Origin of the sequence: Subtercola boreus (assembly GCF_003399635.1) — a bacterium.
GTDB classification, from domain to species: Bacteria; Actinomycetota; Actinomycetes; order Actinomycetales; family Microbacteriaceae; genus Subtercola; species Subtercola boreus_B.
In genome coordinates, this window is the sequence record NZ_NBXB01000010.1 from 1 (window position 1) to 43,620 (window position 43,620).

The window sequence follows — 43,620 nt, forward strand, 5'->3', positions numbered from 1 at the left end:
AGGACACGCTGGACAGTGCGGTGGAAACCCGCGCTGAACGCGTTCGCGATCACCTTCGCCGACCGCTGGCCGGCAGCAGAAACCTACTAACCAAAAATGCTGGAAACACCGAAAACGTTACAGACCCTACTGGACCAAGATCGAGCGCCTGTGCACACAGGAAACAAATGTGGCCGCGCAAGGTACCGTACCCGGGAACCGCTGACACTCCCGGGGTCGGCCGGCTCCTCGGTGCGGCAGACGCCGCCGCCGCCGAACGTGCGGCACTGGCCGCCCGCCATCCGCACGTGAGGTGTGCGGGGGCGCGACTCACTCACTCACTCGGAGCGCCCCTGCGCCCCTGCGCCGTCGCGCTCAGCCGAACCGCTTCTGAGCCCTGGCGTAGTACTCGTCGCTCGAGGTCAGCCCCGAGCGGAGCCCCGAATCGCCGAGCCGCAACGCGGATTCCACCCAGCTGGCCAGCCCGCCCGAATCCGGCGACCGGCCGAGGTATCGCGTGTACATCAGGCTCACGCGCTCGCTGATCGTCTCCGCAGAGTCCCAGAACTGATCGATGACCCAGCTGCGGCCGTTCTGGGCGACGAGGTTCGCCCAGAACGCGTATTCGTCAGCCGAGCCGTTGCGGTGAAGCAGCAGCTTGTAGAGCGATGCAGCGAAGCCGGTGTCTGTGCGAGTGTGCTGGGCGTAGAACTCGTCGGAGGCGTAGAGCTGGGTCTCGATGTCGTCCGTCGTGATCGCCCCGGACTGCATCAGCGCCAGCCAGAACATGCGGCCGCCGTCTTCCGCGGCCCGGCCGAGGATGTTCTTGTAGGCGGCATCGATGCGGATCAGACGGTACTCGTCGCTGTTCACGAAGGCGTCGGAGACGATGGTGCGCGGTGATCCTGTCGCCAACTGCCGACCCCACCAGACGCGGTCGTCACTTGAGGCGTCGCGGCTCAGGTAGTCCTTGTAGAGCGCCGCGGTGTAGGCCCCGCTGGCGTCGAGCGAGGGGAGCGCGCCGACAGCCTCGGTCACGTTCAGGGGCGCGCTCGTATTGCGGAAGTCGACGTGCTGATGGTTGCACGAGTCAGAGAACTGGTTGATGTTGGCCAGTGACAGGCCGCTCCGGCAGTTCGACTGCCCGGCGTTCGTGCCCCGCGGAACGAACGAGTCGATAAAGCGCAGCAACTCGAAGGTGGCTGCTTCGGAGCCGTTCACGCCCCGGCCTCCAATGCTGGTGAAATCAATGGCCTCGCCGGGGTTCAGGCAGTGCACCGAGTAGGTGGGAGCCCCGCAGTTCAGGTTCGACCCGATGCAGGGCCGCTGCAGGTCGGAGACGGTGAGCGAGCCGAAATTCTGCACGGTCAGAACGAGAACCTGCAGGATGCGGGTGTCGAGGGCGCATCCGGCAATGGCCTGGCCGCCCGCCAGGGGCGCGATCTCGCGGTCGAAGATGGCGCTCGGATTCGTTCTGAAGTCACCGCTCTTCTGGGCCTTGACCAGTGCCTGGGCGAGTTCGATGGGGTTGCTCGAGACCGCTGGCTGGCTCACGGCGGCGGTCGCCGAAAGCGGTGCCAGGCCGAGGATGCTCGCCCCGAACACGGCGAGAACCGTCGCCGTAGCAACCCATTGGCGCCTTCGTCGTGCGTCTGTCATATGTGGAGCTTTCGGTCTCACGGGTGTCCTCACCCAGATGGGGGTCAAGATGCGATAGCTTCATACTGACATGCGGCGCGCAATATGTCTCTTGGAGCATGAACGCCGTACGGCATATGGCGCAGGGAGAATTATGCGGTGGATGGTTCCGGTAGCACTCGTCGGAGTGTTGCTGCTCGCGGGGTGCGCGGGCGACAAGGCCCCCGGGGGCAGTTCTGCGACACCCTCGGCGACGGGTTCGTCGGCCACGCCGACGCCGACCTTCGAGCCCTCGGCGACCCCCTCCTCGACGGGCGCGGCCACGGCTCCGGCGACACCTGCGCCCAGCGTCTCGCCGACGACCGCACCCGTACCTCAGCCGACGACGGCCACCCCGCTTGCCACGATCGTCGGCGCCTGCGCCTCGTGGCAGTCGAGCCTGTCTGAGGATGCCGCGACCTTCCCCGTGACGCAGGCGGGTGCCGCCCAGCAGGCCGCCGTCGCCGCGGCGGGGGATGCTGCCTGGCAGCCGCTGGCGTCGGACATGGCCCAACTTGTCGCTCTGGCCGGCGACACGAGCAGTGCGGGCATGGAGAAGGGCCAGCAGCTGTTCACCGACCTGAGCACCCGCTGCGGAGCCGTCGGCGTCACCGTCAGCGCGGGCTGAGCGACTCAGAGTCAGAAGACCAACGTGCCCTTCGTCGTCGCAGGACTGGAGGGCACGCTGGTGGCTCGTGATCCTCGACAGGGGCCGGGTCGGGAGGCAAGGTCAGCTTAGAAGTGACCCGACAAGCCCGTCAACAGGATCTTCGAGCCTTGCGGTGGAGCCGGAAAGCTGGGATAAGGGGCGATGCGCTACCGTCGAAGGACATGACAACTCACTCCCTTGGCTCCCTTCTCGAGATCGCCCGATCCATCGCCGTCGACGCGGCCGCCCTCGCCGCCCGGCGCCGGAGAGAAGGTGTGCAGGTGGCGGCGAGCAAGACGTCGGCCGAAGACATCGTCACCTTCGCCGACCGGGAGGTCGAGGCGTTCATCCGCAGCTCCCTCCTCGCCGTGCGTCCGGATGACGGGTTTCTGGGCGAGGAGTCGACCGACAGCGCCTCGACCGGCACCTCCGGCCTCACCTGGGTCGTCGATCCGATCGACGGAACCGTCAACTACCTCTACGGTATCCCCGCGTGGAACGTCAGCATCGCCGTCGTCGAGGGCGACGCCGACCCCCTGACGTGGCGTGCGCTGGCGGGCTGCGTCGTGAATCCGCTGGTGGGCGAGGTCTTCACGGCGTCGGATGCCGGGGGCGCCTTCCTCGGCGAGGCCCCGCTGCACGTGAATCCGCCGACCGACCTCTCCCAGGCGCTCATCGCAACGGGGTTCTCCTACAACTCCGAGACCCGCGCGAAGCAGGGTCTGGTGCTGGCGAAGCTGCTGCCGCAGGTGCGTGACATCCGGCGCATGGGTGCCGCGGCCCTCGACCTCTGCTCGGTGGCGGCCGGCCGGCACGACGCCTACTTCGAACGCGGCCTGAAGCCGTGGGACCACGCCGCGGGTGCCCTGATCGCCCGCGAGGCCGGCGCGCACGTCGCCGGGTTCGACGGCGCGCCGGCCTCCGCCGACTTCACCCTCGCCGCCGAGCCGGCCCTCGCGGCCCGCCTCGAGCCTCTCATCGCGGCCCTCTTCGCCGAGGCCGGTCTCTGAATCTTCAGCCCTACGCGGAGCGCAGCCAGACCGTCGTGTCGGCCGGCAGCACAGCCTCGTCGACGGGCGCGCTCGTGAGCAGCAGCTCGCCGAGACCCTCAAGAGGCAGCTCGACCGGCGTGGTGCCGGTGTTCGCGATCACCGTGACGCCACCGTTCCTGAAGGCCAGCACGTCGCTGCCGAACCCGAGGTCGTCGAGCCACTCGACGCGGCCGAACCCGAGGTCGTTTTCGCCGCGGAGCGCGAGCGCCAGCTTGTAGAGCTCCAGCGTCGAGCCGGGAACTCCGCTCTGCGAGTCGCGGGCGTACTCGTCCCAGCCCTCGGGCTGCGGCAGCCAAGCCGCGTCGGCGGGGCCGAAACCGTAGCTGGGGGCGTCTGCCTCCCACGGGATCGGCACGCGACATCCATCGCGTCCGTAACGTTCTCCGTGCGTGCGGAACCAGGTCGGATCCTGCCGGGCCGCGTCGGGCAGGTCGATCGACTCGGGAAGGCCCAGCTCCTCACCCTGGTAGATGTAGGCGCTGCCGGGCAGGGCCAGCATGACGGCCGATGCGGCACGCGCGCGGCGCACACCCGCGACGGGATCCGGACGGTCTTCGTCGCGCGGGCCGATTCCGTCGCCCTGCAGGTGGCCGGCACCGAGCGACAGGCGCGTGGCGTGCCGGATCACGTCGTGGTTCGACAGCACCCACGTGCTCGGGGCGCCGACGGTCGCGAACGACGAGATCGAGGTGTCGATGACCAGTCGCAGCTCTGCAGCCGACCAGTTCGCCGACAGGTAGGTGAAGTTGAACGCCTGGTGCATCTCGTCGGGGCGCACCCAGCGGGCCAGCTTGTTCAGCGGTTCGACCCAGGCCTCGGCGCAGAGCACCCGCTCGCCGTCGTACTCGTTCAGCACGGCGTTCCAGTCACGGTAGATCTCGTGCACGCCATCCTGCGCCCAGTAGGGCGGGGTGGGGACGTCGTCGAGATCCTCGGGCGGCACCTCGAGGGGGATCGCCCCACCGCCCATGCTGCCAGCCTCTGCCGGAGGCGTGTAGTCGGGCAGGCCGTCTTCTTTGATGAGGCCGTGCGCGACATCCACCCGGAAACCGTCGACACCGCGGTCGAGCCAGAACCGCAGGATGTCGCGGAACTGTGCCCGCACCCACTCGTTCTCCCAGTTCAGGTCGGGCTGCGAGATGTCGAAGATGTGCAGGTACCACTGGCCGGGCGTGCCGTCGGGGTTCGTGATGCGGCTCCACATCGGGCCGCCGAACACGGACTCCCAGTTGTTCGGGGGAGTGTCGCCGTTCTCGCCGAGACCGTCGCGGAACATATAGCGTTCGCGCTCCGGGCTGCCCTCGGGGGAGGCCAGGGCATCCTTGAACCACTGGTGGTCCCACGAGGTGTGGTTCGGCACCAGGTCCACGATCACGCGGATGCCCTCGGCGTGGCTCGCGGCCAGCAGGGTGTCGAAGTCGGCCAGGGTGCCGAACCGCGGGTCGACGTTGCAGTAGTCGGCCACGTCGTACCCCGCGTCGTGCTGCGGCGAGGTGAAGAACGGGGAGAGCCAGATGGCGTCGACGCCCAGCTCCTTCAGCGAATCGAGGCGGCTCGTTATGCCGGCCAGGTCGCCCAGACCGTCACCGTCGGAGTCGGCGAACGACCGCGGATAGATCTGGTAGATGACGGCGGACCGCCACCACTCGGAACCGGTCCCCACCAGTGTGAGGGGGTCGACCGACCCCAGGGTCACTGTTTCTGTGGGCTCGCCGATTTCGGGATTCAACTCGGTTGTCATGATAAAACCCTAATGGGACAGGCCGGGTCTTTCTGATGCCTCGTGTGATGCTATTCTCTTACGGTGCCAAAAGCTGCCCTTCTGAAGGGTAGCCGAGTGCGCCCCCTTAGCTCATTGGTAGAGCACTTCCTTGGTAAGGAAGAGGTAGTGGGTCCGATTCCCACAGGGGGCTCCGGATCCGGTCTGGGCGAGAATGCGTCGCCTGCCCGGAACCCAGGGCGGGGTAGCTCAGTTGGTTAGAGCACACGGCTCATAATCGTGGTGTCGCGGGTTCAATTCCCGCTCCCGCTACGAAGGCCCCGAGATCTCGCCGTCTCGGGGCCTTCTTTCGTTGCCGCGAGGGTCCACCTCTCCGGCGACTTGCCGCGAGCAGTAGCGAGCGCGATCAGTGGGCGGCGGGGGCGTAGGGCGCCCAGGCGGGGTCGCGGAGGGCGGGGCAGTGCTCCGGCGTCGGATGGCGGGCGATGCCGATCAGGCGGTCGAGCTGGTCGCGGGCGGCAGAGAGGTCGGCGATCGCGGCGGTGATCCGGGAGCGCTCGCTCTCGAGCATCGCGAAGGCCTCGGGGGAGCCGTGGCCGGTGTCGATGCAGGGCAGCATCTGCAGGATGGTGCGGCTCGGCACGCCGGCGGCGAAGAACTGTTGGATCAGCTGTACGCGTTCGACAGCCGCCTCGGCGTAGGTGCGCTGGCCGCTCGAGGTGCGCTCCGAGGCGAGTAGCCCCTGTTCTTCGTAGTAGCGCAGGGCCCGGGTGCTCACGCCTGCCCGGTCTGCGACTTCGCCGATCCGCATTCGCATCAAACTCCTCAACCCGACTTGACCTTGACGTCAACGTCAGGTCTTAGTCTAGGCGAAGCCGAGCCGCCGACATCCGTGCGCTTGGAAAAGATCCCCAGGAAGCAAGGAGTCCCCATGGACATCATCGGCCAGATCGCCCTCGTCACCGGCGCCAACCGCGGTATCGGGCGTCAGTTCGTGCTGGAGCTGCTCGAGCGTGGCGCCAGCGCCGTCTACGCGACCGCCCGCCGCCCCGAGACGCTCGAGTTCGACGACAGCAGGGTCGTGCCTCTGCGGCTCGACCTGAACGACCACGCTTCCGTTGTCGCGGCAGCTGCGACCGCGCAGGATGTGACGCTCCTCGTGAACAACGCGGGAATCTCCACCGGCGCGGCGCTCGTGACCGGGGACCTCGCCGACATTCGGCGGGAGATGGACACCCACTTCTGGGGAACGCTCGACGTCATCCGTGAGTTCGCGCCGGTGCTGGGTGCGAACGGCGGCGGCGCGATCGTGAACGTGCTCTCGGCCCTGTCGTGGTTCGTTGCGCCGGGTGCCGGATCGTACGCCGCAGCCAAAGCGGCCGAGTGGAACATGACGAACGGGGTGCGGCTCGAACTCGCCGGCCAGGGCACGCTTGTGCAGGGAGTGCTGCTCGGAGCGGCCGACACCGACATCTCGGCCGACTACGACGGGCCGAAGATCGATGCGCGCGAGGTGCCTCGGCGCTCCCTGGACGGGCTTGTCGCCGGCTCGATCGAAGTGATCGTCGACGATTGGACCGCGATGGTCAAGGCCTCCCTCGCTGGCGACCCTGCCGCCTTCTACGCGCAGCTGGCCGGGTTGCCCGGCGCGAGCTGAGCCGGGCAGGCCCCGGCCCAGCCACAGAACGCTGGCGCTTATCTGCAGACGGTGTCGATCGCCGCGAAGTCCTGCTGCACGGCCTGTGCATCGTCGAGGATCGTGCTGTTGCCGGTCGTCGGGTCGGCGATGAGGGCCTGGATGTCGGCGATCATGATCTTCAGCGACGTGTTCGCCTGGTTGCCCGCGGCGTAGACGTCGGGGTCGGTGATCTGGGTGAGTCCGCCGTCGAAGTCCGTGGAGAGCTTCTGCAGGGCGGAGACGGCTGCAGCCGGGTCGCTCTGCAACTCGGCCAGGTTCTGGCTCAGGTTCGCCGCATCGGCCTGCACGGCCGAGTAGAGCAGCCCGCATGCCTCGGCGGTCGTCTGGTCTCCGGTTGCGCCGGGGTCGGAGCTCGCGCTCGGGAAGGGTTCGACTGTACCGCCGGTGCCCTCACCAAAGCCGGGGTCGGTGGCTATCTTGTTGCCCGCGAAGGCGAAGATCACCATCAGCGCGATGATGGTGATGATGCCGGCCAGGATGCCGAGGTAGCCGAGGATGAGGCCTGCGATCGCGAGCCCACGGCCCTTCTCCTGGGTGCGCTTGATCTGGCGGAGCGCGATGTGGCCGGTGATGACCGCGACAAGTGAGACGAAGAACGCTGTGACGAGCGAGACGATCGCCAGCACGTTGTACTTGTCGGGCCCGGCGGGTGCGGCGTACCCGGGCTGCGGTGCGGAACCGGCGCCGGGTGCCGCGTACGGCGGCACGTCGCCGGAGGGCGGTGGTGGCGTGGGGGGAATGTTCGACATGGGACTCCTCGTGACGTTTACCCGTCCAACTCTGGCATGAGCTGGGCCCTGGCGCAGGCATCCGACCTGTTTCTCCCTCGTTCGCGTGCCAGCCCCGGAAAGGCCCCACCCATCGCTTCGGGGGTCTGCGACGAATACCGCATGCCTGTGCAAGCCCCTCTGCACGCGCTCGGGCAAGGAGCAGAATGACGAGGGAACCGAAGGAGAAGCATGACGTCGACGTCGACGCAGGATGCGCAGCCGGGTGGAGGAGATCCGTCCAGCCTGTGGGCGCTGCTCTCCGACGACCCTGAGGCGGCGGCGGCCCTCGCGGCGGCCTACGGCGGCAGGCACGACGTTCTCGATGCACAGTGGTGGAGCGAGTATCCCCTGGCACCGACACCCGGCGGGCGACCCGATCCGGCGGCGGACCTTTCGCGGTTGAAGGCGCAGGCGTACTCGCGCGTCGCCGACGAGGCTGCAGTGGAGGAACTCTTCGCCCTCGAGGCCGCGCTCCGCTCCGATGCCGACTCGCTGACGCAGGCGGTTCTGGATGCCCGGGCAGCCCTCGACGCGGCTGAGATGCGTCGAGCGACAGCAATTCGCGCCGTCTCGGAGGGTGAACATGTGCCGGGCGACGATGCGGAGTGGCCCGCCCGTGGCGTGGACGCCGCCGGCGACCGGCGCGTGCCTCGCCAGACGGGAGCCGCGACCGGCGATCCCGACGCGCGCCCGGATGATGACGCCTCACCCCCTCAGCGCCGTGACCCGAACCCCGTCTCCGCCGAGGCCTGGCGCCGCCGCTCGCTCGTCTGGATGGCCACCTCCATCGCGGCAGGGCTCCTGCTGCTCGTGGCCGTCGGGCTGGTCGTAGCAACGCAGCTCGGTTCCGGGCCGTTCCTGGCAGCGGGGGCGGGATCCGCGGCACCCGCCACGGGAACTGCCAGCGCGGCCTCGGCCTCGCTGCCGGAGGGCCTGACCATCTTCGAGGATCCGACGCTCGCCCCGAGCATCCCGCCGCAGAACATCGACCCCTACTACAAGCCGGAGTCGTTGCGACTGCTCGGCGTGGCCGACTCCGAGCTGACGGTCTATGCCGTCGAGAACCGCACCGACCAGCCGTGTCTTCTCGCGGTGTACGTCGACGGCACGCAGAGCGCAACCTGCGTCACGAAGCAGGAGTTCGCCGCGATGGGCATCGAACTCCGCATCACCAGCCTGCACATTCCACCGGCGGGTGCGACGGCCTCGACGTCGGCCCCAGCCGGGGATGTCGTGTTCTGGAACGCCGACGGCTCGTTCGGCGTCACCTCGACGCACTCCCTCCGGCCGGCCACGAACGCCCAGACCCCCACGCCGTCGCCCACCGCTCCTTAGGCTGTCGCCCGGCATCCGTAGACTTGGGTTGTGCCAGTGAACCCAGACCTTCAGGGGCGCGTCTTCGAGAAGACCGCCCCCTACCTCGTCGGGCGGGAGAAGATCCGCGAGTTCGCTGCGGCCGTCTTCTCCCAGAGCCCGCTCAACTTCGATGTGGAGGCTGCCGTCGCCGCCGGCTACCCCGATCTCGTCGCCCCGCCGACCTTCGGTGTGGTCATCCAGGAGGGCACCCTCGCGCAGCTGCTGGCAGATCCCACCGCCGGCATCGACTTCTCGCGCGTCGTGCACGGCGACCAGCGCTTCACCTCCACGCGGCCGATCGTCGCGGGCGACGAGCTCACTGCCACGCTCACCGTGGCGAGTGTCAAGCAGCTGGGCGGTCACTCGATGGTGACGAGCGAGTCATCGATCGTGGATGCGACCGGGGCCCACGTGGTCACCGCCATCTCGACCCTCGTGGTGCGGGGTGACGAATGAGCGCCGACAGCAGCACCTCCGCGCACGGCACCCCCGCCGCCAGCGCCCCCGACTTCGCCGGCCTGGCCGTCGGCGATGTCGTCGCCGAGCGCTCCTTCACTCTCACCCGCGACTCGCTCGTGCGCTACGCGGGTGCTTCCGGCGACTTCAACCCGATCCACTACCGGGACGACGTCGCCGTCTCCGTCGGGCTCGACGGAGTGCTCGCGCACGGGATGCTCACCATGGGACTTGCCGTGCAGCCGGTGCTCGACTGGCTCGGCGACCCCTCCCTCGTCGACGACTACCAGGTGCGGTTCACCCGCCCGGTGTTCGTCGGCCCCGAGACCGGCGCGCTCCTGGAGGTGAGCGCCACGGTCGGCCAGCTCGACGCTGCTGCCGGAACGGCGCGGATCGACCTCACCGCGACGGGCAACGCTCAGACGGTGCTGGGCAAGGCGCAGGTGCGTGTGCACAGCCCCGCCCCAGCCACCCCGAGCGCCTCAGCCCTCTCGGCTGCCACAGCCACTCCGGCCGCCTCCGCATGATCGAACGGCCGGGCCCCGCCCTGCTCGCCCCGCTCACGACCCTTCGCGTCGGCGGGCCCGCCTCCCGGCTCGTGACCGTCGTCGACGCGCGCGAACTCATCGAGGTGTGCCTGTCGGTCTGGGCCGAGGAAGAGCCGTGGATGGTGCTCGGCGGAGGCTCGAACGTGGTGGTCTCCGATGACGGGTTCGAGGGAACGGTCATCCACATCGCCTCCCGAGGAATCGAGCAGCTCGACAGCGGGGTGGATGACGCGCCCGGCACCGTGCGGGTGCGCGTGCAGGCGGGCGAACCGTGGGACGACCTCGTCGGCTACACCGTGGCGAACGGTCTCAGCGGCATCGAGGCTCTGTCGGGCATCCCGGGGTCGTCGGGCGCGTCGCCGGTGCAGAACATCGGGGCGTACGGACAGGAGGTCGCGTCGGTACTGGTCGGCGTGGAGTTCCTCGACGCCGAGACCGGCGAGCTGCTGTGGCTGGCCACGGAGCAGCTGGGATTCGGGTATCGCACCTCGGTTCTGAAGCGCGCGCGGCGCGGCGTGGTGGTGTCGCTCGAACTGCGTCTCGGCCGGGCCGGATCCGACGCCCTGGCCCTCGGCGCACCGATCGAGTACGACCAGCTCGCGAACGCCCTCGGCGTGAAGCTCGGCGACCGGGTGGCCCTCGGGGCGGTGCGCGAGGCGGTGCTGCGGCTGCGCGCCTCGAAGGGGATGGTGCTCGACCCCGCCGATCCCGATTCGGTGAGCGCCGGCTCGTTCTTCACCAACCCGATCGTGACCGAGCAGTTCGCGCGGACGATCCCGCCGGAGGCACCCCGCTGGCTCACCGAGCAGCCGGCCACGGATGACTCGCCCGAGGTCTACGAGGTGAAGCTCAGTGCGGCGTGGCTGATCGAGCACGCCGGGCTCGGCCGGGGCTATTCGCTGCCCGGCTCCGATGCGGCCATCTCGGGCAAGCACACGCTGGCGCTCGTGAACCGCGGGGGAGCGACGGCCGCCGAGATTGCCGAGCTGGCGCGTTTCGTGCAGTGGCGGGTGCAGTCCGAGTTCGGTGTGAACCTCGCGCCCGAGCCGGTGTTCATCGGGTCGTTCGACTAGCCCGACTTCGCCTCGCCGCCGCAGCCCGCCCGCAGGCGGTACCTTCCCGGCCGCCGCCGCCCCCGCCGCCGCAGCCCGCCCGTGCGCAACTCAGGATATGCGCGGAGCCATGGACGACCCGGGCGCGGCGTCGCGCATTTCCTGAATTGTGCACGAGTGCGCGAGCCGGGTCAGAGCAACCCGAGCTCCATCGCCCGCGTCACGGCCCGGGTGCGATCGGTCACGCCGAGCTTCTCGAACACGTGGCCGAGGTGCGTCTTCACCGTGGCGTCGCCGATGAACAGCTCCTTCGCGATCTGCGGATTGCTCTGCCCGAGGGCGACGAGCCGCAGCACCTCGGATTCGCGTGCGCTGAGCCGCGGCGGTGGCGGGGCAACTTCACGCAGCCGCTCGCCCCGCACGCGCCGGACGAGCATCGACGCGATGCTCGGTGCGAGCACGGTCTGGCCCTGCGCGACCGAACGCACTCCGGCCAGGATCTCGTCCTGCGGCGCGGCCTTCACAAGGTAGCCGCTTGCCCCGGCCTCGACGGCCGCGAGGATATCGTCGTCGGTGTCGTACGTGGTCAGCACGAGCACGCGGATGCCCGTTCCCTCCGCCACGATCTGCGCCGTCGCCTCGGCACCGCCGATCCCGGGCATCCGCAGGTCCATGAGCACCAGGTCGGGGATGAGCTCACGAGCCAGCCGCACCGCTTCGAGCCCGTCGACGGCCTGCCCGACCACAACGATGTCGTCGGCCGAGTCGAGCAGCTGGGCGATTCCGGCGCGCACGATGGGATGATCGTCGGCCACCACCACGCGGATCACCGCCGCACCTGGGCGCTCAGGCTGGACGGCAGCGTCACCTGCAGTTGCACGCCGCCAGACGGGGCCGTTCCGACGGCTAGCGTGCCGCCGAGCAGCGACAGGCGCTGTTGCATGCCGGCCAGACCGAAACCCTCGCCCGGGGACCGGTCCGGTGCGATGCCGGTGCCGTTGTCCCCGATTCTCAGACAGACGACGCCGGTCGTGCCTGACGCCAGCCGCACCGTCACTTCCGTGGCCCCCGAGTGTTTCCGCACGTTCGCCAGCGCCTCCTGCGCCGAGCGCAGCAGCACCACCTCGACCTCGTTAGGTTCCGGCAGGTACCCCGACGTGTCGAGCATGATGCTCACTCCCGTCTCCCGGCTGAACCGGGCGATGACCCTGTCGAGCGCGGGAAGGAGGCCCCCGTTCACGTCGACGGGTGCACTCGCGGCCACCAGCGCCCGCGTCTCGACGAGGGCTTCGCGGGCGATGTCCTCGATCAGCTGGAGATCGTCGCTGATGACCGGCAGATCATCCGGAAGCGACAGGCGAGTGCGCTCGGCGACCATCACCAGGCCGGTCAGGCTCTGCGCGATGGTGTCGTGGATCTCGCCGGCCAGTCGTTCGCGCTCGCTCACGATGCCGCTGTCGCGGTTCAGGATGGCCAGCTCGGCCTGGGTCGCCCGAAGCTCGTCGAGCAGGCGGGTGTTCTCCTGCCCCTGGTGGAGCGCAAAGGTGAACCAGATGCCGAGGGCGAGGCTGAAGACGAGGGAGATGGCCTCGACGGCGACAGCCTGGCCGACGGCCGCTGCGGAGGTACCGGTGGAGACCAGGAAGCCGAGTGTCACCCCGACGGCGAGCACGATGTTGAGCAGGATCGCCCGCCGCGTCGGGTCGATGGAGAACCAGATGACGGGGAAGGTGATGGCCTGGAGCGTGGCCATCGACGGGTCGAATGCTGTGCCGACGGCGGTGCAGGCGATGGCGAGCAGAGGGAAGACCAGCGCCGCACGCGACGTCGAGCTCGCCCGGTCGGTGCGCACGTCGAGGCTCCGCCACCCGAACGCGGCGTAACCGATCGCCAGCACGGCGAGACAGCTCCAGGCCCCGACCGCGCCCCCCGGTGACTCCGCGGCGCCCGCGAGCACGATCAGGGCCAGCATGAGCACCGTCACCCCCACCGCGAGGTGCCACCAGCTGAACCGCGTCACGTCAGCTGTCCTTCCTGATCCAGCGGAATGTCAGTCGGCACACCACCAAGCCGGCCACCAACCACACGAGCAGGGCGATCGCGACGGAACCCAGATCCCAGACGCCGCCGGGTTCGACCGCGGCGAACGACTCGGGCAGGAACACCGCCCGCATACCCTGGCCCATCCACTTCAGCGGGAAGATGCCCGCCACGTTCTGCAGCCAGTCGGGCAGCAGCGAGAACTGCAGGTACACCCCGGAGATGAACTGCAGGATCAGGATCGGCGGAATGATCACCGCGGTGGCGCTCTTGCCGCTGCGGGGCAGGCGTGAGATCGCGATGCCGAGCACTGCCGAGGTGGCGATGCCGAGAACGTAGACCCAGGCGAACGTCATCCAGCTGCCGCCGTCGGTGGGCAGGGCCACGCCGAAGACGACACTCGCCACCAGAAGCAGCAGACCGATCTGCAGCACGCTGGTCACGAAGACCTGTCCCATCTTGCCGAAGAAGTAGGAGAGGACGGGCAGTGGGGTGCCGCCGAGGCGTTTGAGGGTGCCGTCGCTGCGTTCGTTCGCGATGTCCACGCCGAGGTTCTGCACGCCGGAGAGCAGGATGCCCGCGGCGATCATCCCCGGCAGGTAGGCCGCAGCCTGGCTGATGCCCCCCGTGCCGTCGGGGTTGGCGCCGACGTTTCCCATGCCCTGGAAGGCGACGGAGAAGATGGTGAGCATGATGACGGGAAAGAGGAAGGTGAAGAAGAGCGTGTCGGTCTGGCGGAAGTAGATGCGCGTCTCGTAGGCGATGCGGCTGGCGCCGAGCCGGAGCGTGCGGCCGACGCCGAATCCGGCGGCGGGGCTGCTCGGGCTGGGGTTGGTGCGGGTGAGGGCGGTCATGCGGGCACCTGTTCCTGTTCTCTTTCATAGCTGCTGACGAGTTCGAGGTAGATGTCCTCGAGGCTCGGCCTCACGATTTCGAGCGCGGCGGGTTCGCCGAGGCGCGCGAACAGGTCTGCGACGACGCGTCCGGGGTCTGGTGTGCGCTGCTCGCGCACCACGCCGTTCTCGCTCCAGCGCACAATGGGCACCCGCGCTTCATCCGGCCCCAGGGTGTGCACCGGGCCGATGTCCACGAGCTCACCGCCGGCCACCACCGCGGCCCTGTCGCTGAGCTGGGCTGCCTCATCGAGGTAGTGGGTGGTGAGCAGGATGGTCGTTCCGTCGCGCTTCAGGCCGCGGATGAGCTCCCAGAACGCCCGGCGGGCCTCCGGGTCGAAACCGGTGGTCGGTTCGTCCAGGAAGAGCAACTCCGGCCGGCCCACGACCCCGAGCGCGACATCCACACGCCTCCGTTGCCCGCCGGAGAGGTTCTTGATGCGGGTGCCGGCCTTCTGTTCCAGGCCGACGGCGGCGATCACCTCGTCGACGCTCCGCGGGTTCGGGTAGAGGTTCGCGAACTCGGTGAGCTGCTCCCGCACGGTGACGTTGCCGCTCTCGCCGGAGGACTGCAGCACGATCCCGAGCTTCGCCTTCCACTCCAGCCCGCCGTGCTGCGGATCGACGCCGAGCACCCTCGCCTCGCCTCCTGTGCGATCGCGGTAACCCTCGAGGATCTCGATCGTGGTGCTCTTGCCGGCGCCGTTCGGGCCGAGCAGGGCGAACGTCTCGCCGCGTGCGATGTCGAAGGTGACGCCCTTGAGGGCCGCGAAGGCGCCGTAGCTCTTCGTGAGCCCCTCGACGCTCACGGCGGTGTCTGCTGAAGTCATGTACCCATCGTCGCGTGCCCGCGCGCCGAGCGACAGTCTCCACCCTGACGACCCGGGGATCCCCCAACCGGAGGATGTCGGGCACAAAAGCGAGAGCTTATCGTGTCTCTGGCTTACACTGACTTCACTCTGTAAGAATCTGTCACTATTCGAATCGCGAATGAACCGAGGGGAAGAGCTGTTGCTGCCAGTACCTGAAGAACACATCCGCTTCCGCACAAACTATGCCAACGCGGCTCTGGCGCTCGCGCACGGTGACCCGGGTGACGACGCCCACCAGGATCTCGTGCAGGCTGTGGCCGCAGAGCACGTCTCTGCGGCCGAGGCCGTCGCGGTGACCTGCGAGCGATTCGGGCTTCGGCTCAGTACCGACCCCGGGCCGGTCGTCCGGTGCTGGGAGGACTATCTCATCGACGGTTCGACCGCTCTGCGGAGCCGGCTGGTCGATGACGACCACCCCCGGGGCATCGAAGACCCGGAGCTGTTCCGCACGGTGGAGCAGCAGCTGTCCCGGTTCCGGCTGGTCGAGCTGGCCATCGACCCCGTGCCTGCACCGCTCGACTACCGTTTCTTCAAGGCGGTGCACCGCCGTATCTTCCAGGATGTCTACACCTGGGCGGGCGAGCAGCGTGTCGGCCCCGAGACGGCGATGGTGCGCTTTGCTCCGGATGCCGTGAACTTCGCGCCCGGCGATCCGGCTGCCCCCGCGGTGAAGTACCAGTACTTCGCGGGCCCCGACATCTCCGAGGCGATCGAGATGCAGTTCGCGCTGTTGGTCGACCTGGCTGAGCGCCGGGACATGCCGCGCGAAGAGATGATCAGCCGCATGGGCGAACACGGTGGTGAGATGAACACCATCCACGCCTTCCGCGACGGCCACAGCCGCACGCTGTTCGTCTACGCGATGAGGTTCTTCGACACCGTCGGCTACCCCACCGACCCGGCCAACTTCCTGAAGGGCAACCCGCTCCGCGACCGCATCGTGCACGCGCGGTACCAGAACCAGGCCACGTCGTTGCTCGACGGCTACGAGGGCACCCTCGACGATGCCCTGAGCCAGGGCGACGGCCCGCAGCCAGCCCGCGTCACGAGCCGCTGAGCGAAGGGACCCGATGCGATCAGAACTGCAACGCCGGCTGGATGCGGCCGATGCCGCGCTCGCCTTTGTCAACGCCGGCCCCGGTGACGCGCGACATCGATCCCTCGTCGAAGGCGTCGCGGCTGAGCGAATTTCCACCGAGCAGGCCGTGTTGCACACAGTCGAGCAGCACGGTCTTCGTGTCGACTCCGGCCGGGCTCCGTCCATCCACTCCTTCGACGACTATCTGATCCCCGGCACGTTCGTTCTTCGCAATCGGTTGGTCGATGAGCTTCATCCCGACGGAATCGACGATCCAGAGCTGCTGTCCCTGCTCGACCGGCAGATCTCCCGGTTGCGAATAGTCGAGCTCGAGATCCGGCCGGTGCGCGGGCACTTCGACTACGAGCACCTCAAGCAGGTGCACCGCCGCATGTTCGGCGACATCTTCTTCTGGGCCGGTGAGGAGCGTATTGGCCCGGAGACCGCGATGATCAGGTTCGCGCCCGATGCCGTCAACCACGCGCCGGGCGATCCTGCCGCGCCGATGACGAAGTACAGCTACTTCAGCGGCCCCGAGATCGCCGAGGCTGCATCGGTTCAGTGCGCCCAGCTCAGTCATCTCGCGTCCCGCTCGGACCTCGGGCGCAAAAAGTTCTTCGACCTCGTCGCCGAGCACGGGGGCGAACTCAACGTCGTCCACCCCTTTCGGGATGGCAACCTCCGAGCGCTCTGGCAGTACGCTGCGCAGCTGGAGGAGCGGGCCGGCTATCCGATCGACACGGCGGGTTTCCTGAAGGAGACCCGTGCGCACGCCTTCGCCATGCACTCGGCGTTCCACTTCCAGGCCACCAACGACAACGACGTGATGTTCCGCCTGATGGAGGGAGGGCTCCCGCAGACCCAGACGGCCAGGACCCCTCCGCCCGGCTAGGCAGAGAAGAGGCGCTGCATCCGCGCCACACCCTCCGCCAGTGCGTCATCGCCGAGCGCGTACGACATGCGGATGTAGCCGCTCGGGCCGAACGCCTCGCCCGGGATCACGGCGACCTCGGCCTGCTCGAGGATGAGGTCGGCCAGCTCGAGCGAGGTCGTCGGCGTGACGCCACCCCACGTTCGGTTCAGCAGCCCGCTCACGTCGGGGTAGACGTAGAACGCGCCCTCGGGCGTGGGTGCATGAAGGCCCGGGATCTGGTTCAGCCCGCTCACGATGGCCTTGCGCCGGCGGTCGAAGGCCTCGCGCATCGTGGCAACGGCGTCCTGAGGGCCCGTGAGCGCCGCGATCGCCGCTCGCTGCGAGATGTTCGACACGTTCGACGAGAGGTGCGACTGCAGGTTCGCGGCTGCCTTGATGGCATCGGCGGGGCCGACCAACCAGCCGACCCGCCATCCGGTCATCGCGTACGTCTTCGCGACACCGTTCACGAGGATGGTGCGGTCGGCGAGAGCCGGCACTGCCTCGACGATGGACTGGGCGACGACGCCGTCGTAGGTGAGGTTCTGGTAGATCTCGTCAGAGATCACCCAGATGCCGTTCGCCTCGGCCCACTCGCCGATCTCCCGGGTCTGGGCGGGGGAGTACACCGCTCCCGTCGGGTTCGACGGCGAGACGAAGAGCAGCACCTTCGTGCGGTCGGTGCGGGCGGCTTCGAGCTGGTCGACGGTGACGAGGTAGCCCTGGTCGCTGCCCGCGAAGACCTCGACGGTGACGCCGCCGGCGAGCGCGATGGCCTCCGGGTAGGTGGTCCAGTAGGGAGTCGGCACCAGGACTTCGTCGCCCGGGTCGAGCAGGGTGGCGAACGACTGGTACACCGCCTGCTTCCCGCCGTTGGTCACGATGATCTGCGAAGGCGAGACCTCGAGACCGCTGTCGCGGAGCGTCTTGGCGGCGATGGCCTCGCGGAGCTCCGGCAGGCCGACCGCAGGCGTGTAGCGGTGGTTCTTCGGGTCGCGCGCCGCGGCGACCGCCGCTTCCACGATGAAGTCCGGCGTCGCGAAGTCGGGCTCGCCGGCCGCGAAGCTGATGACCGGTCGGCCCGCTGCCTGCAGGGCCTTGGCCTTGGCGTCGACCTTGAGGGTCGCAGATTCGGCGATGGACGAGATGCGGTGCGAGATGCGGGTACGTTCGGTCACCCGGCAAGCCTACCGATCTGAGCCTCGCGTCACTGGATCTTGGAGCCTTCGTCCAGCCGGTGCCACATGCGGTTGTGGTACACCAACGGATGCGCCTGGGCGGCATCCGCCTCGGCGGCACCGGGATCGGGTGCGAACGTCTCGAGAGCTTGCACGGCGACGACGGTCGAACCGCCGGCCTCCATTTTGTTGACGATCCGCCCGCGGATCCAGGCATGCGCCGCAGGAAAATACGGCTCGCCGGTCGGCAACCGCTTCCAGATGCTGGTGTCTGCGAACCGGTCGATTCCGCTGGTGGCACCGAGTTTGGCGATGTCGAGCTGGTCGGCTCCGAGGAGGTGCACCACGACGGTGTCGGCGCGGCGGATGGTCGGGGTGCTCGATGACAGCTCAGAGATCGAGAACACCAGCAGGGGAGGCTCGACGCTCACCGAGAACACCGAGGTCGCAGTCAGGGCGACCGGGCCGTCGCCCGCGTCAGCGGTGATCACTGCTACACCGGCCGGGTGGTTGCGGAAGGCGGCCTTGAACTGGTCGGGCGTGACCGTCTCTGAGCTCGGGTGCGCCACAATGTTGTTCTCGTGAAGCACAGCGTGCTCGGGCGCGGAGGTCTTCTGCGAGTCAGTCACTTCTTGCGGATCGGTCACAGAGAAAGCCTACGTCCGCCGATGTTGCACGAGCGCCTCGGGCGTCACGCAAGGTCATCCCTGTCAGACGACGAGCAGGATCTTGCCGATGTGGGTGGAGCCCTCCATGAGGCGATGCGCTGCCGCCGCCTCGGAGAGCGGGAACCGCTCGGCCACCACGGGCTTCACCCGGCCGTCGGCGACCAGCGGCCAGACGTTGTCCCGCACGCTGTCGACGATCGCAGCCTTACCGGCGGCCGAGCGACCGCGGAGGCTGGTCGCATGGATGGCGCCCCGCTTCATCATCAGTCGGCCGAAGTCGAGCGATCCGGTCTCCTGGCTGAGGTTGCCGATGTTCACGATGTGGCCGTCCATCGCCAGCACGCTGATGTTCTTCCCGAGGTAGGAACCGCCGATCGAGTCGAGGATCACGTGCGCGGCGATGCCCTCCGCCTTCATCCGCTCGGCGAAGTCCTCCTCCCGGTAGTTGATCAGGATGTCTGCGCCGAGCGCCTCGCAGGCGGCGAGTTTGTCTGCCGAACCTGCCGTCACCACGACGCGGGCACCGCGCGCCTTCGCGATCTGGATGGCCATCGTGCCTATTCCGCTCGAACCGCCGTGCACGAGGAGGGTCTCGCCCGCCCGGAGGTCGCCGAGGAGGAAGACGTTCGACCAGACGGTCGAGGCGACTTCGACGAGGGCCGCGCCGTCGACGAGGTCGATGTTCGGAGGCAGGACCAGAACCTGCCCGACCGGCACGCTCACCCGTTCGGCGTACCCGCCGCCGGAGAGCAGAGCGGCGACGCGATCCCCGACCCGGAGGCCCGTCACTCCCTCTCCGAGCTGCAGAACGAGCCCGGAGACCTCGAGGCCCGGCCACTCGGGTGCGCCAGCGGGAGGAGGGTAGTGGCCCTCGCGCTGGCTCACGTCTGCCCGGTTCACCCCCGCCGCCACGACCCCCACCAGCACCTCCCCGGCCTGCGCGACGGGCTCGTCGACATCGGCGAGCTCCAGTACGGATGCATCTCCCGGCTCACGGATGATCACGGCCTTCATGCGTTCGAACCCATCATGCTCACCAACCTAGACCGCTCTTTGCGGTCCATCTGGATCTGACCTACACTGGGTTGAGGTAGTTGAAATCTGCCATACTTTTTCATGCCCATTTTCGTTGTCTCCACGAGGTGAAGACGGGCGGAGAAGTGCGAGGGTTTCGCTCATAGGGTGGTGGCTCAATTGGTAGAGCAGCGGTCTCCAAAACCGCAGGTTGCAGGTTCGAGTCCTGTCCGCCCTGCAAATCGGAGTCGGCGGTTGCCTGCTCCGATCGCTTGTGAAAGGTACTGACGGTGGCACGAAAGATAGTCGACGAACCCAGCGAGGCAGTCGTCGAGCGCGCCAAGAGCGACAGGGCTGCCAGGCGCAACCCGTTCTCACGAATCGTGCTTTTCATCAGGCAGGTCATCGCAGAACTCAAGAAGGTCGTCACACCGACCCGCAAAGAACTGATCAGCTACACGCTGGTCGTGCTCGTCTTCGTCGTCATCATGATGGCGCTCGTCTCGGGTCTCGACTTCCTGTTCAGCTGGGCTGCTGTCTTTGTGTTCGGCGACGCGGGAACCAGTCCTCTGGGTCTGTAGGTCTCCGCACCTGCGGTTCTTTCTCCCCGACTCGCCTCCGATCACGCTAAAGAAACGGAACGTATTCCAGTGCCAAAGTCACACCGCGACGACCTCGACCTCGGGGCTGCCGAAGAGCAGTCGAGTGAGGTTGAAGAGGCTCAAGAGGGCGACCACATCGAGATCGAGTCGCCCAGCGACCTCGATGCACTGTTGCGCGCCATCGACGGTGGATCGGATGACGAACACGTGATCGACACGAACGGCGACGGCGAGACGGTCGACGTGGATGACGCCGAGGCCGACGCCGAAGTGAACGAGGCGCTCGCCTCCGACGACGCCGACGACACCGAGGCGGCCCTCGAGGCGATCGAAGACGAAGAGGAGATCGACGGCGCCCTCACCGACGCCGAGGACGACGACTTCGTCTCCGATGCCGTGGTCTCTGCCGACAGCGAGGGCGACCTCGAACTCGACGCCGAGCTGGATGCTGACGCAGAGGCTGCTCCGGCGGCCGATGCCGCGGACGCCGACGCTACCGATGCCGACACAGAGGAAGTCGAGCCCGAAGAGGTCGACCCCTACGACGCCTTCCGGGCGGAACTCCGCTTCCTGCCGGGCAAATGGTACGTCATCCACTCCTACGCCGGCTTCGAGAAGCGCGTCAAGCAGAACATCGAGAGCCGCAAGTCGTCGATGGGCATGGAGGACTACGTCTACCAGGTCGAGGTCCCGATGGAAGATGTCGTCGAGATCAAGAACGGCCAGCGCAAGCTGGTCACCCGCGTGCGCATCCCCGGCTACGTGCTGGTGCGCATGGACCTCAACGAGGACAGCTGGTCGGTCGTCCGCCACACCCCCGGTGTCACGGGCTTCGTAGGCAACTCCCACAACCCGACGCCGCTCCGTTTCGAGGAGGCCTTCAACATGCTGAAGAGCCTCGTCGAGATCGTCGAGACCCCCGCGGCCAAGACCGGCGGAGCAAAGGGCGGCAAGGCCGTCTCGCGTTCCATCCCCGCAGAGATCGACTTCGAGATCGGCGAGACCATCACGATCAAGGAGGGCTCGTTCGCGGGCCTGCCCGGTTCGATCAGCGAGATCAAGCCCGAGAGCGGCAAGCTCACGGTGCTCGTCTCCCTCTTCGAGCGCGAGACGCCGGTCGAGCTCAGCTTCGACCAGGTCACCAAGCTCTAGCCACCGGCTGTTTGCGAAAGGGCCCATCGGCTGAACGGTGGGCCCTTTCGTGTTGCTCTGCCAGGAATCCTGAGCAGGATGCTCGGCTGATCCGATCCGCGACCTGTTTCACCTCTTCGACGGGGCCCCGAGCCTCTCGAACTCGACCTCACGCTCGGCGCACGCGTGTGCGTCGTCTGTTGTACGCCCATTAGCAGGCGCCACCGACCGGCAGGTAGCACGAGGGGAACAGGTGTTTCGCCCCGCCGCCGAGTCTGACTGGCCCCAAAGGCACGCTCCGAGACACCTTTGAGGACTTTGCAGGGCCGGTCGTTGACGTGTCCGGCGAAGGTATCGAGGTCCGCCGGTGTGAAGTGTCGGAGGTCTGAGCCTCTGGCGAGGTATCCGCGGAGGAGCCGGCTGGTGTTCTCGTTGGTGCCGCGATGCCAGAGACTGGTGAGCTGTGGACCTGAATGCCCTGGCTGCAGCCTGCGCCGAGATTGGCCCTCACGACGCCCTCGTTTTCGCCGAACCGCTGAACGTCACCGGCGGCGTCGGCAGCCACGCGAATGCGCTCGCGGAATCTGATCGCGCCTCCCGCCTCGACGGTGAGTTCACCGCTGTCGACAAGCGACACCAGCTCGGCCAGGCGCTCGCGGTTCGGCAGCACGAAGACGGTGGCCGCCCGCACGCCACGGCTGTCGTCGCCCGGAGTCGCCATGAACGCGGTGGTGCTGACCACGGCGCCGCCATCGCGAACGAGCGCGACGAACGAGGCGAATTGCTCCGGATCGATCGGGGCGAGGTTGAGCAGAACGTCGACCTGCTCGCCGACGGCACTTCGAAGGTCGGTGGTGGTGTGGTCGATGATCTCATCGGCACCCGCCGCGCGAACCGCGTCGATGCTGCGCGGGCTCGCCGTCGCCACGACGTGCACGCCCGCACGCTTGGCGAGCTGGATCGCGTACTTACCCACCACGCCGCCCGCCCCGACGATGAGCACACGCTGCCCCGCCTCGAGGTGCCCCTCGTCGAAGAGCGCCTGCCAAGCGGTCAACGCCACCGAAGGCAGCGCCGCCGCGTCGGCGAGCGGGATGCTCGTCGGGGCCATCACGACCGAATCCGCCGGGGCGACCACGTACTCTGCCGCTCCGCCGTCGCGCTCCATGGGCAGGAAGCCGATCACGTCGTCGCCCACCGCGACGCCGTCGACTCCCTCGCCGACCGCGTCGATGGTGCCCGAGACGTCGTAGCCGGGCACGTGCGGCAGCACGACCGGGATCGGCAGGAACCCGCCCCGCATACCGTTGTCAGCCGCATTGAATGCCGACGCCGCAACGCGGATCCGCACCTCGCCGGCCGCCGGTGTCGGCTGCTCGATCTCCTCGTACTTCAGCACCTCGGGGCCGCCCACTTCGTGGAAACGTACTGCCTTCATGATCTGTCCCTTCGTCATTTGCTTCGAGTTCGAAGCAGTAATTCGAATGTAGCACTGCTTCGAACTCGAAGCAACAAGGAAGATGGGAGTCATGACCGAGACGCCCACGTCCCTGACGCCCGCACAGCTCGGGGCGTACTTCGCCTTCACCGAGGTGAGCAGCCTGGTGCGCCACTCCGTCGAGAAACAGCTGCGCAGCGCCGGCGATCTCAGCTACGTGCAGTTCCAGCTGCTCGCGCGCCTGGGCGACGCTCCCGACGGCCGACTGCGCATGACCGATCTCGCCGACGGCGTGGTCTACAGCCGCAGCGGCCTGACCTACCAGGCGCAACTCCTCGAGCAACGCGGGCTCGTCACGCGGATGCCCTCGCCCGACGATGAACGCAGCACCGTCGTCGCCCTCTCCGATGCCGGTCGTGCAGTTCTCGCCGCCGTCTTCCCCGGCCACATTGCTACCGTTCACCAGTTGCTCTTCGCCGCACTCTCCGACCACGACGTCGACGAGCTCGCGCGCATCCTGGGTCAGGCGGCCGACCGCCTACGCGCGACTCCGCCGCGCTCGGCGACGCCCCGGCAGCGCAAGAACCCCTGAGTACTGGGGCAACCAGACGCGGGCCAGGCGTGCGCCGAACGCGGGCGCCCTTGGCTCACTGGCGTAGCGCCGCGATACTGGACTCATGGAACCCGAAAAGGAAAAAGAAGCGGTCGGCAAAGTCGCGGAACGCCTCGCGGAGAAGTTCCCCGACGTATCTCCAGAACACATCGACGACGTCGTGCAGAGCGAGTACGAGGCCCTCGCCGAAGCACCCGTGCGCGACTACATCCCCGTTCTCGTCGAGCACTAGGCCCGCGAGGACCTCACCCGGGAGTCGCGCGATACGGGCGACGCCCCCGCCTAGCGTCGCGTGGGGGTGTTGGTCGTCCAACCTGTTCTCCGCCGAAGGCCCTTTGCAACACGATCAAGCCTCTCGTAACCCTAGGATTGCGAGGCGTCTCATCGGCCCGAAAGTTGTACCTCTTATATAGGGACGTTTTTCGCCAAGTTCCGGGACCGCGCTGACACGCCCAGATTCTCGCAGCTATGTGTTTCAACCTCGGTCTAGGATCGGTGAAGCGAAGTACGGTTGCGGGACATGGGGGGAGTGGTCATGGGCAGGCTGATTGGGTATGCGCGGGTGTCGACGAAGAATCAGGACACCGACCGGCAAGAACAAGATCTCCTCGCGTCCGGGGTGCGACGGGATGATCTGTACGTCGATCATGGGGTGAGTGGTGCCAGGGCGAGCCGGCCCCAGTTCGACCGGGCGGTGGACGCTTTGCATGATGGTGACACCCTGGTTGTGACGACGCTTGATCGTTTGGGCCGGTCGACGCAGAACATGCTGGCGTTGCCGGACATGCTTCGGGGGAGAGGCGCGGGCCTTCGGGTGCTGAACCTAGGGGGTGGGAATGTGGACACGGGGACGCCGATGGGGTCAATGGTGTTCACCGTCATGGCAGCCCTGGCTCAGATGGAGCTCGACATCAAACGGGAACGCATCACCGATAGTGTGACCAAACGACGCGCTGCAGGAAAAGATCTCGGCGGCAGGAGGCAGCAGTTCACGGACAGCCAGATCCTGAACGCCCGGCGCCTTATTGATGGTGGGGAGCCGGCGGCGCAGGTGGCCCGGGATATGGGGATGTCCAGGGCGACGTTGTATCGGCGGATCGGGACGTCACCGCAATGAGAGCACCACACTCCGATGAGCAGTTGCCTGCGTATGTCGGCCGAAAGCAGGCCGCGGGAACCCGGCGTGGGGTCTGCCCAGGGTTTGATTGTCACCTTGACGTGCCCATGGTTTGGTTTCTCGGATTGGTATGAGGATCGGGCCAGTGTCACCGTCACGCAGGTACCACAGCGCATCCGTCAGCACTGGCCTCTTCGCGAGAGTACTCGATGCGCGCTCGACAAAGATCTTGCGAACGCCGCTGACGTTATATGGATAGCGAACGTCTACGTTGCAGATAGGGAACGGCTTCGGGCACTTCACCGCGGCGGCCATCCGATTCGCGCGAGCAGCCGGTGTACGCCACCTCATCTACACATCTGTTTTGCAGGCGCCGAGCAGTCGGCTGGAAATCGCCGGCGACCACAAAGCCACGGAAGAAGTCATCTCTCAGTCTGGAATCGCAGCGACCATTCTGCGAAACGGCTGGTACACGGAGAATCAACGGCTGGACTTCGACAGCGCGCGTGAACGTGGCGTCATCGCAAACAGCATCGGCAGGGGCCGGATCGCATCCGCACCACGCCGGGAGTACGGCGAAGCGAGTACTGTCGTGGTCGGCACCCCCGGCCACGAGCGCCAAATGTATGAACTGTCCGGAGATTCTGTCTGGTCCTTTCCGGAGTTCGCCAACACCGCAAGTGAAGTCCTCAAGCGGCCGGTCCGTTACGACGTCTTGACAGGCACCCTGCAAGGCGACCAGTTGACCGCTGCGGGGCTCCCTGAAAAACCGCTGATCTTTTCGTCCGCGAGTACGCAAATATGGCCGAAGGTGCGCTCAACCTGACGACCGGCGATCTTGCCCGCATTATCGGGCATCCAACCGAATCCATCGTCGACACCTTTCGCACCTGGCAGGGATCGTAACGAAAACGTTACAAGCCCACCATTGGCGTTGCGGACCCAATGTGCGGCGATCTCGAACAATCGGGCAACCCTGTCGAGCATATTCGGGCTCACGAGTAACGGGTTGGGTTGGAACAGTGGCCAGAGGCAGTGGATTCTGATGTGATCGGCCCCAAGCCAGCAATAGCCGTCAGGTCGGCCACGATCGCTTCGTCGTTCCAATTAGCCCTCGTGTATCACCAGCCCGTGCCCGGAACGTAGTTGACTCGGAATCGAGGCGTGTGGTGCATGTTTGTCGCCTCACGCGTGTATCGAAGCGACGCCGGACTGTGCGCCATGCAGGATGCGGCTCGCGCGCCGCGCATGCTCGTCGTATGCCGCTTCGAACAGCTCTTTCGAACGCTCGGCTCCGACGACCGCCTCACCTGTCAGCACGGGCGGCAGTTTTCCTTCTGCCCCGAGCAGCGCCGCGGTTTGCACTTTGATCTCGTTGACGATGGCCACGTAGAGCAAAGTCGAGACCGGGCCGACCGGCGACTCAGCGCCCTCGATCGAAACGAGCGCGTCGCCGTTCGGCACGTCGAGATCGATCACCAGATCGGCGTGGCGCGCCATCGAACCACCGGCAGCGACCGACGTGACTGCGATCGTCTTGAGCCCGCGCGTCTTGGCGCCGAGCAGCATCTCGACGGGCATCGCGTTCGAGCCGCTCACGCTGAAACCTAAGTACACGTCGTTCGGGCCGAAGTTGTAGTTCGCGAGCACCGTTTCGGCCATGCCGGAGACGCGTTCGATGAACATCGCCTGGCGTTGACCGTTGCTGCCGACGATCTGGGTGTGGAAGCTCGTCGACAGCTCGACCATCGGGTTGAAGCCGGGGAAGGATGCGTAGCGCGGGAACATCTCTTCAACCGGAATGCGGGAATGCCCCGACCCGAAGAGGTGCACCATTCCGTCAGACCCGATTGCTTCGGCGCTCCACGCAGCCGCCTCTGCAATCGCATCCGCTTGGCTGCTCTGAAGCTTGTGCAGTGCCTCGATGGCACGTTCGAGCCACAGTCCTTGGTAGTTCGTCATGAATCTCCTCTGATACCGCTGGGTCGTCATTTTGTTATACTGGTTGTATAGACAAGAACTTGTATAGTCAACCACCGCTTGCCTGAGCAAAGCAAGCTGGCTTCGAGAGAAAGGCTCTTGCGTGGCCTCTGAGATGCCCCGGTACCAGGCGATCGAAGCGTGGCTGACGGAACAGTGCACGATCTTGCCGCCCGGTTCATTGCTGCCATCAGAGCCTGAACTTGCCGCCCGGTTCAACGTGAGTCGCATGACCGCCCGCCAAGCCGCCCAGAACATGGCGCGACGAGGCCTGGTCGAACGACGACAGGGCACGGGAACCTTCGTCGCCACGCCCGCGCTGCACCGCCGTGACGGGGTCCTTCTTTCGTTCACCGAAGACATGCGGCGGCGTGGAATGACGACGACGTCAAAGGTTCTAAACGGGGAAGTGACGACGTCGCCACAAGACGCTGTGTCGCTCGGGCTCCACTCAACCGATCGGATCGTTCGGCTTGAGCGAGTGCGCTTTGCGAACGGAGTGCCGCTTGCTATTGAACTTGTGAGCCTGCCGGGCAAATTCGCCAAAGTACTCGAATTCGACCTGGAGAACGGTTCGCTGCACGCCGCTCTCAGAGAGCTCGGTCGTGCCATTTCGCACTCCCGCGGGCACGTGACCGCACGACTCGCGAGCGTCGCAGAGTGCCGGACCCTGGAGTTGAGTGCGCCAGCTCCGCTGCTCGTGGAGTCACGCACGGTCTACGACGACCGCGAGCATCCAATCGAGCACACCGAGACGTCGTACGTCGCCGCGCGGTGGGTCATCGACACGGGAATCTATGCGATAGACCCTCCCACGAGCTGAAGCGCGGCGGCCGCGCGTTCGCTTTGCGTTTCACCCAGTACGGGATCACTCAGCAGCGAGCCGAGCCCAACGGCAACGCAGCCGGCGTCGAGCAACTCACCAGCGTCAGTGGCAGACACACCACCGGTGGCCATCAACGCCAGTTCGGGCATCGGTGCAAGCAGGTCGCGGATGAACGCAGCACCGCCGAGCCGGGCAATCGGGAAGACCTTGATGAGGCGAGCCCCAGACGCTCTGGCAGCGAACGCCTCCGACGGAGTCGCGACTCCCGGAACGCACTCGAGTGTCAGCGCTCTGCCGAGCTGAACGAACCAGTCGGGCGCTACCGGCGAAACCAGAAATCCGGCACCGACATCGGCGGCCGCGCGCGCCTGGTCGGGCGACAGAACCGTTCCCGCCCCGACGCAGAGTCGGTCATCCTGGGCCAGCTCAGCGATCAGACCCTCTGCGTCTGGCACCGTCAGGGTGACTTCGAGTACGCGATAGCCAGCCTCGACGAGAAGTTCACACTGCGCCTGAGCCAATGCACGCGTGGGGGTGCGGATGACCGGAACGACCTTCTGCCTGGTGATGAGTTCGATCGCGTTGTGACGTGTCGCTGTCACGGGTACTCCCTGGCGGTTCGGCTTGGTGTGGGGGCGCACTTCCACGTCAAAGCCCGTGCTGCATTACCACCCATGACAGCAGAAATCTGGCTTACATCGAGCCCCAACTCAGTCAGGATGAGCGGCAATTCGGTCGCCAACCATGCAAGACCTGGCTCTCCGCCCAGTGAACGCCAGAGGGACCGACGCGCGCCGTCGGTCCCGACAACAACCTGGGACCCGAACCCCTCTGTTACGAGCGCGCAGATGGCTTGGGCGGTCAAACTCGCGACCCCTTTGTCGGCCTGACGCAAGGATTGATCGCATTCCAGCACAGCTCCGGTCGACGCAATGTCACGCAAGTGCGACAGATCGGCGATCTTGTCTACGTGGCTCAGGATGATCTGCGACCCAGCCACTCCCCATCCATTCAACAGTTCCACCTGAGCAATGGCACCAGTGCCACCCTCGCAGTGCGTGATGATCGGCGCGCCGGTGACGACGCTGGCCTGAGCGGCCGCTTCGAGGTTACGACGGTCCCGGGCATCCGGATGCTCTCCACTCGTGGCGACCTTGATGACGCCCGCCCGGTGATCGGTGCGCTCAATGACGGGCGAGGCGTAGTCGAAGAGATCGATTCCCTCGGTCAGATCCGCCACGAAAAGCTCGGCGAGCGCATCGACGCTCACCCGATTCGACCAGTGCAGGGGCCCGTAGTAGCGATCGTGGTGCAGCCCGGTGGCTGCGACGATCGCTACCCCGGAGCGTGCGGAGATTCGGGCGAGACGGTCGATCACCCGGCCCGACGAGCAAGGCATTGCGTCGAGCATTAAACCAACCCCGCTGTGCCTGCACTCAGACAGTTCGGTGACCGCATCCTCTTCGTCGAAGAGGTGGATGTGCGGGAAGGCGGCAGCGATGAGTGGAGAGTCGATGATTACGTGCTCGTGCGCGTAGACCACGTCGAAATCGTCGGCGCTTGTGTCGCCGAGTACCGTTCGGATGAATCCTGCGGTCACCCGTACACGCTCCAGCCGGCGTCGATGTAGATAACTTGGCCCGTGACTGTTCGAGCGCGCATCAGCCACTCGCAGGCTTCGGCGACATCGTCTGGCTCAATGAAGCCATCGTCTGTGAGCGGCTGGCGGCTGCGCGCATACGCGGCGACAACGGGGTTCTGCTGGGCCCGCTCCGCCATCGGCGTGCGAGTGAGCCCGGGTGCCACCACGTTGACGGTGATTTGTTGACTGGCGTAGTGGGCTGCCGCCGACCGGGCGAGTCCTTCGATACCAGCCTTGATCGCTGCGTAGCCGTGGGTGACAAAGAGAGGGCTCGCCGGGTGGCGCGCTAGTGCACTGCCAATCAGTACGGCCGAGCGAAACTCCTGTTCTTCGGTAGCGGCACCCTGCCTGATGAACTCCCGAAGGGAGTTCATGGTGGTTGCCAGGTTAAGATCGATGTTGCGGTGCAACGAAGGGGTCATCAGCTCATCGATCGGGCCGTCGCCGAGCGACCTGGCACTACCACCGGCCACCGCAACGAGTCCATCGACCTCACCCATCGCCACTCGCGCTTCGTCGAAGGCGCGTTCCGTCTCGCCGTCGTCGCTGAGGTCGGCGATGGAGGCGGTCAGCCCGTCTGGCGGGTTCTGCAGCAGCGCCGTGTGGCCGGCCCGCCTCGAGATGACGTGCACGCGGAAGCCGCGATGCAGCAACAGTCGGGCCGTAGCATCCGAAATTCCGCCGGAGCCCGTCACTACGACTCCACGCACCCGTTCCAATGAGGCGTTCGGACGATCTTCACGAGTCATTTCAGTTGTCTTTCTTGGAAGCGCCGGCAGAGAGTGCATTCCGTTTCGGGGCGCGCAGCGCACGGGCCGAGCTAGTGTGAACAGTCAATTGATATGAACAGTCGGGTGGTGCAAGAGTCACAGAATTACGTCTCTCGACGCAAGAATCTCGCGAAGTGCCGTGCGATCCACTACACGAACACACACTCCCGAGCGACTGGCGAGCGCTGCGGCCGTACCCGCGGCCTGGCCCATGGCCATGCACTGTGCGATCGAGCGCACCGACGCGTGTGCATCGTGCGTGGCCGAGAGGCACCGCCCCGCGACTAGCAGGTTGTTGACGCTCACGGGAAGCAGCGTTCCGAACGGGATTCCATAGGTCGATCCGTCTGGTGCCGGCTGAGCGCCTACGTACTCCCAACGGGTGGTCGCCCCATTGCCGTGATCCTCGATCGGCGCACCGCACCGGCCGATGTCGTCTGAATGAGATCGGGCTTCAGCAAAATCTTCCCGGTCGAGTACGTATTCTCCGACCACGCGGCGGGTCTCGCGCACGCCGATTCGACTTGAGGAACTGATGAGATAACTGTCGGCATAGCCGTCGACCTCACCTTTGAGAAACCGCGCGTATTCCCACACCTGGCGACGACCCTCGGCTTCGGCCTTGCTGAGCTGCCAAGGGTCCGTGAGATCGCGCCCAGAAACCCGCGTCATGTTTGCGTGACGGATGCCGGGAACCGTCGTGATATGAATCGACCCCTCTTGGCGTGGGAGGTCATATGTTCCCTCCGCGACCGCCGTCGACATCAACTGGTGAAGCGCAGCTGTGCTTGCAGCTTCGTGCGCGACTCCCCCGACACGAAATGTCGCAGTCGCCGGTTGCAGGCGTGATGATTCCTCCGTGTTGCTGATCGTTGCTCCGGCGCGCCACGCGACTTCGGCTTCACCCGTTGCGTCAACGAAAACTGATGCGCTCACGAGGCGAGCGCCTGCCTTTGTTTCGACGATCACACCGACGAGATCGTTACCTTCGCAGACGACGGCTGTGACGAGGCCGTAGAGCAGCACGGTCACCCCTGAATCGTCAGTCAGTTCATCCCACACCACTTTCAGTGCCTCTGGTTCATAGGTGACCCCAGTTCCAGCGCCGTAGGTGTTGGGCCTCTCGAATGCGGAGTTGCGAGCGAAAAGCTCTGTGCAGACTTCCCAGCCGATTCCCCCGACCACGCGTTCTCCGTTGCCGCCGGGAGCATAGAAGCCGTAGAAGGTGTCGAGCACTCGCGTTCCGGTTCCGCCCAAGAATCCGCCGGACTCGACGAGCAGTGTGGATGCCCCTTCGCGGGCCGCCGCAATGGCCGCGGTCGTTCCGGCAGAGCCGCCGCCCAGAACGACGACATCGCCAGACCACAGCAGGGGCACGTCGTCGACCTCGTTGGGCGCATATCGTGTTCGTGGCATCATTGCGCTCCTCGCTTTCATTTTCAGTTTTTAGAATATTTATACTTTTGTCAAGCACAAACTCAGATAATTGCTTGAATTAATTGGGTTGACATTATCAGAATTATGAATATAGGATCGCATCGTTCGACGCCATCGGGATAGTCGAAAAGCACCTCATTCAGCAGTCACAGAAGGAGCAGCAGTGATAAGTCAAAGGAGACTTCGCCTCCCCGCGATCGGCGTAGCGGCCGTTGCAGCGGTAGCGATGATGACCGGTTGCAGTTCAGGAGGGAGCAGCTCAGATTCGGGCACGCCCGGTGGTCACTCTGACGCCGACTTGGTGGTCATGAGTGATTTCGCACCGAGTGATGTGCGTGGGCCCGCTTTTGCAACGGCACTCGCCGGGTTCACCGCGAAGACTGGCATCAAAGTCAAAACGGTATTCGCGGGTTCCACAGAGATCTTCCAGGCCTACGAAACAAGTGTTCTCGCCAAACAGGAGCCCGACGTACTGATCGTCAACCTGTACGACAAGGCCCTGACCTGGACCGATTCGGGTGCGACCCTTCCGGTTACCGACTACGTGAAGCAGTGGGGACTCGATAAGTCCATCAACCCGGCTGCACTCGCAGACTGGACAGACTCGCAGGGTCGCGTTCAAGCCCTGCCATACACCGGTTTCACGTGGCCGGTCTGGTACAACACAGCGACCCTTGCCAAGGCTGGCATCACGACCATCCCGAAGACCACCGATGATCTCATCGCGGCGGCAGCGAAACTTCGCGCTGTCGGCATTGCCCCGGTCGCCATCGGTGGCAGCGACTGGTCGGGCGAGAAGTTCCTGGAACAGATCATCCAAACCACGACGAAACCAGACGACACCAAGTCGCTGATGGCAAAGGGCGGCTACTGCGCTGACCCCGACGCGATGAAAGGTATCGACAACTTCGTCAAGATGCGCGACGCGGGTGTTTTCATCGACGACGCCCAAGGCCTGACCGCTGACAACATGTACGCCTCGTTCCTGCAAGGTCAGGCAGCCATCATGCCTGCTGGATCGTGGGCGTTCCCCCAGGCAACGGCCGACCAGATTCCGAACATCACGCTCGGTGGGTTCCCGCTCCCCGCCAACTCCACGTTCGACAAACCGGTCGCCTATCAAGGATTCACGGCCTCCGGGTTCTGGCTCACGGCGAATGGTTCCAAACGACTCGCTGACTGGAAGTCGTTCGTCGACTACATGTACCAGCCAGACGTAGCCGCCACGTTCGTTGCCTCAGCCGGTGACGTTCCAGTAGTGCAGATTCCGAACCTCGACACCACGCTGGCGAGCCAGCCGCTTCTGGCCAGCGCGTTGACGAAGACGCCGGACACGGTCGACTACGGAGTCTTCCCTGACTTCTTCGTTCCGGGAGCCAAGACTGCTGCTCTCACCAACGCGACAGCATCAGCGTTCGCTCCAGAAACCAGCAGCAGCGCGATCTGCGCGGCGCTTGATTCCGTCTACAACTAACACCCATACCAGAAGGGTGGATCACCGTCAGCTGACGGCGCTCCACCCTTCTCGTTCAAGGAGTCGAGAGTGACAACCCTCACTGCCAAACCACCTCTGGGGGCACCCCTTCCCCCAGCCGCAAGACCGAAGCCTCAGAAGACCCGCTCGATCGCATCCTCCCGGCGACTGTCGCTCACCGTCATGACATCGCCGGCGGTGATCTGGTTCCTGGCGTTCATGATCGTTCCGGCCATCAGCATCTTCGTCGTCAGCCTTCTCGACTGGCAGGGCCTGCTCGCGAAATCCCACTTCGCGGGTCTCGAGAACTACCAGAAGATGCTGCGCGACCCTGTCTTCTGGTCGGCTGTTCGCAACACCGCCGTTCACGTCGGCGTTGTGCTGGCGATCATGATTCCGGTGTCATTCATGCTCGGTTACTACCTGAACACCAAGCCCCGTGGTCACCGCGCACTTCGTGTGTTGTTCTTCACCCCCGCGCTCCTGTCCATCTCGGCTCGCGCCATGGTGTTCTTCGGAGTTTTCGCGCCGGGTGGCCTGGTCAATGGAGTGCTGCGAGCAGTGGGACTGGGCGACATTGCCACACCCTGGCTCGCTGACCCCTCGACCTCGCTCGGCGTCGTGATCTTCATCGACCTGTGGGCCGGCATCGGGTTCACCGCAATCCTGTTCGCCGCGCGACTCACATCGGTGCCCACCGAGATCTATGAAGCGGCTGAGCTCGACGGCGCATCCCACTGGCGCAAGATGTGGCAAGTCGCCTTCCCCATCATCAAGGGGTACGTCGGCGTCGTCACCATGCTGCAGTTTCTCTGGACGCTCTTCAACTCGGCTACCACGGTGCTCCTGCTGACTAAGGGTGGACCCGGGTCCAGTTCGACAACCCTCTCGTTCATGGTCTACAACGAAGCGTTCATCCAGTCGGACATCGGCTACAGCCAGGCGATCGGAGTCGTGCTGTTCGTCGTGGGACTTGTTGGAATGCTTATCATCAGCCGGCTCATTCGGCAGAATTACTAGAACAGGCAACGCTCATGGCACACGACAGGCCTCAACACACGTCACCGCTTGGCTACCTCTCCCATGGTCTGGTCTGGTTGTACGGGCTGCTTCTCGCCGTACCGATCTACTATCTGCTGGTCACGGCGTTCAAAGACAACACCGCCATCTTCAGCTCCCCCGCTGCACCGCCGACGACATTCCGATTCGACAACTTCATCAACGCGTTCCAGTTCGTCGACCTGGGCCACGCTCTGATCAACTCAACGGGCATCACCATCGGGGCAGAAATCCTCACTCTGCTGCTCGCAATGCCAGCGGCGTACGCGCTCGCCCGCTCAGAAGGTAAGCTCGGCGAGTTCATCGAGAAACTTTTCGCGGCCGGTTTTCTAATTCCAGCGTTCGCCGCTCTCGTACCGACAGTGCTTCTGGCCATCGCGATGGGTCTGTTCTACAACCCGCTGTTCCTCGTGATCTTCTTTCCCGCGACCCAGTTACCATTGTCGGTGCTGCTGCTGACGCAGTTCATGCGTGCGATCCCGAAAGAACTCGAAGAGAGCGCGATGATGGACGGCGCGAGCAGATGGGCCATCCTCTGGCGGGTCTACACGCCCATGATCATTCCCGGGCTGGTCACCGTAGCGTTGCTGAACTTTCTGACCTTCTGGAACGAATACCTCTTCTCCTTGTCGATCCTGGGCACAGACACGGCGACCCGCACTGTGCAGGTGGCTGTGCCGTCGTTGATCGGGCAGCAGACCACCGACTACGGCCTGTTGGCGGCCGGTTGCCTTATCTCTCTCATTCCCGTATTTCTTGTCTACGTGCTCATGCAGCGTCGGATGGAAAACGCGCTGGTCGCCGGCGCGGTGAAAGGTTAGTACCGTGACATCCTCATCTGTATCCACCCGCATTGCGTTCGTAGGCGCGGGCAATATCGCCACACCGTACGCGGAGAGCGTCGCACGGCACAGCGAGCTGGCGCTCGTCGGCGTTTTCGACATCGATGCTTCGAAGCGCGCCGAGTTTGCACAGGTGCAGTCGATACACGACTACCAGAGCCTCGATGACCTCGTCGCTGACGGGCCCGACATCGTCGTGAACCTGACCAGCGCCCCCTTCCATTACGCGACCACTCGCGATCTCATTGAGCGGGGGGTGACGGTGTTCAGCGAAAAGCCGCTTGCACTTCATTCCGATCAAGCCCAGGAGCTGGTCGAATTCGCGGATGCCCGTGGAGTGCGACTGGCGTGTGCACCGTCGCTCTGGCTCGGCGAGGCAGAATTGCGCGCCGCCGCCGCTGTACGGGCGGGTACGATCGGCACCGTTCGGCTCATCAACGCCGAAGTGAACCAAGGCCGCATCGAGACCTGGCATCCGGTGCCGTTCTCGTTCTACCAGGTGGGGCCAGTGGTCGACGCCGGCGTCTACCCGCTCACCTATCTGACAGCGATCTTCGGACCAATCCGGACCGTGAGCGCGTCGAGCGCACTTGTTCTTGCGCACCGCACCACCCAGGCGGATGAGCCGTTCACGCTGACGACACCCGACGTCTGGCAGTTCGTCGCAGAGTTTGCTTCCGGCCCGATGCTGCGCCTTAGCTGCACCTTCTATGTCGATTCGGCCACACAGCCCCGCACGATCGACTTTCACGGCGATCTCGGCAGCCTCAGGCTCGACGATTGGATTCAGCCTGGTTCGGGCATCCAACACGCCGAATACGGCCAGTCATTCTCGCCATACGCTGAGCCCGATGCCTCGCTGTCAATCGATTGGTCGATCGGGGTGCTCGATCTAGCACGTGCGTTGAAAGAGAATCGGCCCCATCGCACGAGCGCGCAGCATGCGGCCCACGTCGTCGAGGTACTGAACGCGGTCACGCGCTCGGCCGATGAAGGGATTCGCGTCGATGTGCGCTCGACCTTCCCCTCGCTTATAGATGTCGAGCTTCAGCCGGCCGTCGTCTGATTTTCCTTATTGCCTCATAAAAGAAGAAAGAAGAAGCCATGACCACGATTTCCTACATGGGCGCGAACCTCGTCGCTCAGCAGCTCGACTGGAACATGTCCGACGGGTGGATGCAAGGCGACGCCGCCGCCAACATGTATTACGAGCCGATCGACACGTTCGCAGATCGATTCGGCGCATTCGTCGGATTGGTTGTCGATTCGGGATTCTCCTCCCTCGACGTCTGGTCTGGCCAGCTCAATTGGAGGTGGGCCACACCGGCCCACCTCGACGCGGCAAGTGCGGCCCTCCGCGCATCCGGCGTGAGCGTGACGAGCTATGCCGGATTCCTCGGCGAAACCCCGGAGGACTTCGCGGCATCCTGCGCGCTGGCGGCGGCCATCGGCGCACCTCTGATGAGCGGCAGAACCTCGCTGCTGACCGATGACCGACAATCACTCTTTCGTATTCTTCGGTCGACGGGGCGGAAGCTCGCCATCGAGAATCACCCCGAAACCTCGACCCAGCAGATGATCGAGTTGATCGGCTCTGATGGTGACGACCTGCTCGGCACCGCGGTCGACACGGGCTGGTGGGCAACGCACGGTGTCGACGCTGCGGAGGCGGTTCGAGAACTCGCGCCATTCACGTTTCACGTGCATCTCAAAGACATTCGTGCGGTGGGAGCGCATGACAGCTGTGCTTTCGGCGAAGGGATCGTTCCGCTCGAGTCGTGCGCCGAGATTCTGGGTTCGAACGGTTTCGACGGCCCGATCAGCGTCGAACACGAACCAGAACACTCCAACCCGAAAGACGACGTCATCAGAAGCCGGGTTCTGCTCGAACAGTGGCTGAGCGCGTCTCTCGCTTCGAAGTAGGCTCTGGGGCATTACGAACTCGAAAGGGGTGCGAGAGTGGGCAAGACTGCTGACGCGGTTCAGGAACTGGCGCGCGCGACGCTGGGGATCCCGGTCGGTGGCCAAGTTCCCACCACGACAGAACTCGCCCGCAATGCCCGAACAGGCAGCGGGACTATTCAGGCCGCTCTCAAGCAGCTGGAGAGTTCCGGTGCGATGAAGATTTCGTCGCACGGCAGTTTCGGGCGCCGGGTGGAATCTCGCGACTTTGCCGCACTCTGGGCTGCGAGCGGGCGGGGGCCGCTGACCGGTGTCATGCCGTTGCCCGACAATCGGGAGTTCGCCGGACTCGCGACCGCACTCACAGAAGGGGCCGAACGGCGCGGCGTACCGATGCAGTTGCTCTTCCGACAAGGCAGCCGGCTGCGGCTGCAGTTTCTGAACAGTGAACGGGTCGATTTCGTGGTCGCTTCGGCCGCCGTTGCACATTCGGGTGAACTTCCGACAGCGGCCTTAAGTCTCGGCCCCTACACGTATTACGGCAAAGACAGCGTGGTCGTCATCACCCCGTCTGGAGCTGAGCGGGGAAATCCCAAGAGGGTGCCCGTCGATCGCAATTCCGGCGATCACTATCAGCTCACGCAGCGAGAGTTCCCCGACGCAGAGTTGGTCGAAGCCCCGTACCCGTTCATCCCCGAACTCGTCGTGAGCGGAAAATTCGATGCTGCCGTATGGCACCAGACGGCCTCGAGCCCGCTGCTCGTGGCTAACGGAATCTCGATCCATCCGTTGACAGGCCCCCGAGCATCCACCAGCGAAGCCCTCGACCGTGCGGCGCTGATCTGGCGCAGCGCGGATGCGGCCGTCGGCGGCTTCATCTCCGAATATTTCGAACCATCGATGCTGAAACGAATCCAACGAGAGGTCATGGACGGTGTCCGAATTCCCCAGTTCTGAACCACGCTGGCGAGTGGCCGTTGTGGGCTTCGAGCACATGCACGCGGGAGATCAGATCTCAGTCATCAATGCGCTCCCAAATACGGGATTGATCGGTGTTTTCGATGGCGAAAGCCGCCGGATGGACCCTGTGTGCGACGAGCTGGGAATTGCCGGCTCGCTGCGGTTTCACGATCTCGATGAGCTCGTGGCGAAAACGGCACCGCAGATTGCGGTTGTCTGCTCGTCGACCGCTGATCACGTCGGCCACGTGCAGTATTTTGCGGCCAGGGGCATACATGTGCTGCTCGAAAAGCCACTAGCGCCCAGTCTCGAAGACGCCAAAATCATGGTGGCTTCGGCTCAGTCGGGCGGCATCGTTCTTGGCGTGAACTGGCCTCTCGCCTGGTACCCGTCGCACCGCACCGCCAAACGACTGATCAGCGACGGCAGCATCGGCGCCGTCACCGAGATCCACTACTACGACGGCAACCGTGGACCACTTTTTCACACCCACGGCAAACAGCATGTCGATGCTCACACCGCTCGGGTACAGAAAGACGCCACGTGGTGGTACAAGAAAGAGCAAGGCGGAGGCTCCCTGCGCGATTATCTCGGCTACGGTTCGACCTTGGCTACATGGTTTCGTGATGGTGATCTGCCACGAGATGTGACGGCGCGGGTTCATCGCGCACTCGGCGATGAGGTCGACGAGCAGTCCGTCGTCATCGCTTCGTACGATTCGGGGCTCTCGACGTTTCAAACACGGTGGGGAACCTTCACCGACCCGTGGACGGAGCAACCACAACCTAGGTGTGGCTTCGTCATCGTGGGAACGAAAGGCACGATCGCAAGCTGGGACTACGCCGATGCAGTGCACGTGCAGAACGACGAGCATCCTTCTGTATTCGATGTGCCGGTCGATGTTCAGGCGCCAGAAAATGCGGGCGGAATTGCGAACCTTACATACGCGCTCGAATCGGGTTCCGATGTGACCGGGCCGACGTCGTGGCAGATTTCTTTTGCCGGCCAACGAATCGTAGAGGCGGCCGCACGAAGCGCCGACGATAACGGCTCAATCGTTCGATTGAGCGACGTCGCATGATCGAGGCTCTGACGGAACCGGACTACCTGCCACTCGAGGTTGACGTTTCTCGGCACCGGATCGCGTTGATCGGATGCGGAGGAATCAGCGCGAAACACCTTGCTGCGTATCGCGCTGCCGGCTTCATTGTTTCTGTGTTGGCCGATCGAACCCTCGCCAAGGCTGAGGCACGACGCGACGAGTTCTTTCCTGACGCTGATGTCACGGATGTGATCGAGGAAATCTTCGCGAATCCGTCGATCTCCATCGTCGATATCGCCACCCACGTGGATGGCCGTCCTGATCTTGTTCGTCGAGCGTTGTTGTCGGGGAAAGACGTTCTGAGCCAGAAGCCCTTTGTACGAGACCTTGTCGAGGGTGCCGAATTGATCGCGCTGGCAGACAAACACTCACGCACGCTCGCAGTCAATCACAACGCCCGGTGGGCGCCGCAGTTTTCCGTCGCTCGAGCGGCGGTAGAGCGAGGTGACATCGGCGAGGTGACGTCAGCAGATTTTCAGGTGTACTGGCCGCATGACCGAATCGTCGAACAGGATGCCCACTTCTCGACCATGCACGACCTCATATTGTTCGACTTCGGCATCCACTGGTTCGACCTCATTGCCCAACTGATGGCCGGCGCCGGCGAGGCACAGCGTGTGTTCGCTTCGACAGGCAACTGTTCGGGGCAGTTGATACCCGCGCCGACTCAGGCTGACGTGATAATTGAGTTCGAGCGCGCACGTGCGACGATCGTCTTTCGGGCTTCTTCGTCGCGAGCGGAGGCTGGTTCGTATCGCATCGAAGGAACCGACGGGGTCATCACGCACTATGGCCTGTCGCTCGGTGGCGAAACCGTTGAACTTGAGACGTTGTCTGGTCGACAGTCGGTGCGGTTGCAGGGCGACTGGTGGTCGAACGGAATGCGCGGAACGATGGCCGAACTGATCGGTGCGATTGATGACTCGCGAACCCCGCGCAACTCCGCACTGAGCTCGTTGGAAGGTCTTGCGTTGTGTTTCGCCGCACAGCAGTCGGCCGCCACCGGGCTTGCGGTCGACCCTCGAACAGTGAACCGAGCGCCGAGTGACGATGAGTGAACCGTTCACTCTCGGAGTGGATGTCGGAGGCACCAACATCAAGTGGGTGCACCTCCTGGACGACGGCACGATCGTCGATCAGGGCACCGTGCCGACCCCTGAAGGTGGTCCTCTGAGTGTCGTCGACGCGATCGTCGGATGCGCGGTCAGCGCTGGTGCGGGCAGGCCAGCACGAATAGGGGTGGCAATTCCTGGCCATGTCAATACGAAGACCGGTCACACCGCGCTGGTGCCCAATGTCGCCGGCGACTGGACCGGGTTCGCCTTCGGCCCCGAGTTGGGGCGAGCGTTTGGGGTGACCACGGCCGTGATCAACGATGCCCGGGCCTTTGGAACGGCCGAGCTCACTCTCGGTGCGGCGGCGGGCGAAAAACGTGCGGTTTTCGCGACAATCGGTACGGGGATCGGCGGCGCTATCGCTCTCGACGGCAGAATCCTGCGCAACGAATCAGATGGCATCGGCGAGCTCGGCCATAGCACGGTCGTTCGAAACGGTGACCTCTGCGGTTGTGGAAATCGCGGCTGCGCTGAGGCATACGCCGGAGCCCGTGCCATGGTCAGGCGTTACCGGGAGATATCAGAACACGCCGGTCGAACCGAAGGCGACACGCACCGTCAGATTGACCTACTGCGACAGAGATTCGACGACGGAGAGCAGCAGGCACGCAGCGTGGTTGATACGGCTACCTGGGCGGTCGGCTCAGCTATAACCACAGCCTGTGTGACACTCGGAATCCAGACCGCCGTCATTGGCGGCGGTCTGGCCGGCAGATGGCCCGAATTCCAATCAGAGATCTCGCTTCAGTTGTCAACGCGCGAGAATCTTATCGGTCGCTCGAATGTGCTGCTCGCTCAGCTGGGAGACAACGCAGGGGCGATCGGGGCGGCAGTCTCGGCGTCAAGACACTGAAAGCCCACAAATCAGGTGACAACCGAACCCTGGGTAGACCCAACTTCTGCGGCCTGTGGGGATGAAAGGGAGCGCGGTTTAGTCGGGGGTTGGAGGGTATCCACCGTCGGGGTGGGGGAGTGTGTGCATCCAGAGCTATCTCGATCGCGAACCGTGAGTCGTTCCAGTCGGTGTTGCAGCTGTCTTCGGCCATCACGATCCGGCCTTCGTCGCCGAGCCGGCGGAGCCTTCGCAGCGACGTACGGATCTCCTCGCGAATCTCGTCTGCACTCACCGGCTCCGTCATGCGGTCACACTCGATGCGGCCGACTGGACAGCTGTGATATCAGTCGCGGCTTGTTCGTGCCTATATAAGGTAGCCCGCGACCAGCCAACGAGCCGGGCAGCGTCCGCGGCCGTCTTCCCAGCCTTTCGGGCACCGCGCATGATCTCGAGTTTCTCTGCGATCACTTTCGAGTCGCTGACGGGCCGACCGAAGCGAATGCCGGCTGCCTGGGCTACGGCGATGCCGGCGGTGACGCGTTCGACTATGAGCTCACGCTCGTACTCCGCCAACGTGGCGAGCATCCCGAGCATCATTCGGCCTGTCTTGGTTGAAGGGTCAATCCCGTCGGATACTGATCGTACGTTGATGCCGGCTTGCTGCAGCGACTTCACGGTGTTGAGCACGTCGATCAGTGACCGGCCGAGCCGGTCGATCCTCCAGACGACGACGGTGTCACCCTCGACCGCGTGCTTGAGTAGCCGGCTCATCGCTGGTCTACTCGCCGCGACCTTTGTTCCGGAGGTGACGTCGGAGAAGACGTTCCGCTTGGCGAGTAGCCCTTGTGGGTAGCGCGGGTCTGGTCAGGTGGTGTGTTATCTCGCGACATCGTGGACACTGGATCTCGTCACTTCGTGGACGGTGAGTCTCATGGCTTCGTGCACAGCTACTGTGCTTGGTCTCCGAGCAGGGCGGGGAGGTCGACACGGCGCTGTTTGAACTGTTTCTGGTACTCCGCGGTCTTTCGTTGCCAGTGTTTCGTCGTGTAGGCCACGTTGACGCCTTGGATGGAGTACGACGCGACGTATCGGTCTCTGACGTTCAACGCGACCATCGGTAGTGGGAACGAGAACACGATTGGGTCTGCTGCACGGTTAGGTGACACTTTCTAGTCACGCTGCGATTGCGGCTGACGTGTTCATGATGGTCTCGTATTCGACAGGCGTCAAACGGCCCAGCGCGGCCTGGCGTCGGCGGCGATGGTAAGTGCGTTCGATCCAGGTCACGATCGCGATGCGCAGCTGCTCACGGGTGGTCCACGAGTGCCGGTCGAGGACGTTCTTCTGCAGGAGGCTGAAGAAGCTCTCCATCGCAGCGTTGTCGCCGCAGGACGCTACCCGGCCCATGGATCCGACCATCCGATGAGAGGCCAAAGCCCGGAGGAACTTCCGGCTCCGAAATTGCGAGCCTCGGTCGCTGTGGACCACGCAGCCGGCAACGTCTCCGCGCATCGCGACGGCGTTGTTCAGTGCGTTCACGGCCAGCGCCGACTTCATTCGCGAATCGATCGAGTACCCGACGATCTTGTTCCCGAACACGTCCTTGACCGCGCAGAGATACAGTTTCCCCTCACTGGTTTTGTGCTCAGTTATATCGGTCAACCACAGCTGGTTCGGGCGGTCGGCAGTGAATTCGTGTCGGGTGCGCCCGTCCTCGTCCGTGACGGTGCAGAGGTCGTCGTGAACGGCCGGGCCGGGCTTCTTGCCGTTCTTGCCGCGTTTCTTCCCGAACGCGCTCCACCAGCCGTTCTCTGAAGTGATCCGCCACGCGGTCCGGTCAGCCATCGATTCACCAGCGTCACGGGCCTCGTCAGCGAGCAACCGGTACCCGAACTCGAGATCATCCTTGTGTGCATCGAACAACGCGTTTGCGCGATACGCCACGACCACCTCCACTGGTGTGACCGGGCCACGAAGCCACCGGTAGTAGGGCTGGCGAGAGAGCTTGAGTACCCGACACGCCACCGCCACAGGAATACCCGAGACGGCGAGCTCTGTCACGAGCGGGTAGAACCTTTTCCCGGCAGGTTCGCCTGCGACAGATACGCCGCGGCCCGGCGGAGCACCTCGTTCTCCTGCTCCAGCAGCCGGATTCGTTTCCGCGCTTCGCGCAGCTCGCCCGCCTCGGTTCTGGTCACGCCGGGCTTCGCGCCGTCGTCGACCGCAGCACGCTGCAACCATTTCTGCAACGTCATCGTGTGGACCCCGAAGTCCTTCGCGATCCGCTCGATCGTGACACCAGGCTCACGGTTTCGCGCCACGCGCACAACATCGTCTCGGAACTCTCTCGGATAAGGCTTAGGCATAACAACATCCTTCCAGCCCGCCCCTTCGGGCAAGCCAACTCAGATGTCACCTATCCGTGCAGCAGACCCGTTAGCCCAGGTCGCCATCTCCTCGGACACCTTGTCCGTGATCCTCGAGATCGTTTCCTTGGACACCTGCGCACCATAGATCTGAGCGAAATGCGAACTGATCTCCCCGGTCGTCAAACCGTGGGCATACAGCGACAGGACCATCTCATCGACTCCGGTGAGGCGGCGTTGATGCTTCTTCACGATCACCGGCTCGAATGTCCCGTCCCGGTCCCGGGGCACCTCGATCCCCACGTGCCCCGTCGCCTCCGTCAGAACCGTCTTCGACCGTGACCCGTTCCGCACGTTCGAAGAACCACGGTCACGTTCGGCCTGGTTCTTCGCATGCCCGAGGTGTTCGGTCATTTCCTCGTTCAGCGCGGTCTCGAGGACCGTTTTGGTGAACTGCTTCAGCAGCCCATCAGGCCCCGTCAAAGACAGGCCCTGCTCAGCCGCCATCCGGACCAATTCCTTGGCCGCCAGCTCCTCCGCAGAGGGTTCCGGCTTATTTCTCTTCACAACATCCAGTGTCGTCATCACGGCACCTTCCCCGCCAGGCTCACGCCTGGCGTGTCAGGCCAGAAACACCGAAATCGAGACAGTCCCTCGGTGGGTTCGAATGTTGACGCCGACCGAATGTGATGCCGTTTCTGCCGATTGAAAACAGGGCCACCTAGCCACTATGGAAGGTGATCAATTTGGATGACTGGGCAAAGATTCGGCATTTGCATTCGATGGGTTTGCACT

Annotated in this window: 44 protein-coding genes, 3 tRNA genes and 2 pseudogenes; 28 read left to right on the forward strand and 21 right to left on the reverse strand. The window is 65.0% G+C overall.

From position 1 onward, the window contains the following. Positions 1-354 precede the first annotated feature (354 nt). Positions 355-1,638 (reverse strand): DUF4214 domain-containing protein, encoded by a 1,284-nt coding sequence (locus B7R22_RS02280; RefSeq protein ID WP_116410206.1) that lies wholly within the window; start codon positions 1,636-1,638, stop codon positions 355-357. Between the two features lie 142 nt (positions 1,639-1,780). Between B7R22_RS02280 and B7R22_RS19025 the strand changes: the two genes are divergently transcribed. Continuing rightward, the gene (locus B7R22_RS19025; RefSeq protein ID WP_172582157.1) at positions 1,781-2,284 is read left to right on the forward strand and encodes a hypothetical protein; all 504 of its coding nucleotides are present in this window, start codon (positions 1,781-1,783) and stop codon (positions 2,282-2,284) included. Between the two features lie 203 nt (positions 2,285-2,487). After that, complete coding sequence (locus B7R22_RS02290) at positions 2,488-3,315, forward strand: inositol monophosphatase family protein (protein WP_116410207.1); 828 nt, start codon at positions 2,488-2,490, stop codon at positions 3,313-3,315. 10 nt (positions 3,316-3,325) lie between these two features. On the opposite strand, the gene B7R22_RS02295 is transcribed toward B7R22_RS02290, so the two are convergent. Then, the gene (locus B7R22_RS02295) at positions 3,326-5,098 is read right to left on the reverse strand and encodes a glycoside hydrolase family 13 protein (protein ID WP_116410208.1); all 1,773 of its coding nucleotides are present in this window, start codon (positions 5,096-5,098) and stop codon (positions 3,326-3,328) included. A 100-nt stretch (positions 5,099-5,198) separates the two neighbouring features. Between B7R22_RS02295 and B7R22_RS02300 the strand changes: the two genes are divergently transcribed. Together B7R22_RS02300 and B7R22_RS02305 are read left to right on the forward strand one after the other, a co-directional pair. Further along, positions 5,199-5,270: transfer RNA gene (locus B7R22_RS02300), tRNA-Thr, on the forward strand. A gap of 45 nt (positions 5,271-5,315) precedes the next feature. Next, positions 5,316-5,389, forward strand: a tRNA-Met gene (locus tag B7R22_RS02305). 94 nt (positions 5,390-5,483) lie between these two features. On the opposite strand, the gene B7R22_RS02310 is transcribed toward B7R22_RS02305, so the two are convergent. Continuing rightward, entirely contained in the window at positions 5,484-5,894 is a 411-nt protein-coding gene (locus B7R22_RS02310; protein ID WP_253258838.1) for a MerR family transcriptional regulator, read from the reverse strand. A 114-nt stretch (positions 5,895-6,008) separates the two neighbouring features. On the opposite strand from B7R22_RS02310, the gene B7R22_RS02315 reads away from it, so the two are divergent. After that, positions 6,009-6,734, forward strand: coding sequence for an SDR family oxidoreductase (locus B7R22_RS02315; protein ID WP_116410210.1), 726 nt, complete (start codon positions 6,009-6,011; stop codon positions 6,732-6,734). A gap of 38 nt (positions 6,735-6,772) precedes the next feature. On the opposite strand, the gene B7R22_RS19030 is transcribed toward B7R22_RS02315, so the two are convergent. Continuing rightward, positions 6,773-7,525 carry a DUF4190 domain-containing protein gene (locus B7R22_RS19030; protein ID WP_172582158.1) on the reverse strand — a complete coding sequence of 251 codons (753 nt, stop codon included), beginning with the start codon at positions 7,523-7,525 and terminating at the stop codon, positions 6,773-6,775. Positions 7,526-7,735: 210 nt separating this feature from the next. Between B7R22_RS19030 and B7R22_RS02325 the strand changes: the two genes are divergently transcribed. The 4 genes from B7R22_RS02325 to B7R22_RS02340 are packed head-to-tail and all read left to right on the forward strand — an operon-like array spanning position 7,736 to position 10,979. Beyond that, positions 7,736-8,881, forward strand: a complete 1,146-nt coding sequence (locus tag B7R22_RS02325; RefSeq protein ID WP_172582159.1) for a hypothetical protein — start codon at positions 7,736-7,738, stop codon at positions 8,879-8,881. Positions 8,882-8,911: 30 nt separating this feature from the next. Further along, positions 8,912-9,358 (forward strand): FAS1-like dehydratase domain-containing protein, encoded by a 447-nt coding sequence (locus B7R22_RS02330; protein ID WP_116410213.1) that lies wholly within the window; start codon positions 8,912-8,914, stop codon positions 9,356-9,358. Further along, on the forward strand, positions 9,355-9,885 hold the full coding sequence (locus B7R22_RS02335; RefSeq protein ID WP_116410214.1) for a MaoC/PaaZ C-terminal domain-containing protein: 531 nt from the start codon (positions 9,355-9,357) through the stop codon (positions 9,883-9,885). Before B7R22_RS02330 ends, B7R22_RS02335 begins: the two co-directional genes overlap by 4 nt. Continuing rightward, positions 9,882-10,979 (forward strand): UDP-N-acetylmuramate dehydrogenase, encoded by a 1,098-nt coding sequence (locus B7R22_RS02340; protein ID WP_116410215.1) that lies wholly within the window; start codon positions 9,882-9,884, stop codon positions 10,977-10,979. Before B7R22_RS02335 ends, B7R22_RS02340 begins: the two co-directional genes overlap by 4 nt. A 170-nt stretch (positions 10,980-11,149) precedes the next feature. Here the strand turns inward: B7R22_RS02340 and B7R22_RS02345 are convergent, their stop codons facing one another. The 4 genes from B7R22_RS02345 to B7R22_RS02360 are packed head-to-tail and all read right to left on the reverse strand — an operon-like array spanning position 11,150 to position 14,721. Then, positions 11,150-11,788 (reverse strand): response regulator, encoded by a 639-nt coding sequence (locus tag B7R22_RS02345; RefSeq protein WP_116410216.1) that lies wholly within the window; start codon positions 11,786-11,788, stop codon positions 11,150-11,152. Beyond that, positions 11,785-12,978 (reverse strand): sensor histidine kinase, encoded by a 1,194-nt coding sequence (locus tag B7R22_RS02350; RefSeq protein WP_116410217.1) that lies wholly within the window; start codon positions 12,976-12,978, stop codon positions 11,785-11,787. The genes B7R22_RS02345 and B7R22_RS02350 overlap by 4 nt, the downstream gene beginning before the upstream one ends. A 1-nt stretch (position 12,979) precedes the next feature. Further along, a complete protein-coding gene (locus B7R22_RS02355; RefSeq protein WP_116410218.1) occupies positions 12,980-13,852 on the reverse strand; it encodes an ABC transporter permease in 873 nt (290 codons plus the stop codon). After that, positions 13,849-14,721: an ABC transporter ATP-binding protein gene (locus B7R22_RS02360; protein ID WP_116410219.1), complete on the reverse strand. Its 873-nt coding sequence runs from the start codon at positions 14,719-14,721 to the stop codon at positions 13,849-13,851. The genes B7R22_RS02355 and B7R22_RS02360 overlap by 4 nt, the downstream gene beginning before the upstream one ends. Positions 14,722-14,881: 160 nt before the next feature. Here B7R22_RS02360 and B7R22_RS02365 point away from each other — a divergent pair, with 160 nt between their 5' ends. Continuing rightward, positions 14,882-15,820, forward strand: a complete 939-nt coding sequence (locus B7R22_RS02365; RefSeq protein WP_172582160.1) for a Fic family protein — start codon at positions 14,882-14,884, stop codon at positions 15,818-15,820. 13 nt (positions 15,821-15,833) lie between these two features. Further along, positions 15,834-16,733 (forward strand): Fic/DOC family protein, encoded by a 900-nt coding sequence (locus B7R22_RS02370; RefSeq protein ID WP_116410221.1) that lies wholly within the window; start codon positions 15,834-15,836, stop codon positions 16,731-16,733. Here B7R22_RS02370 and B7R22_RS02375 read toward each other — a convergent pair. The 3 genes from B7R22_RS02375 to B7R22_RS02385 all read right to left on the reverse strand — a co-directional run bounded on the left by B7R22_RS02375 (position 16,730) and on the right by B7R22_RS02385 (position 19,614). Beyond that, complete coding sequence (locus tag B7R22_RS02375; protein ID WP_116410222.1) at positions 16,730-17,932, reverse strand: pyridoxal phosphate-dependent aminotransferase; 1,203 nt, start codon at positions 17,930-17,932, stop codon at positions 16,730-16,732. The two genes, B7R22_RS02370 and B7R22_RS02375, sit on opposite strands and share 4 nt — an antisense overlap. A gap of 29 nt (positions 17,933-17,961) precedes the next feature. Beyond that, positions 17,962-18,522 (reverse strand): flavin reductase family protein, encoded by a 561-nt coding sequence (locus B7R22_RS02380; protein WP_116410245.1) that lies wholly within the window; start codon positions 18,520-18,522, stop codon positions 17,962-17,964. A gap of 120 nt (positions 18,523-18,642) precedes the next feature. Then, on the reverse strand, positions 18,643-19,614 hold the full coding sequence (locus tag B7R22_RS02385; RefSeq protein WP_116410223.1) for an NAD(P)H-quinone oxidoreductase: 972 nt from the start codon (positions 19,612-19,614) through the stop codon (positions 18,643-18,645). 165 nt (positions 19,615-19,779) lie between these two features. On the opposite strand from B7R22_RS02385, the gene B7R22_RS02390 reads away from it, so the two are divergent. The 3 genes from B7R22_RS02390 (at position 19,780) to nusG (ending at position 21,368) form a co-directional block, all read left to right on the forward strand. Beyond that, positions 19,780-19,852: transfer RNA gene (locus tag B7R22_RS02390), tRNA-Trp, on the forward strand. Between the two features lie 52 nt (positions 19,853-19,904). After that, positions 19,905-20,195 carry a preprotein translocase subunit SecE gene (gene secE / locus B7R22_RS02395; RefSeq protein ID WP_116410224.1) on the forward strand — a complete coding sequence of 97 codons (291 nt, stop codon included), beginning with the start codon at positions 19,905-19,907 and terminating at the stop codon, positions 20,193-20,195. 69 nt (positions 20,196-20,264) lie between these two features. Next, entirely contained in the window at positions 20,265-21,368 is a 1,104-nt protein-coding gene (gene nusG, locus B7R22_RS02400) for a transcription termination/antitermination protein NusG (protein WP_172582161.1), read from the forward strand. Positions 21,369-21,558: 190 nt separating this feature from the next. Here nusG and B7R22_RS02405 read toward each other — a convergent pair whose 3' ends face one another. Then, positions 21,559-22,785, reverse strand: a complete 1,227-nt coding sequence (locus tag B7R22_RS02405) for an NADP-dependent oxidoreductase (protein ID WP_301182586.1) — start codon at positions 22,783-22,785, stop codon at positions 21,559-21,561. A gap of 91 nt (positions 22,786-22,876) precedes the next feature. On the opposite strand from B7R22_RS02405, the gene B7R22_RS02410 reads away from it, so the two are divergent. The 4 genes from B7R22_RS02410 (at position 22,877) to B7R22_RS02420 (ending at position 25,341) form a co-directional block, all read left to right on the forward strand. Further along, positions 22,877-23,377, forward strand: a complete 501-nt coding sequence (locus B7R22_RS02410) for a MarR family winged helix-turn-helix transcriptional regulator (protein ID WP_116410225.1) — start codon at positions 22,877-22,879, stop codon at positions 23,375-23,377. A gap of 85 nt (positions 23,378-23,462) precedes the next feature. Then, a complete protein-coding gene (locus B7R22_RS19035) occupies positions 23,463-23,630 on the forward strand; it encodes a three-helix bundle dimerization domain-containing protein (protein ID WP_172582162.1) in 168 nt (55 codons plus the stop codon). 303 nt (positions 23,631-23,933) lie between these two features. Continuing rightward, the gene (locus tag B7R22_RS02415) at positions 23,934-24,515 is read left to right on the forward strand and encodes a recombinase family protein (RefSeq protein WP_116410247.1); all 582 of its coding nucleotides are present in this window, start codon (positions 23,934-23,936) and stop codon (positions 24,513-24,515) included. 271 nt (positions 24,516-24,786) lie between these two features. Continuing rightward, positions 24,787-25,341, forward strand: coding sequence for a hypothetical protein (locus tag B7R22_RS02420; protein WP_116410226.1), 555 nt, complete (start codon positions 24,787-24,789; stop codon positions 25,339-25,341). 359 nt (positions 25,342-25,700) lie between these two features. Here the strand turns inward: B7R22_RS02420 and B7R22_RS02425 are convergent, their stop codons facing one another. Further along, positions 25,701-26,726, reverse strand: coding sequence for a sugar isomerase domain-containing protein (locus tag B7R22_RS02425; protein ID WP_253258839.1), 1,026 nt, complete (start codon positions 26,724-26,726; stop codon positions 25,701-25,703). On the opposite strand from B7R22_RS02425, the gene B7R22_RS02430 reads away from it, so the two are divergent. Continuing rightward, positions 26,611-27,318: a GntR family transcriptional regulator gene (locus tag B7R22_RS02430; protein WP_116410228.1), complete on the forward strand. Its 708-nt coding sequence runs from the start codon at positions 26,611-26,613 to the stop codon at positions 27,316-27,318. The two genes, B7R22_RS02425 and B7R22_RS02430, sit on opposite strands and share 116 nt — an antisense overlap. Here B7R22_RS02430 and B7R22_RS02435 read toward each other — a convergent pair. The 4 genes from B7R22_RS02435 to B7R22_RS02450 all read right to left on the reverse strand — a co-directional run bounded on the left by B7R22_RS02435 (position 27,291) and on the right by B7R22_RS02450 (position 31,170). Next, entirely contained in the window at positions 27,291-27,923 is a 633-nt protein-coding gene (locus tag B7R22_RS02435; protein ID WP_172582163.1) for a bifunctional 4-hydroxy-2-oxoglutarate aldolase/2-dehydro-3-deoxy-phosphogluconate aldolase, read from the reverse strand. The two genes, B7R22_RS02430 and B7R22_RS02435, sit on opposite strands and share 28 nt — an antisense overlap. Beyond that, positions 27,920-28,921, reverse strand: coding sequence for a phosphotriesterase family protein (locus B7R22_RS02440; RefSeq protein WP_172582164.1), 1,002 nt, complete (start codon positions 28,919-28,921; stop codon positions 27,920-27,922). Before B7R22_RS02440 ends, B7R22_RS02435 begins: the two co-directional genes overlap by 4 nt. Continuing rightward, positions 28,918-29,712, reverse strand: coding sequence for an SDR family NAD(P)-dependent oxidoreductase (locus tag B7R22_RS02445; protein WP_172582165.1), 795 nt, complete (start codon positions 29,710-29,712; stop codon positions 28,918-28,920). Before B7R22_RS02445 ends, B7R22_RS02440 begins: the two co-directional genes overlap by 4 nt. Positions 29,713-29,829: 117 nt before the next feature. Continuing rightward, complete coding sequence (locus tag B7R22_RS02450; RefSeq protein WP_116410232.1) at positions 29,830-31,170, reverse strand: FAD-dependent oxidoreductase; 1,341 nt, start codon at positions 31,168-31,170, stop codon at positions 29,830-29,832. 307 nt (positions 31,171-31,477) lie between these two features. Between B7R22_RS02450 and B7R22_RS02455 the strand changes: the two genes are divergently transcribed. From B7R22_RS02455 to B7R22_RS02495, 9 genes are all read left to right on the forward strand, one after another. Further along, positions 31,478-32,644, forward strand: coding sequence for an ABC transporter substrate-binding protein (locus tag B7R22_RS02455; protein WP_172582167.1), 1,167 nt, complete (start codon positions 31,478-31,480; stop codon positions 32,642-32,644). A 69-nt stretch (positions 32,645-32,713) separates the two neighbouring features. Next, positions 32,714-33,664, forward strand: coding sequence for a carbohydrate ABC transporter permease (locus B7R22_RS02460; protein WP_216363370.1), 951 nt, complete (start codon positions 32,714-32,716; stop codon positions 33,662-33,664). A 14-nt stretch (positions 33,665-33,678) separates the two neighbouring features. Continuing rightward, on the forward strand, positions 33,679-34,524 hold the full coding sequence (locus tag B7R22_RS02465; protein WP_116410235.1) for a carbohydrate ABC transporter permease: 846 nt from the start codon (positions 33,679-33,681) through the stop codon (positions 34,522-34,524). A 4-nt stretch (positions 34,525-34,528) separates the two neighbouring features. After that, the gene (locus B7R22_RS02470; protein WP_116410236.1) at positions 34,529-35,611 is read left to right on the forward strand and encodes a Gfo/Idh/MocA family protein; all 1,083 of its coding nucleotides are present in this window, start codon (positions 34,529-34,531) and stop codon (positions 35,609-35,611) included. Between the two features lie 38 nt (positions 35,612-35,649). Next, positions 35,650-36,468, forward strand: a complete 819-nt coding sequence (locus B7R22_RS02475) for a sugar phosphate isomerase/epimerase family protein (protein WP_116410237.1) — start codon at positions 35,650-35,652, stop codon at positions 36,466-36,468. A 36-nt stretch (positions 36,469-36,504) separates the two neighbouring features. Further along, a complete protein-coding gene (locus B7R22_RS02480; protein WP_116410238.1) occupies positions 36,505-37,404 on the forward strand; it encodes a YhfZ family protein in 900 nt (299 codons plus the stop codon). After that, the gene (locus B7R22_RS02485) at positions 37,382-38,488 is read left to right on the forward strand and encodes a Gfo/Idh/MocA family protein (RefSeq protein WP_147305276.1); all 1,107 of its coding nucleotides are present in this window, start codon (positions 37,382-37,384) and stop codon (positions 38,486-38,488) included. Before B7R22_RS02480 ends, B7R22_RS02485 begins: the two co-directional genes overlap by 23 nt. After that, positions 38,485-39,567 (forward strand): Gfo/Idh/MocA family protein, encoded by a 1,083-nt coding sequence (locus B7R22_RS02490; RefSeq protein ID WP_116410240.1) that lies wholly within the window; start codon positions 38,485-38,487, stop codon positions 39,565-39,567. The genes B7R22_RS02485 and B7R22_RS02490 overlap by 4 nt, the downstream gene beginning before the upstream one ends. A gap of 16 nt (positions 39,568-39,583) precedes the next feature. Beyond that, positions 39,584-40,477: an ROK family protein gene (locus tag B7R22_RS02495; RefSeq protein WP_172582168.1), complete on the forward strand. Its 894-nt coding sequence runs from the start codon at positions 39,584-39,586 to the stop codon at positions 40,475-40,477. A gap of 282 nt (positions 40,478-40,759) precedes the next feature. Here B7R22_RS02495 and B7R22_RS02500 read toward each other — a convergent pair. From B7R22_RS02500 to B7R22_RS02515, 4 genes and pseudogenes are all read right to left on the reverse strand, one after another. After that, positions 40,760-41,290 (reverse strand): annotated as a pseudogene (locus B7R22_RS02500) (recombinase family protein); the annotation flags it as partial. A gap of 116 nt (positions 41,291-41,406) precedes the next feature. Next, positions 41,407-41,574 carry a hypothetical protein gene (locus tag B7R22_RS19040; RefSeq protein ID WP_172582169.1) on the reverse strand — a complete coding sequence of 56 codons (168 nt, stop codon included), beginning with the start codon at positions 41,572-41,574 and terminating at the stop codon, positions 41,407-41,409. A 58-nt stretch (positions 41,575-41,632) separates the two neighbouring features. After that, a protein-coding gene (locus B7R22_RS02510) for an IS3 family transposase (RefSeq protein WP_116410243.1) occupies positions 41,633-42,825 on the reverse strand; the annotation gives its coding sequence in 2 pieces (ribosomal slippage) (positions 41,633-42,538 and positions 42,541-42,825; 1,191 coding nt in all). A 69-nt stretch (positions 42,826-42,894) separates the two neighbouring features. After that, positions 42,895-43,410, reverse strand: a pseudogene (locus tag B7R22_RS02515) (transposase); the annotation flags it as partial. Positions 43,411-43,620: the final 210 nt, after the last annotated feature.

What these genes read in the sequence shown, in the direction of transcription:
- B7R22_RS02360 (WP_116410219.1), bottom strand. Translation starts at nt 14,721, where the DNA reads ATGACTTCAGCAGACACCGCCGTGAGCGTCGAGGGGCTCACGAAGAGC.
- B7R22_RS02405 (WP_301182586.1), bottom strand. Translation starts at nt 22,785, where the DNA reads ATGAAGGCAGTACGTTTCCACGAAGTGGGCGGCCCCGAGGTGCTGAAG.
- B7R22_RS19030 (WP_172582158.1), bottom strand. Translation starts at nt 7,525, where the DNA reads ATGTCGAACATTCCCCCCACGCCACCACCGCCCTCCGGCGACGTGCCG.
- B7R22_RS02290 (WP_116410207.1), top strand. Translation starts at nt 2,488, where the DNA reads ATGACAACTCACTCCCTTGGCTCCCTTCTCGAGATCGCCCGATCCATC.
- B7R22_RS02370 (WP_116410221.1), top strand. Translation starts at nt 15,834, where the DNA reads ATGCGATCAGAACTGCAACGCCGGCTGGATGCGGCCGATGCCGCGCTC.
- B7R22_RS02425 (WP_253258839.1), bottom strand. Translation starts at nt 26,726, where the DNA reads ATGCGACTCACGTTGAACCGGGCGGCAAGTTCAGGCTCTGATGGCAGC.
- B7R22_RS02280 (WP_116410206.1), bottom strand. Translation starts at nt 1,638, where the DNA reads ATGACAGACGCACGACGAAGGCGCCAATGGGTTGCTACGGCGACGGTT.
- B7R22_RS19040 (WP_172582169.1), bottom strand. Translation starts at nt 41,574, where the DNA reads ATGGTCGCGTTGAACGTCAGAGACCGATACGTCGCGTCGTACTCCATC.
- B7R22_RS02335 (WP_116410214.1), top strand. Translation starts at nt 9,355, where the DNA reads ATGAGCGCCGACAGCAGCACCTCCGCGCACGGCACCCCCGCCGCCAGC.
- B7R22_RS02415 (WP_116410247.1), top strand. Translation starts at nt 23,934, where the DNA reads ATGGGCAGGCTGATTGGGTATGCGCGGGTGTCGACGAAGAATCAGGAC.
- B7R22_RS02385 (WP_116410223.1), bottom strand. Translation starts at nt 19,614, where the DNA reads ATGAAGGCCGTGATCATCCGTGAGCCGGGAGATGCATCCGTACTGGAG.
- B7R22_RS02490 (WP_116410240.1), top strand. Translation starts at nt 38,485, where the DNA reads ATGATCGAGGCTCTGACGGAACCGGACTACCTGCCACTCGAGGTTGAC.
- B7R22_RS02355 (WP_116410218.1), bottom strand. Translation starts at nt 13,852, where the DNA reads ATGACCGCCCTCACCCGCACCAACCCCAGCCCGAGCAGCCCCGCCGCC.
- B7R22_RS02430 (WP_116410228.1), top strand. Translation starts at nt 26,611, where the DNA reads ATGCCCCGGTACCAGGCGATCGAAGCGTGGCTGACGGAACAGTGCACG.
- B7R22_RS19025 (WP_172582157.1), top strand. Translation starts at nt 1,781, where the DNA reads ATGGTTCCGGTAGCACTCGTCGGAGTGTTGCTGCTCGCGGGGTGCGCG.
- B7R22_RS02365 (WP_172582160.1), top strand. Translation starts at nt 14,882, where the DNA reads ATGAACCGAGGGGAAGAGCTGTTGCTGCCAGTACCTGAAGAACACATC.
- B7R22_RS02445 (WP_172582165.1), bottom strand. Translation starts at nt 29,712, where the DNA reads ATGACTCGTGAAGATCGTCCGAACGCCTCATTGGAACGGGTGCGTGGA.
- B7R22_RS02455 (WP_172582167.1), top strand. Translation starts at nt 31,478, where the DNA reads ATGAGTGATTTCGCACCGAGTGATGTGCGTGGGCCCGCTTTTGCAACG.
- B7R22_RS02325 (WP_172582159.1), top strand. Translation starts at nt 7,736, where the DNA reads ATGACGTCGACGTCGACGCAGGATGCGCAGCCGGGTGGAGGAGATCCG.
- B7R22_RS19035 (WP_172582162.1), top strand. Translation starts at nt 23,463, where the DNA reads ATGGAACCCGAAAAGGAAAAAGAAGCGGTCGGCAAAGTCGCGGAACGC.
- B7R22_RS02340 (WP_116410215.1), top strand. Translation starts at nt 9,882, where the DNA reads ATGATCGAACGGCCGGGCCCCGCCCTGCTCGCCCCGCTCACGACCCTT.
- B7R22_RS02475 (WP_116410237.1), top strand. Translation starts at nt 35,650, where the DNA reads ATGACCACGATTTCCTACATGGGCGCGAACCTCGTCGCTCAGCAGCTC.
- B7R22_RS02450 (WP_116410232.1), bottom strand. Translation starts at nt 31,170, where the DNA reads ATGAAAGCGAGGAGCGCAATGATGCCACGAACACGATATGCGCCCAAC.
- B7R22_RS02315 (WP_116410210.1), top strand. Translation starts at nt 6,009, where the DNA reads ATGGACATCATCGGCCAGATCGCCCTCGTCACCGGCGCCAACCGCGGT.
- B7R22_RS02295 (WP_116410208.1), bottom strand. Translation starts at nt 5,098, where the DNA reads ATGACAACCGAGTTGAATCCCGAAATCGGCGAGCCCACAGAAACAGTG.
- B7R22_RS02310 (WP_253258838.1), bottom strand. Translation starts at nt 5,894, where the DNA reads ATGCGAATGCGGATCGGCGAAGTCGCAGACCGGGCAGGCGTGAGCACC.
- B7R22_RS02465 (WP_116410235.1), top strand. Translation starts at nt 33,679, where the DNA reads ATGGCACACGACAGGCCTCAACACACGTCACCGCTTGGCTACCTCTCC.
- B7R22_RS02410 (WP_116410225.1), top strand. Translation starts at nt 22,877, where the DNA reads ATGACCGAGACGCCCACGTCCCTGACGCCCGCACAGCTCGGGGCGTAC.